At 71.8% G+C, this 56,077-nt stretch carries 55 protein-coding genes and 1 pseudogene (2 of these 56 cut by a window edge); 23 read left to right on the top strand and 33 right to left on the bottom strand.

From position 1 onward, the window contains the following. On the bottom strand, positions 1–209 hold the start of the coding sequence (locus tag AB0K12_RS16910; protein WP_364561277.1) for an NmrA family NAD(P)-binding protein. Its footprint begins 508 nt before the window's first position; 209 of the gene's 717 nt are visible here — the first part of the coding sequence; the start codon lies at positions 207–209; its stop codon lies off the left edge, out of view. A 12-nt stretch (positions 210–221) separates the two neighbouring features. Here AB0K12_RS16910 and AB0K12_RS16905 point away from each other — a divergent pair, with 12 nt between their 5' ends. Both AB0K12_RS16905 and AB0K12_RS16900 read left to right on the top strand, forming a co-directional pair. After that, positions 222–941, top strand: coding sequence for a helix-turn-helix domain-containing protein (locus AB0K12_RS16905; RefSeq protein ID WP_364561274.1), 720 nt, complete (start codon positions 222–224; stop codon positions 939–941). 79 nt (positions 942–1,020) lie between these two features. Beyond that, complete coding sequence (locus AB0K12_RS16900) at positions 1,021–1,209, top strand: hypothetical protein (protein ID WP_364561271.1); 189 nt, start codon at positions 1,021–1,023, stop codon at positions 1,207–1,209. A 2-nt stretch (positions 1,210–1,211) separates the two neighbouring features. On the opposite strand, the gene AB0K12_RS16895 is transcribed toward AB0K12_RS16900, so the two are convergent. From AB0K12_RS16895 to AB0K12_RS16880, 4 genes are read right to left on the bottom strand one after another with little or no spacing between them, the layout of a single operon-like run. After that, positions 1,212–1,577: a hypothetical protein gene (locus AB0K12_RS16895; RefSeq protein ID WP_364561269.1), complete on the bottom strand. Its 366-nt coding sequence runs from the start codon at positions 1,575–1,577 to the stop codon at positions 1,212–1,214. Positions 1,578–1,582: 5 nt separating this feature from the next. Beyond that, on the bottom strand, positions 1,583–2,491 hold the full coding sequence (locus AB0K12_RS16890; protein WP_364561267.1) for a hypothetical protein: 909 nt from the start codon (positions 2,489–2,491) through the stop codon (positions 1,583–1,585). After that, positions 2,488–2,853, bottom strand: coding sequence for a YbaB/EbfC family nucleoid-associated protein (locus tag AB0K12_RS16885; RefSeq protein ID WP_364561264.1), 366 nt, complete (start codon positions 2,851–2,853; stop codon positions 2,488–2,490). Before AB0K12_RS16885 ends, AB0K12_RS16890 begins: the two co-directional genes overlap by 4 nt. A gap of 49 nt (positions 2,854–2,902) precedes the next feature. Continuing rightward, a complete protein-coding gene (locus tag AB0K12_RS16880; protein WP_364561260.1) occupies positions 2,903–4,981 on the bottom strand; it encodes an alpha-N-acetylglucosaminidase TIM-barrel domain-containing protein in 2,079 nt (692 codons plus the stop codon). Positions 4,982–5,084: 103 nt separating this feature from the next. Between AB0K12_RS16880 and AB0K12_RS16875 the strand changes: the two genes are divergently transcribed. Both AB0K12_RS16875 and AB0K12_RS16870 read left to right on the top strand, forming a co-directional pair. Then, complete coding sequence (locus AB0K12_RS16875) at positions 5,085–5,702, top strand: TetR family transcriptional regulator (RefSeq protein WP_345391804.1); 618 nt, start codon at positions 5,085–5,087, stop codon at positions 5,700–5,702. Between the two features lie 2 nt (positions 5,703–5,704). Beyond that, positions 5,705–6,955 (top strand): MFS transporter, encoded by a 1,251-nt coding sequence (locus AB0K12_RS16870; protein ID WP_364561256.1) that lies wholly within the window; start codon positions 5,705–5,707, stop codon positions 6,953–6,955. A gap of 12 nt (positions 6,956–6,967) precedes the next feature. Here the strand turns inward: AB0K12_RS16870 and AB0K12_RS16865 are convergent, their stop codons facing one another. Continuing rightward, positions 6,968–7,729 carry a FadR/GntR family transcriptional regulator gene (locus AB0K12_RS16865; protein WP_364561253.1) on the bottom strand — a complete coding sequence of 254 codons (762 nt, stop codon included), beginning with the start codon at positions 7,727–7,729 and terminating at the stop codon, positions 6,968–6,970. 132 nt (positions 7,730–7,861) lie between these two features. On the opposite strand from AB0K12_RS16865, the gene AB0K12_RS16860 reads away from it, so the two are divergent. The 3 genes from AB0K12_RS16860 to AB0K12_RS16850 are packed head-to-tail and all read left to right on the top strand — an operon-like array spanning position 7,862 to position 10,934. Further along, positions 7,862–9,148 carry a sugar ABC transporter substrate-binding protein gene (locus tag AB0K12_RS16860; protein WP_364561249.1) on the top strand — a complete coding sequence of 429 codons (1,287 nt, stop codon included), beginning with the start codon at positions 7,862–7,864 and terminating at the stop codon, positions 9,146–9,148. Positions 9,149–9,177: 29 nt separating this feature from the next. Further along, a complete protein-coding gene (locus AB0K12_RS16855) occupies positions 9,178–10,122 on the top strand; it encodes a sugar ABC transporter permease (RefSeq protein WP_364561246.1) in 945 nt (314 codons plus the stop codon). After that, positions 10,119–10,934, top strand: a complete 816-nt coding sequence (locus AB0K12_RS16850) for a carbohydrate ABC transporter permease (protein WP_364561243.1) — start codon at positions 10,119–10,121, stop codon at positions 10,932–10,934. The genes AB0K12_RS16855 and AB0K12_RS16850 overlap by 4 nt, the downstream gene beginning before the upstream one ends. 70 nt (positions 10,935–11,004) lie before the next feature. Here AB0K12_RS16850 and AB0K12_RS16845 read toward each other — a convergent pair whose 3' ends face one another. The 13 genes from AB0K12_RS16845 to AB0K12_RS16785 all read right to left on the bottom strand — a co-directional run bounded on the left by AB0K12_RS16845 (position 11,005) and on the right by AB0K12_RS16785 (position 24,640). Beyond that, positions 11,005–11,634, bottom strand: coding sequence for a response regulator transcription factor (locus tag AB0K12_RS16845; RefSeq protein ID WP_364561241.1), 630 nt, complete (start codon positions 11,632–11,634; stop codon positions 11,005–11,007). Further along, positions 11,631–12,842 (bottom strand): sensor histidine kinase, encoded by a 1,212-nt coding sequence (locus AB0K12_RS16840; protein ID WP_364561239.1) that lies wholly within the window; start codon positions 12,840–12,842, stop codon positions 11,631–11,633. The genes AB0K12_RS16845 and AB0K12_RS16840 overlap by 4 nt, the downstream gene beginning before the upstream one ends. A 7-nt stretch (positions 12,843–12,849) precedes the next feature. Continuing rightward, positions 12,850–13,554, bottom strand: coding sequence for an ABC transporter permease (locus tag AB0K12_RS16835; protein ID WP_364561235.1), 705 nt, complete (start codon positions 13,552–13,554; stop codon positions 12,850–12,852). Beyond that, the gene (locus AB0K12_RS16830; protein ID WP_364561231.1) at positions 13,551–14,471 is read right to left on the bottom strand and encodes an ABC transporter ATP-binding protein; all 921 of its coding nucleotides are present in this window, start codon (positions 14,469–14,471) and stop codon (positions 13,551–13,553) included. The genes AB0K12_RS16835 and AB0K12_RS16830 overlap by 4 nt, the downstream gene beginning before the upstream one ends. A gap of 149 nt (positions 14,472–14,620) precedes the next feature. Further along, a complete protein-coding gene (locus tag AB0K12_RS16825) occupies positions 14,621–15,925 on the bottom strand; it encodes a hypothetical protein (RefSeq protein WP_364561228.1) in 1,305 nt (434 codons plus the stop codon). Beyond that, entirely contained in the window at positions 15,918–17,864 is a 1,947-nt protein-coding gene (locus tag AB0K12_RS16820; RefSeq protein WP_364561226.1) for an NAD(P)/FAD-dependent oxidoreductase, read from the bottom strand. The genes AB0K12_RS16825 and AB0K12_RS16820 overlap by 8 nt, the downstream gene beginning before the upstream one ends. After that, complete coding sequence (locus AB0K12_RS16815; RefSeq protein ID WP_364561223.1) at positions 17,861–18,994, bottom strand: molybdopterin-dependent oxidoreductase; 1,134 nt, start codon at positions 18,992–18,994, stop codon at positions 17,861–17,863. The genes AB0K12_RS16820 and AB0K12_RS16815 overlap by 4 nt, the downstream gene beginning before the upstream one ends. 20 nt (positions 18,995–19,014) lie before the next feature. After that, positions 19,015–19,491, bottom strand: coding sequence for a peroxiredoxin family protein (locus AB0K12_RS16810; protein WP_364561220.1), 477 nt, complete (start codon positions 19,489–19,491; stop codon positions 19,015–19,017). Positions 19,492–19,516: 25 nt separating this feature from the next. Continuing rightward, on the bottom strand, positions 19,517–20,278 hold the full coding sequence (locus AB0K12_RS16805; protein WP_364561217.1) for an SDR family oxidoreductase: 762 nt from the start codon (positions 20,276–20,278) through the stop codon (positions 19,517–19,519). Between the two features lie 55 nt (positions 20,279–20,333). Continuing rightward, positions 20,334–20,549, bottom strand: coding sequence for a hypothetical protein (locus AB0K12_RS16800; RefSeq protein ID WP_364561214.1), 216 nt, complete (start codon positions 20,547–20,549; stop codon positions 20,334–20,336). Further along, positions 20,546–21,175 (bottom strand): sigma-70 family RNA polymerase sigma factor, encoded by a 630-nt coding sequence (locus tag AB0K12_RS16795; RefSeq protein WP_364561211.1) that lies wholly within the window; start codon positions 21,173–21,175, stop codon positions 20,546–20,548. Before AB0K12_RS16795 ends, AB0K12_RS16800 begins: the two co-directional genes overlap by 4 nt. Positions 21,176–21,214: 39 nt before the next feature. Next, on the bottom strand, positions 21,215–22,894 hold the full coding sequence (locus AB0K12_RS16790) for a BCCT family transporter (RefSeq protein ID WP_364561208.1): 1,680 nt from the start codon (positions 22,892–22,894) through the stop codon (positions 21,215–21,217). A 183-nt stretch (positions 22,895–23,077) separates the two neighbouring features. After that, positions 23,078–24,640 (bottom strand): amidohydrolase, encoded by a 1,563-nt coding sequence (locus AB0K12_RS16785; RefSeq protein ID WP_364561206.1) that lies wholly within the window; start codon positions 24,638–24,640, stop codon positions 23,078–23,080. A gap of 118 nt (positions 24,641–24,758) precedes the next feature. Between AB0K12_RS16785 and AB0K12_RS16780 the strand changes: the two genes are divergently transcribed. Next, the gene (locus AB0K12_RS16780; protein WP_364561203.1) at positions 24,759–25,268 is read left to right on the top strand and encodes a LysR family transcriptional regulator; all 510 of its coding nucleotides are present in this window, start codon (positions 24,759–24,761) and stop codon (positions 25,266–25,268) included. 5 nt (positions 25,269–25,273) lie between these two features. Here the strand turns inward: AB0K12_RS16780 and AB0K12_RS16775 are convergent, their stop codons facing one another. Beyond that, positions 25,274–25,933: a response regulator transcription factor gene (locus AB0K12_RS16775; protein ID WP_364561200.1), complete on the bottom strand. Its 660-nt coding sequence runs from the start codon at positions 25,931–25,933 to the stop codon at positions 25,274–25,276. Then, positions 25,930–27,081 carry a histidine kinase gene (locus AB0K12_RS16770; protein WP_364561198.1) on the bottom strand — a complete coding sequence of 384 codons (1,152 nt, stop codon included), beginning with the start codon at positions 27,079–27,081 and terminating at the stop codon, positions 25,930–25,932. The genes AB0K12_RS16775 and AB0K12_RS16770 overlap by 4 nt, the downstream gene beginning before the upstream one ends. Before the next feature lie 183 nt (positions 27,082–27,264). On the opposite strand from AB0K12_RS16770, the gene AB0K12_RS16765 reads away from it, so the two are divergent. From AB0K12_RS16765 to gdhA, 7 genes are all read left to right on the top strand, one after another. After that, positions 27,265–28,197 carry an alpha/beta hydrolase gene (locus AB0K12_RS16765; protein ID WP_364561194.1) on the top strand — a complete coding sequence of 311 codons (933 nt, stop codon included), beginning with the start codon at positions 27,265–27,267 and terminating at the stop codon, positions 28,195–28,197. A gap of 146 nt (positions 28,198–28,343) precedes the next feature. Beyond that, the gene (locus AB0K12_RS16760) at positions 28,344–29,141 is read left to right on the top strand and encodes an AraC family transcriptional regulator (RefSeq protein ID WP_364561191.1); all 798 of its coding nucleotides are present in this window, start codon (positions 28,344–28,346) and stop codon (positions 29,139–29,141) included. 178 nt (positions 29,142–29,319) lie between these two features. After that, entirely contained in the window at positions 29,320–30,372 is a 1,053-nt protein-coding gene (locus AB0K12_RS16755; protein WP_364561188.1) for an ABC transporter substrate-binding protein, read from the top strand. Then, complete coding sequence (locus AB0K12_RS16750; protein ID WP_364561185.1) at positions 30,369–31,424, top strand: iron ABC transporter permease; 1,056 nt, start codon at positions 30,369–30,371, stop codon at positions 31,422–31,424. The genes AB0K12_RS16755 and AB0K12_RS16750 overlap by 4 nt, the downstream gene beginning before the upstream one ends. A gap of 73 nt (positions 31,425–31,497) precedes the next feature. Continuing rightward, the gene (locus tag AB0K12_RS16745) at positions 31,498–32,556 is read left to right on the top strand and encodes an iron ABC transporter permease (protein ID WP_364561183.1); all 1,059 of its coding nucleotides are present in this window, start codon (positions 31,498–31,500) and stop codon (positions 32,554–32,556) included. A 78-nt stretch (positions 32,557–32,634) separates the two neighbouring features. After that, entirely contained in the window at positions 32,635–35,073 is a 2,439-nt protein-coding gene (locus AB0K12_RS16740; RefSeq protein WP_364561180.1) for a PEP/pyruvate-binding domain-containing protein, read from the top strand. Positions 35,074–35,146: 73 nt separating this feature from the next. Beyond that, positions 35,147–36,487: an NADP-specific glutamate dehydrogenase gene (gene gdhA, locus AB0K12_RS16735; RefSeq protein WP_364561177.1), complete on the top strand. Its 1,341-nt coding sequence runs from the start codon at positions 35,147–35,149 to the stop codon at positions 36,485–36,487. Between the two features lie 58 nt (positions 36,488–36,545). On the opposite strand, the gene AB0K12_RS16730 is transcribed toward gdhA, so the two are convergent. Beyond that, the gene (locus AB0K12_RS16730) at positions 36,546–38,387 is read right to left on the bottom strand and encodes a hypothetical protein (RefSeq protein WP_364561174.1); all 1,842 of its coding nucleotides are present in this window, start codon (positions 38,385–38,387) and stop codon (positions 36,546–36,548) included. Between the two features lie 72 nt (positions 38,388–38,459). Next, positions 38,460–39,278 (bottom strand): NAD(P)H-binding protein, encoded by an 819-nt coding sequence (locus AB0K12_RS16725; RefSeq protein WP_364561171.1) that lies wholly within the window; start codon positions 39,276–39,278, stop codon positions 38,460–38,462. A gap of 84 nt (positions 39,279–39,362) precedes the next feature. On the opposite strand from AB0K12_RS16725, the gene AB0K12_RS16720 reads away from it, so the two are divergent. The 3 genes from AB0K12_RS16720 to AB0K12_RS16710 all read left to right on the top strand — a co-directional run bounded on the left by AB0K12_RS16720 (position 39,363) and on the right by AB0K12_RS16710 (position 41,534). Then, on the top strand, positions 39,363–40,145 hold the full coding sequence (locus AB0K12_RS16720; RefSeq protein ID WP_364561168.1) for an AraC family transcriptional regulator: 783 nt from the start codon (positions 39,363–39,365) through the stop codon (positions 40,143–40,145). Positions 40,146–40,184: 39 nt separating this feature from the next. After that, positions 40,185–40,910 carry a LuxR C-terminal-related transcriptional regulator gene (locus tag AB0K12_RS16715; protein WP_364561165.1) on the top strand — a complete coding sequence of 242 codons (726 nt, stop codon included), beginning with the start codon at positions 40,185–40,187 and terminating at the stop codon, positions 40,908–40,910. An 84-nt stretch (positions 40,911–40,994) separates the two neighbouring features. Then, complete coding sequence (locus AB0K12_RS16710; protein WP_364561162.1) at positions 40,995–41,534, top strand: hypothetical protein; 540 nt, start codon at positions 40,995–40,997, stop codon at positions 41,532–41,534. On the opposite strand, the gene AB0K12_RS16705 is transcribed toward AB0K12_RS16710, so the two are convergent. The 8 genes from AB0K12_RS16705 to AB0K12_RS16670 form a co-directional block, all read right to left on the bottom strand. Then, positions 41,515–42,345 (bottom strand): glycerophosphodiester phosphodiesterase family protein, encoded by an 831-nt coding sequence (locus AB0K12_RS16705; protein ID WP_364561159.1) that lies wholly within the window; start codon positions 42,343–42,345, stop codon positions 41,515–41,517. The genes AB0K12_RS16710 and AB0K12_RS16705 overlap by 20 nt on opposite strands. A gap of 175 nt (positions 42,346–42,520) precedes the next feature. Further along, on the bottom strand, positions 42,521–43,429 hold the full coding sequence (locus AB0K12_RS16700; protein ID WP_364561156.1) for a sugar phosphate isomerase/epimerase: 909 nt from the start codon (positions 43,427–43,429) through the stop codon (positions 42,521–42,523). A gap of 10 nt (positions 43,430–43,439) precedes the next feature. After that, positions 43,440–45,539, bottom strand: a complete 2,100-nt coding sequence (locus tag AB0K12_RS16695; RefSeq protein WP_364561153.1) for a PQQ-dependent sugar dehydrogenase — start codon at positions 45,537–45,539, stop codon at positions 43,440–43,442. A gap of 197 nt (positions 45,540–45,736) precedes the next feature. Then, entirely contained in the window at positions 45,737–46,960 is a 1,224-nt protein-coding gene (locus AB0K12_RS16690; protein ID WP_364561150.1) for a trypsin-like peptidase domain-containing protein, read from the bottom strand. A 136-nt stretch (positions 46,961–47,096) separates the two neighbouring features. Beyond that, a complete protein-coding gene (locus AB0K12_RS16685; RefSeq protein WP_364561147.1) occupies positions 47,097–47,756 on the bottom strand; it encodes a response regulator transcription factor in 660 nt (219 codons plus the stop codon). Continuing rightward, positions 47,753–48,916 carry a histidine kinase gene (locus AB0K12_RS16680; RefSeq protein WP_364561144.1) on the bottom strand — a complete coding sequence of 388 codons (1,164 nt, stop codon included), beginning with the start codon at positions 48,914–48,916 and terminating at the stop codon, positions 47,753–47,755. Before AB0K12_RS16680 ends, AB0K12_RS16685 begins: the two co-directional genes overlap by 4 nt. Before the next feature lie 12 nt (positions 48,917–48,928). Then, entirely contained in the window at positions 48,929–49,501 is a 573-nt protein-coding gene (locus tag AB0K12_RS16675) for a hypothetical protein (protein ID WP_364561141.1), read from the bottom strand. A 464-nt stretch (positions 49,502–49,965) separates the two neighbouring features. Then, positions 49,966–50,643: a hypothetical protein gene (locus tag AB0K12_RS16670; RefSeq protein WP_364561139.1), complete on the bottom strand. Its 678-nt coding sequence runs from the start codon at positions 50,641–50,643 to the stop codon at positions 49,966–49,968. Positions 50,644–50,972: 329 nt separating this feature from the next. Here AB0K12_RS16670 and AB0K12_RS16665 point away from each other — a divergent pair, with 329 nt between their 5' ends. The 5 genes and pseudogenes from AB0K12_RS16665 (at position 50,973) to AB0K12_RS16645 (ending at position 54,482) form a co-directional block, all read left to right on the top strand. After that, positions 50,973–52,235 (top strand): peptidase, encoded by a 1,263-nt coding sequence (locus tag AB0K12_RS16665; RefSeq protein WP_364561137.1) that lies wholly within the window; start codon positions 50,973–50,975, stop codon positions 52,233–52,235. 98 nt (positions 52,236–52,333) lie between these two features. Then, positions 52,334–52,516: pseudogene (locus AB0K12_RS16660) on the top strand (M20/M25/M40 family metallo-hydrolase); the annotation flags it as partial. A gap of 132 nt (positions 52,517–52,648) precedes the next feature. Continuing rightward, positions 52,649–53,098 (top strand): hypothetical protein, encoded by a 450-nt coding sequence (locus AB0K12_RS16655; RefSeq protein ID WP_364561434.1) that lies wholly within the window; start codon positions 52,649–52,651, stop codon positions 53,096–53,098. 33 nt (positions 53,099–53,131) lie between these two features. Then, a complete protein-coding gene (locus AB0K12_RS16650) occupies positions 53,132–53,716 on the top strand; it encodes a cell wall protein (protein WP_364561134.1) in 585 nt (194 codons plus the stop codon). A 10-nt stretch (positions 53,717–53,726) separates the two neighbouring features. Next, positions 53,727–54,482: a MauE/DoxX family redox-associated membrane protein gene (locus AB0K12_RS16645; protein WP_364561131.1), complete on the top strand. Its 756-nt coding sequence runs from the start codon at positions 53,727–53,729 to the stop codon at positions 54,480–54,482. Here the strand turns inward: AB0K12_RS16645 and AB0K12_RS16640 are convergent. Both AB0K12_RS16640 and AB0K12_RS16635 read right to left on the bottom strand, forming a co-directional pair. Beyond that, the gene (locus tag AB0K12_RS16640) at positions 54,460–55,308 is read right to left on the bottom strand and encodes a TIM barrel protein (protein ID WP_364561128.1); all 849 of its coding nucleotides are present in this window, start codon (positions 55,306–55,308) and stop codon (positions 54,460–54,462) included. The genes AB0K12_RS16645 and AB0K12_RS16640 overlap by 23 nt on opposite strands. Before the next feature lie 10 nt (positions 55,309–55,318). After that, positions 55,319–56,077, bottom strand: partial view of a carbohydrate ABC transporter permease gene (locus AB0K12_RS16635; RefSeq protein ID WP_364561126.1) — the 3' portion only. It continues 78 nt past the right edge of the window; the window shows 759 of its 837 coding nt (coding positions 79–837); its start codon lies beyond the right edge, outside the window; it ends in the stop codon at positions 55,319–55,321.

Here is a 56,077-nt window from a genome sequence, read left to right as displayed (position 1 = left end):
CCTCCCCAGCCGGGCGATCCGTCCGGGACGTTCGCCGAGGCGACGGTGCTGAAGACGACCTGCTCGACCCCGGCCGCCGTGGCGGCGTCGCGCCGCCCTGCTTGCCCGTGGCGCCGGTGACGAGGATCGGGGATTCGGAGGTGGTCATGGTGTCCTTCCCGGAGAGATGATGGATCCGGAATGCTTCCTCCGTTCGGCCCCGCCGACAAGGATTTCGTGACATGGCAGCAGCGCGCGCCGACGCACGGCGCAACCGGGAGACGGTGCTCCGTACGGCGATGTGCGTGTTCGCCGAGGAAGGGCTCGGGGTGTCGCTCGGCAGGATCGCCCAGCGGGCCGGGGTCGGCGCGGGGACCGTCTACCGGCACTTCCCGAGCAAGGACATCCTGGTCGAGGCCGTGCTGGCCGAGCATCTCGAAAGCCTGGTGGGCGCCGCCGACCGGTGGGCCGCGCGGGCCGTACCGGGTGAGGCGCTGTTCGGGTTCCTGCTGGAGGTGATCGACACGTCGGCGGGCCGCCTGCCCGTCTGCGAGGCGATCACCACCGACGGAAGCTGGCCGCGCGCGGTGCTCGGGGCGGCGGAGCAGCGCTTCCACGGCGCGCTCGAACGGCTGCTCCGGGACGCGCAGCAGGCCGGGGCGGTCCGCGCCGACGTGCGGGTCGACGATCTGTCGGCGCTGCTCGCGGGAGGGGTCGCCATGCGTTCCACGCATCGGGACCAGACGCGGGGCTCCCGGCTCGTACGGCTCACGCTGGACGCGTTACGCACCCCACCTGTCACGAAAGCCTTCCGTGACAGGCCTGGGAAGCCACGTCACGAAACCACCGCCCCGAGGCACTGCGCGGAGTGCGGTGCCCGGCTGCCCGTCCGCCCCACCGGCCGGCCGCCCCGTTACTGCGGCCCCACCTGCCGCCAGCGCGCCCACCGACGCAGCCGGTGAGCAGCCCGGATGTCACAAAGGGGCGGGCGGGGCCGTCTTGTGCGTGTGACGCGCGGAGCCGCAGGCGCTCGACCCGCTCATGGACGGGCCGGCCTTCCAGCTGACGAATCCGGACGACTACACGATCGAGGACGAGGTGACCGTCGAGGTCAGCATCACCTCCGCGCTTCGGCCGGCGGGCCGGATCACCGGGCGGGAGATCGACGCGACGTGGCTGGGCAGGGTGCACAGCCGCTACTCGCTGCCGGGCACCGAGGCCGCCGGCTGAGGTCAGGCTTTGGCGATGCCCCAGATGGGCTGGCCGGGGTCCGGGGGTGGGAGTTCTGAGAGGATTTCGGCGACGCTGTTCCAGTCGCCGACCTCCACGTTGTCGGTCATCAGGCGCAGGCGATCGGCGATCTCGTGGTGGGCCTCCATGAGGACCTCGATGCCGGCGGCCAGCTGGCCGGCGACCGCCTCGTAGCCGCTGCCCCCGCCCTGGCCCTTGAAGAAGGTGACGCCCTCGGCGGTGCCGCCCCAGAAGTCGCCGATGGCGTTGAGCTCCTCGGCAACCGCCGCGACGAACGTGGCCAGCTCGGTGCCCTCGACGTCGAACGCGATCGCCGCCGAGCGGATGCGTGACTTGCCGATCTCCACGGAACTCAGCCTCCCGCTGGTTTGTGGGCCATGGTGAAGTACAGGAGCACCCGGCCCAGGGTCTCCTTCCAGGTGGGGAGCAGTTCCTCGCCGCGCTGCCCGTTCATGGCGTCGTACGAGGGCCCGTACGCGATGGACCCGCCGGCCAGGCGGCTGAGGAAGTATTGGACGTCCGCGTTCGAGGTGACCTTCTTGGCCAGGGGCGCGGCGGCGTCGAAGACGCCGTAGAAGGCGACCGAGGCGGCGAACTCCTTGAGCGCCTGGGTGGCGTTGTCCTCGAGCGAGCCGACGTCCTCGCCGCGCGCGGCCTTGACGCCGGCCACCGCCGCCACGTCGCCGACAGCGAAGAAGACGCTGCCGATCGTGTACTCGGTCAGCTTGGCCAGCACGATCTTGGCCATGCCGTGTTGCAGCAGCTTCGCGAGCAGCCCGGCCTGCGCCCGGCGGATGAGGATCTGGGTGATCTGGTACGCCGCCCCGGCCTGCCAGGGGAAGGTGGAGATGAAGACGAAGCTGGCGAAGTTCGCCATGGCCAGGGTCCAGTAGGCGTGCCTGGCCGCCTCGACCGCGTCGGCGAACTCGTTGCAGGCCGCGCTGGTGTCGCGGCACCGCTGGGCGAGCTTGGCGGCGTACCCGTTCTCCTCCGGCTCGGGGTAGAGCCCCTCGGTCATGGCCCGCTTGAACTGGTCCACCCCGGCCCCGTGGTTGGTGCGCCACACGGAGGCGGCGGCGGGGTAGGTGTGCGACGGGCTCTTCTCGATGCGCTCGGCCAGGCGCGCGTAGACGCCGGCGGCCTGGCGCGCCCGGTCGGGGTCGCCCTCGGGGTAGTCGACGGCGAGCATCTGGAAGACGAAGCCGGCGATGCCGAGGGTGCCGAACGTGTAGACGCCCGCGCGACCGTAAGGAAGGTTCAACGGCGGCGCGTCCCGTCGGCGCGGTCGCCGTCGAGCAGCGTGCCGGCGATGAACGGCGTCACCAGGTCCTGCGCCTCCTGCTCCGCCTGGCGGCCGGCCCGTCCCGCGGCCTCCATGATGGCCGCCGCGAGCTGTTGCGAGCCGAGCCGCATGGCGCGCGGGTCGATGGTGATCCCGGCGAGCGTCCCTGCCTGTGTCACCTCCACCACGACCCGGCCGTCGGCGGCCTCGCCCCGGCCCTTGACCGCGGCGATCCGGTCGCGCAGGCTCTCCAGCTCGGCGAGATCCTGCTGGTAGCCGCGGAGGAGCCGGCCCAGTTCCTCGTCGCCGGTGGTGGTGAACGGATCTGTCGGTGATGTCATCCCGCCTCCTGAATCACCTAGACGATCTTTCACAAGATACGCAAACCGGTCAAATCTCGGTTCGGTCTCCGACGATCTCCAGGGCGATCGCGACCGGGTCGCCTGACGGCTCCGCCGGGTGGTCGGCGTGCCGGTCGGCCCACGCCTGGCCGAAGGCGTTCCAGTCGATCTCGCCCTGGGCGAAGAAGGTCCGCCAGCGCTCCCGGTAGTAGCCGCTCATCAGCCCGGCCCAGTTGCGGTTGGCGTACTCGGTGAGGATGGCGGCGTCAGGCCCGCCCCACACGGTGACGAGCCGCTTGGCGGCGCGCTCGAGGTCGCGCCGCTCCTGCTCGTCGGCGCCCCAGCGGCGGGCGTCGCGCAGCCAGCGGCCGAGCAGGAACTCGGAGCGGGTGGCGAGCAGCCGGTCCTGGACGTCGATCAGCTGCAGGAACCGCTCCTGGACGGCCGGCTCTGTGAGCCGGGGGACGAGCGCGCGACCGCGGTCGTCGAGGACCTGGCGGGTGACATCGACCACATCGTGCCGGTACGTGTCGCGCTCACGCAGCCGGGGCGCCGCCTTGAGCAGCAGCCGCCAGGCGGCCTCCACCTGCGCGGGGTCGTAGTGCAGCCGCCGGGGGCCGACGGCCGACGCCTGGTCGGCGGTGAACGAAGGGGTGGCGGCGAAAACGCTGTCGGTGGCCGCGTAGACGTGGAAGTCGGCCAGCTTCTCGGCGAACTCCTCGTCCCCCTCGGGCATGGACGTCTCCCCGCCCCACGTCGCGTACGCCGACGCGCGCAGCAGCCGCCACGCCTCCAGCGCGTCGGGGTCGGCGGCGCCGTAGCGGGCGTGCACCCAGTCCGCCAGCCAGGCGTCGAGGTCGACGGGCTCGCGGGTCCACGCGAGGTCGGCGAACAGGTCCCAGACCACGGGGTTGGTCTGCACGCCCTCGGCCATGTTCGTCAGCCCGGTCAGCTCGCCCGAGGCGAGCGGTCCGGCCAGCGCGGCGGGGGCGGCGGCGATGTCGGGCAGTGAGCCGTACAGGCCGTGCCGGCCGCCGTAGTTGGGCAGGATGCCGTACGCCCAGGGCGCGCCCCAGAACCCGCCGGCCCGCCGCCAGGTGTCGCCGGTCAGGTCGAGCACCAGCATCCGGTCCCGGTCGCAGACCTCGAACAGCTCCTCGCGCGGGTTGCCCGCCCACGCCTGGACGACCCACAGGTAGCCGGGGTCGGCGGCGCGCATCGCCCGCTCGACGCCGGAGGCCGCGTCGGCGAGCGAGGTGTCGCCGGTCTTGCCGCCCTCGTGCAGCAGGTCCACCGCCCAGGTGCCGGACTCCCCGAAGCGTTCGCGCTGGCGCCGGTAGAAGGCCGCCGCGACCTGCGCGTAGTGCGGGGTGGAGGTGTCGAGCCAGTCGGGACGTGCCGGGCCGGCGACGTCCATGAACCACCGGCCCTGCGGGACGACGACGGCGCCGGGGTTGCGCTCGGCGAACCCGCCGGGGACGGTGCCGGAGAACCCGGGCAGGATCGGCGTGATGCCCAGCTCCCGCATCCGCGCCAGCACCCGGATCGCCAGCTCGGCGCGCCGCTCGACGAGGCCGCGGGTGGTGCCGCCGCCGAAGCTGTGGATGTTGTTCAGCCACTGCCACGGCTGGTGCGACGGCGGGACGATCCAGGCCAGCAGCTCGCTCTCGGTGTAGCCGAACTCGGCGAACGCCTCCAGCCACACCGCCTCCTGCCCGAGCGTGAGGTGCGCGGCGTTGACGCCGGACGCGGCGAGCAGGTCGAGCTCGCGCTGCCAGTCGTCCCAGTCGTAGAACGGCGTCGTGTACCCGGCGACGGTGAGGTTGTAGGCCACCCGGTAGCGGTACGGCGAGGCCGCCGACAGCGGTTCGGCGGGCGGCGGCGCGTGCTCGGGGAGGTGGTCGCCCCAGCGCGAGACCGTCCCGCGCGCCACGTGCCGCAGGTAGTGGGCGAACCCGCTGAGCACCGCCACGGGCCCGGTGCCGGCCAGCACCGTACGGCCCTCCTCGCCGGCGCGGATCTCGAACCGGTCGCCGTCACCGGGCAGCGCCCGCACCTCGAAGGCGAGCGGTCCCGCGAGCCTGCGCAGCGCCTCCTGGGCGACGGGCACCCATGCGGGCGTGGTCATAGAACCTCCAGAAATGTCTCAACGGGACTTTTCATAGTGTGATACGAAATTTCCCGCCAAGCCTACTGTCCCAGTGAGACACTTTTGCCCTACGGTAAGGGCCATGACCAGCCCAGGACTCCGCGAGCGCAAGAAAGCCGGCACCCGCCGCGCCCTGATCGAGGCCGCCCTGACCCTGTTCGAACGGCAGGGCTTCGACGGCACGACGGTCCAGCAGATCGCCGACGAGGTGCAGGTGGCACGGCGGACCTTCAACCGCTACTTCACCTCGAAGGAGGACGTCGTCCTCGCCCACGAGGACCAGGTCATGGAGGACCTGCTGGCCGCGGTCGGCGACCGCCCGCGCGGCGAGTCGCCGGTCACCGCGCTGCGCGCGGTCTTCCGCACCTGGCTGGCCGACCCCCACTGGGCCCGGCACGAGCTGCCCCGCATGCAGCGCGTCCAGCTCCTGCTCGCCGACAACCCAGCGCTGATGGGCGAGAACATGCGGCGCTTCGCCGTACGCGAGGAGCTGCTCGCCCGCCACCTGGCCGAGCGGTCGGGCGCGGGGCACGGCTTCCACGCCCGGCTGCTGGCCTCGACGGCCTTCGCGGCGCTGCGCATCGCGTTCCAGGAGTGGGCGGCTCAGCCCGACGCCGGCCCCGACTCCTGCGCCCGCCTGGTCGACGAAGCCCTGCGCCGGCTCGACCTCGGGCTGGACCTTCCCCCTCTCATGGAGTAGGCATGACCATCACCTCCAGCCGGGACGCCCACGGCGCCACCGGCCGCCGCCTCGGCGCGCTCCTGGCCGCGATGTTCCTGTTCAACGTGGCCGGTTACGCGGCCATCGCCGCCGCCCTGCAGGTGCTGCTGCCCTCCCAGGTCGAGGCGGCCGACCCGGTGGGCAAGCTGTCGGCGTTCGGGCTGGTGACCGGCGTCAGCGCGATCGCGTCGGTGTGCGTGCCGCCGATCGTGGGCGCTCTGTCCGACCGGACGCGCGGGCGGTGGGGCCGCCGCTCCCCCTGGATACTCGGCGGCGGCCTGGCCACCCTCGCCGCGCTCGTCCTGCTGGGCTGGATGTCCACGGTCGCCGGGCTGCTGATCGGCTGGTTCCTCGTGCAGGGCACGGTGAACGTCGGGCTGAACATCCTCATCGCCGTGGTGGCCGACCAGGTGCCCGAGCGCAGGCGCGGGATGGCCTCCACGGTCGGCGGGCTGGGCGTGCCGGTGGGCTCGCTGGCGGGCACGGCGGTCGGCGCCGCGTTCATCGACTCGGCGCTGCTCGCGTACACGCTGCTCGGGGTGGTGTTCGTCGCGGCGTCGGCGCTGCTCGCGCTGCTCAGCCGCGAGCACGTCACCGTGGCCGTCGCGCCCGGGCGGGTGCCGCTGCGCGCTCAATTGGCCTCCGCGCTGGACAGCCTGCGCGCCCGGGACTACGCGTGGGCGTTCGGCTCGCGCGCGGTGATGTTCCTCGGCTACTTCGCCGTCTCCTCCTTCGGCCTCTACATCCTCAGCGACTACATCGAGCTGCCCGCCGGGCTCGCCCCCCAGGACGCGCTGACGCTGCAGACCACCGTGCAGACGCTCTGCCTCGTCGTCGGGACGATCATCGCGGGCCCGCTGGCCGACCGGCTGAACCGGCACAAGCTGTTCGTGCTCATCTCGTCGTTGATGATCACAGTGTCGGTGGCGCTGCCGGTGCTCGCGCCCGTCTGGCCCGTCCAGCTCGCCACCGCCGTCATCGGCGGCCTCGGCTTCGGCGCCTACCTCTCGGTGGACCAGGCGCTGGTCACGCTGGTGCTGCCGGCGGCCGAGGACAGCGGGCGCGACCTCGGCGTCTTCCACATCGCGCTGAACGCGCCGCAGGTCGTGGCGCCGTTCGGCGGCTCGCTGGTGGTCGCCCACCTCGGCGGCTATCCGGCGCTGTTCGTCACCGGCGGCGTGCTCGCGCTCGTCGGCGCGCTCATGATCCTGCGGGTACGCGGCGTGCGCTGAACCGCCCCTCCGTCACCTGCCGCCGGGCTCGGCGCTGCGCTCCCACATCGACTTCATCTCCGCGAACCCCTGCTCCATGATGCCCACCATGGCCCGCCGGGCGCGCTCCCCGTCGCGGCGCTGGATCGCCTGGGCCACGTCGGTGTGCAGGTGGAGCGCCTGCTCGTCCGGATAGTGCGGCATGAGGTGGTAGTGGTGCCGCCCGGCGAGCACCTCGGCGACGATCAGGTGCAGCTTCTCGAACATCTCGTTGCCCGACGCGGCGAGCACCCGCCGGTGGAACTCGATGTCCAGGTCGAGGAAGCGGGTCTCGTCGCCGGCCTTCCCCGCGGCCCACATCTTGGCCGCGAGCCCCACCAGCTCGCTCGCCTCGTCGTCGCTGACGTGGGTGGCGGCCAGCGCGGCAGCGTACGGCTCGATCGCGGTACGCAGCTCCGTGATCGAGCGCAACTGCGCCATCCGCCCGCCGGAGGCGAGCCGCCAGCGGATCACCTGCGGGTCGAAGACGTTCCACGCCTGGGCCGGCTGGATCATGATGCCGACCCTGCGCCGGGTCTCGATCAGCCCCATGGACGCGAGCACGCGCAACACCTCGCGGATCACCGAGCGGGAGACCTGATAGCGGTCGATCAGGTCGTCGATGCTGAGGACGGAGCCGGCGGGCAGCTCGCCGTTGCAGATGACGGTGCCGAGCCGGTCGAGGACCTGAGCGTGCAGCCCAGCCTCGGCAGGGGCGGGTGGGGTTGGTGCGCCCTTGGGGGAGGACTGAGTCACGAATAAAGCATATCAATTGAAAGACGATACTTGAATAAGTCAGCTTTTTTGTCCTAGCATCCCGGCATTAACCGGATGTTACGGATACGTGGCGCATAGGGGGCGGCGACCATGAAAGAAAGGCGAGATCACGTGCGACATCGGTCGATCATCGGTGCATCTCTGGCCGTGGTGGTGTCCATGACCCTGTCCGCCTGCGGCGGCGGCGACGGCGAGGGCGCCTCCACCACGGTCCGGGTCACGCTGGCCAACCACGTGTGGACCGACAACATCAAGAAGGCGCTGCCCGAGTTCGAGAAGCAAAGCGGCCTCAAGGTCGAGATCACCCAGCTCGGCGAGGACCAGCTGTCCGACCAGTACAACGTCAAGCTCAACGCCGGCTCCGCCGACATCGACGTGATGATGTACCGCCCTCTCCAGGAGGGCAAGCTCTTCGCCAAGAACAAATACCTGGCCGACCTTTCCACCCAGGTCAAGGCCAACGCGAACTGGGACTTCAGCGACTTCCAGGCCGGCCCGGTCGAGGCCACCACGTACGAGGGCAAGCCCGTCGGCGTCCCCATCATCACCGAGCAGGAGGTCCTCTACTACCGCAAGGACCTGCTGGAGAAGGCCGGGCTCGACGCCCCGCCGAAGACCCTCGACGAGCTGAAGGCCGCCGCCGCCAAGATCAAGGAGAGCGAGCCCGACGTCGCCGGGTTCGTCGCGCGCACCGGCAAGTCCGCGGCCGTCACCCAGTTCTCCAGCTTCCTCTACAGCTTCGGCGGCGACTTCGTGGACGCGAACGGCAAGTCCGCGGTCGCCAGCGACGCCGCCAAGCAGGCGTACGCCTTCTACGGCGGCCTGATCAAGGACAGCGGCCCGGCGAACGTCAGCACCGACATGAGCTGGCCCGAGGCGATGGCGATCTTCACCCAGGGCAAGGCCGCCTTCTACACCGAGGCCAACTCGCTCTACCAGAACGCCACCGACCCGGCCAAGTCAAAGGTGTCGGACCAGGTGGGCTTCGCGCCGTTCCCCGCCGGCCCCGCCGGGTCCAAGCCGTACAACATCCCGTCGTGGGCGCTCGGCATCAACGAGAGCTCGGAGAACGCGGCCAACGCCTGGAAGTTCATCGAGTGGGCGACCGGCAAGGAGCAGACGCTCGCCCAGCAGAAGGCCGGCGTCCCCGGCGCCCGCGCGTCCGTGTGGGAGAACCCCGAGGGCACCTCGACGTTCCCCAAGGACCTCGCCGAGGCCATCGCGGCCAGCACCCAGGCCGGGGTCGGTCATGACCGGCCGCTGGTCGTGAAGGTCGCCGAGGCCCGCGAGATCGTCGGCCAGCCCATCGTGGACGCGATCACCGGCAAGGACGCGGCGGCCGCCGCCGACGCCGCCAACACCGCGTTCCAGAAGTTCCTGGACGACGAGGCCAGGTAGCAGCTACCTCGCTTCTTTCTGGAGATTCCGTGGCAACGACCACCACCGAGCCGCCACGCAGCGCGTCCACCCCCACCCCCGCCACGCCGGGGTGGGCGCGCTGGGTGGACGACCACCGCAAATGGCTCTTCGCCGCGCCGGCGATGGCGTTCGTCGCCGCGCTGCTCATCTTCCCGCTGGGCTGGACGATCTTCCTCAGCCTCACCGACGCCGAGGGCTCCGTCCGCGCCGAGAGCGACTTCGTCGGCCTGCGGAACTACCTCGACGTGCTCACCGACACCGAGCGGTTCTGGCCCGCGGTCGGGCGCACGGCCACGTTCACGATCGTGGCGCTGCTGTTCGAGGTGGTCCTGGGGATGGCGATCGCGCTGCTGCTGTGGCGGCCGTTCAAGGGCGAGCGGTGGGTCCGCGTCGCCATCCTGCTGCCGCTCGTCGCCACCCCCGTCGCGGTCGGCATGATGTGGCGGCTCATCTTCGACCCCAACATCGGTCTGGCCAACCAGCTGCTCGGCTGGTTCGGCATCGGGCCGCAGCCCTGGCTGGCCGGCCAGCACAGCGCGCTGCCCACCACGATCCTCATCGATGTGTGGCAGTGGACGCCGATGGTGGTGCTGATCCTGCTCGCCGGGCTCACCTCGCTGTCGGAGGAGCCGCAGGAGGCCGCCCGCATCGACGGCGCGAGCACCTGGCAGCGCTTCAGGCACGTCACGCTCCCGCTGCTGACGCCCACCCTGACGGTCGCGGTCCTGCTGCGCGGCATCGACGCGCTCAAGACCTTCGACATCCTGTACGCCACCAAGGGCCGCGGCGGCGGCTCGTTCCACGAGGTGGAGACGCTCAACGTGTACGCCTACGGCCTCAGCTTCGACTACAACGAGTACGGCGTCTCGTCCACCGTCCTCATCCTCTTCTTCCTGATCATCATCGGGGCGATGTGGGCCCTGACCGCGCGGCGCAAGGAGGCGAAGCGATGAGGACCCGGCCCGCGTACCGGATCTTCCGCGCGACCGCGCTCACCGTCGTGGTGCTCGTGCTGGTCGCGCCGCTGGTCTGGATGGTCGCCGCGTCGCTCAAGACGAACGTCGACATCTACGACCCGGCCAAGGCGCTGTCCTTCTCCCCCACGCTGGACAACTACGGCAAGGTGCTCCAGCAGGCGAACTACGTGGAGTTCATCCTCAACAGCCTGTGGGTGGCCTTCGCCGCCACGGTGGCCTCGCTCATCCTCGGGGTGCCGGCGGCGTACTCGATGAGCCGGTTCAGCATGAAGAAGTCGGCGCTGGTCGTGCTGATGGCGCGGATCATCCCCGGCGTCTCGCTGCTCGTGCCGTGGTTCTACGTCTTCTCCAACCTGCGCATGGTCGGCGGCTTCGGGGTGCTGATCATCAGCCACATGTTCGTGTCGCTGCCGCTCGTGGTCTACATCATGATGGGCTACTTCGACAGCCTGCCGACCGAGCTGGAGGAGGCGGCGCTGGTCGACGGGCTGACCCACGTCGGCGCGTTCCGGCGGATCACGCTGCCCCTGTCGGTGCCGGGCATCGCGACCTCGGGGATCCTGTCGTTCATCTTCTCGTGGAACAACTTCATGTTCGCGCTCGTGCTGTCCGACGCGGACACCAAGACCCTGCCCGTCGCGATCTTCGACTTCGTCGGGTACGCCAGCATCGACTGGGGCGGCCTGATGGCCGCGACCACCGTGGTCACCCTGCCGATCATGGTGATCGCGCTGTTCGTGCAGAAGTACGTGGTGTCCGGTCTCACCGCCGGCGCCACCAAGGGCTGACCCTTCCCAGGCGAACAGGGCGCCACCCTCCCGCACCCCGCCCCGGGCGGTCAGGGCCGGTCAGGGCCGGTCAGGGCCGGTCGAAGAGGCCGCGTTCGAAGGCGGCGGCCACGGCGGCGGCGCGGTCTTTGACGCCCAGCTTGGTGTAGATGTGCAGCAGGTGGCTCTTGACGGTGGCCTCGCTGATGAACAGGCGGGCGGCGGCCTCCCTGTTGGTGCAGCCGCGGGCGATCAGGCCGAGCACCTCCAGCTCGCGGGCGCTCAGGGGATCGGCGGGGGCGCGCACCTGGCCCAGCAACCGGGTGGCCACCGACGGGGACAGCACCGCCTCGCCGCGGGCGGCGGCGCGGACGGCGCGGACGAGCTCGTCGGGCATCGCGTCCTTGAGCAGGTAGCCGGTGGCGCCCGCCTCGATGGCCGGCAGCACGTCGCGATCGGTGTCGTACGTGGTCAGCACCAGCACCCTGGCCGTGCTCCCCCGCTCTGCCAGCATCCGGATCGCGGTGACCCCGTCGGTGCCCGGCATCCGCAGGTCCATGAGGATCACGTCGGGCCGCAGCTCCTCGGCCAGACCGACCGCCTCGGCCCCGTCGCCCGCGACCCCGACCACCTCGAAGCCGGGCTCCCCGGTGAACATGCCGCGCAGCCCGTCCCGCACGATGGGATGGTCGTCGACGACCATCAGCCGGATCACGCTCATCGCGGCTCCATCGCCGGGACGCTGGCGGAGACGGCGGTGCCCCCGCCCGGCTCCGACTCGACCTCCAAGCTGCCGGCCAGCCGGGTGACCCGCTGCCGCATCGACGTCATGCCGAAACCGCCTCCATGGGCCCCGGGGACGAACCCGGCGCCGTCGTCGCGTACGTCCAGAGTGACCACGTCGTCCATGTACGACACGGTGACGCCGACCCGGGAGGCGCGGGCGTGCTTGGCCACGTTCGCCAGGGCCTCCTGGCAGACCCGCAGCAGGGTCACCTCCACCTCGGGGTGCAGCGGCCGGGCCGTTCCCGTCGTCGCGAACGCGGCCGGCACCCCGTGCAGGCCCTCCCACCGCCGCACCACCTCGGACAGCGCCTCGGGCAGCCGGGCGGTCTCCAGCTCGGCCGGCCCCACCGCGTGCACGGACCTGCGGGCCTCGGCCAGGCCGTCCCTGGCCAGCTGGGCGGCGTTGTCGAGGTGGCGCTGCCAGGTCTCCGGGTCGTCCTTGGCCTTGGCGGCGGCCTGCACCTGGGTGATGATCCCGGCCAGCCCCTGGGCGAGCGTGTCGTGGATCTCCCTGGCCAGCCGCCGCCGCTCGTCGGTGACGCCGGCCTCGCGGGCCTGGAGGAGGAGCTGGGCCTGCAGCCCGGCGTTCTCCCGCATGGTCTCCTCCAGCTTGGCGTTGGTGGCGGCGAGCTGGTCGACCATCTGCTGCCTGCGTACGCTCTGCTCGTTGATCATGTCACCGAACAGGCTGAACAGGACGACCATCACCACGATGGCGACGATGACCAGCACGTAGGAGGAGATGACGGCCGGGTCGGGGTCGGGCAGCCCGCCGAAGTAGCCGGTGACGGCCGCAGCCGCCGTGGCCGTCACGCCCGCGATCCGCCAGCGGCCGGACAGCAGCCGCCAGGAGTCCAGGTAGCCGATGAAGGCGAAGAAGCCGGCGAACCACGTGCTGAGCAGGCCGAGCGCGGCGATGAGCGCGACCAGGCCGGCGACGTAGACCGCGGCTCTCCTGGCGGTGCGGGCCGGGCGCAGCGCCACCATCCACCCGGCCGCGAGCACGCTCAGCACGACGGCGGCGATCCGCTGCCCCGGCGTGAGGTCGCCGGTGAGCAGCGCGAGCCCGGCCGAGACGACCAGCAGCACGTACGGGATCGCGGCCAGGCCGGCGTTGACCCGTGTGTGGGCGGTGTCGCTCACGTGTGTCTCACTCCCAGCGGAAGAACCGGGCCGCGACCCCACCGATGACCACCGCATATGCCGCCATTATGGCAAGAAGGAGTGGTTGTGTCGCCGCCCCGCTCCAGGCATCGTGCACGGCCTGCCGGAAGAGCCCCAGCGGCGTGAACCGCCCGATCGTGGCGAGCAGCTCGGGCATGGCGTCCACGGGCTGCATCACGCCGCCGAGGAAGGCCAGCGGGAAGTAGAGCAGCACGCCGATGCCGTTCGCGGCCCGCCCGCTGGTGGCCGTCGCCGCGATGAGCAGGCCGACCGCGACGATCGCCGCGGTGCCGAGCAGGAACGCGGCCACCAGCGACGCCACCCGCGCGGGCGCCGCCGCCTGGAAGACCGTCACCGAGACGGCGACGAGCAGCGCCGACGACACCACCGCGAAGACGAGCTGGAGGATCAGCTGCACGCCCAGCAGCGCACCGGGGCTGACCGGCGTCGTGGAGAACCGGCGCAGGATGCCCCGCTCCCGGTAGGTCGCCAGCGTCGTGGGCACCATGTAGAGCCCCACCAGCCCCACCGCGACCGTCATCGAGAGCGCGGGCAGCATGGTGTCGCCCGGCGCCACCCCGCTGCTGAAGACGATGAGGATGAACAGCGGGATCACCATGCTGAAGATCGCGCCGGGGTCGCGCAGCAGCAGCTTGGTCTCGACGCCCGTGAGTTTCCCGAAGCCGGTCACGCGTCCTCCTTGGCGTCGAAGGCCCGTCCCGTCAGGGCGACGAACGCGTCGTCGAGAGTGTGCTGCTCGATGCGCAGCTCGGCCACCGGCACCTGGTGACGCGCCAGCGCGGACGTCACCGCGACCGCGAAGTCCCCCCGTCCCGCCACGATGACCTGCTCCCCCGAGCGGGTCACCGACGCCACCCCCGGCAGCCGCGTCAGCAGCGCGTCGTCGAACGGCGCCAGCGGCCTGAACCGCATGTGCTGGTCGGCGTCCACGTTGGAGATGAGGTTCGCCGGGCTGTCGAGGGCGACGATGCGGCCCCTGTCGAACACCGCGACCCGGTCGCACAGCTCCTCCACCTCGTCCATGAAGTGGCTGACCAGCACGACCGTCACGCCCGCCGCGCGGACCCGCTTGATCAGCTCCCACGTGGACCGCCTGGCGGCCGGGTCGAGGCCCGTGGTCAGCTCGTCGAGGAAGGCCACCTTCGGGTCGCCCACCAGCGCCAGCGCGATGAACAGCCGCTGCTTCTGCCCGCCCGACAGCGAGCCGAACTTCGCCTGCCGCTTGTCGGCCAGCCCCCACTCCTCCAGCAGCGCCCGCCAGTCCTTGGGCGTGCGGTAGAAGGAGGCGAACAGGTCGAGCGCCTCCCCCACCTTGATGTTCTCGGGCAGGAGTGACTGCTGCAGCTGTACGCCGACCAGGTGGCTCAGCTCTTTCCGGTCCTTGACCGGGTCGAGCCCGAGCACCCTGATCGAGCCTGCGTCGGGCCGCCGCAGCCCCTCCACGCACTCCACGGTCGTCGTCTTCCCGGCCCCGTTGGGGCCGAGGATGCCGAAGATCTCACCCTCGGCCACGGAGAACGACACCTCGTTCACCACTGGCAGCCCGCCGTACCGCTTGACGAGCGCGTTCACCTCGATCACCGTCATGCGTTCATGGTGGCGGGGAACACCCTTCGCCCGAATCGCCCAGCCGGCCACGACCCGGCGCGGATCCGGCTGACCGACAAATCAACCGATCGGTTGATGCGCCCTACGTGTGGTGGCTTCGTTCCCAGGAGCGGCGTTGAGTCACCGGCTCACGTGACGACCAGGGTCGGGACGAGGACGGCCAGGAGGAGGACCAGGGTCCAGATGGCGGGGGCCGAGCCGAGGGTCTGCTCGCGCAGCGCGTTCGCGCGTTCCGCGGCGGACTGGCCACGGGTGAGCCACCACGGGTTGGCCCGCTCCTCCAGCAGGTTGTAGAGGACGCCGACGGCGGCCCCCGCCACCAGGTGGGCGACCAGGGCGGGGAAGGCGGCGGCCAGGTCGGGTGACGGGTCGGCGCCGCGCAGGACGGGCAGCAGGATGAGCGGGCCGAGCAGCCACCACAGGAACCCGTACGACAGGCCCCAGCCGAGCCCGGACACCGGGTCGAAGCTGCGTCCGCGGAAGAACAGCCCGTACGTGACGCCGGCGACCACGCCCTCGACGAGCCCGAGCGGCCCGGCGGCGAGCGCCCCGAGCAGGCCCGCCACCAGGCCCAGAGCGACGCCGTACGCGGCGGCCGTGAGCTTGGGGACGCCGAGCGGGTCGGGCTGCAGGCGGCGGACGTCGTCGGCGAACAGCACCAGCGCCAGCCCGCCGAGCCAGGTGAACAGGGCGCCGGTGCCCGCGCCGAGCAGCAGGTAGCCGGGCAGGGCGGGCAGCGTCTCGCGGACCATGGCGATCGACCAGTCGAGCCGCCCGACGGACAGCAGGCCGGGCAGGGTGAGGGCGAGCAGGATCCACCAGGCGAAGCCGTACACCATGCCGCGGATCAGCGCGGGCCCGGTGCCCTCGGAGCGGCCGCCGAACAGCAGCGCGTACGCGGCGCCCGCGAAGGGGGCCGCGACCAGCAGCTCGTACGGAGTCCGGCCGGTCATGACGTTCAGCCCCAGGACCAGCACGGCGGCGCTCACCAGCGCGGCGACGGCGCCCCTGGCCACCGTGGCGAGGCGGATCGGGGCGGACGGCGCCTGCCGCCAGGCGTAGGCGGCGGCGGTGAAGGCGCCGTAGGCGAGGTGGCCGAACAGGCTCGGGGTGAGGCTCTGGCCGCTCGTCAGATCCCAGGTGACGGGCCGGCCGAGCAGGATCGGCAGCAGCGTGAGCGGGCCGAGGAACCACCAGAAGGCGCCGTACACGAGCCCCCAGAACAGCAGCTCGCCCGCCTGGGCGCGCTGCCGCTCGACGAGCAGGCCGAACCCGGCGCCGATGATCATCGCGAACAGCATGTGCACGGCGAACCCGAGCACCACGGAGTCGGTGCGGACGATGGCGGCGACCGTGGGCAGAAAGCCGATCTGCGCCATGATCAGGCCGAACACCAGCCCGCCGACGATGCCTGAGACGGCTCCCCTAATCATGAGCGATGTCCCTCGGGAAGGCGAGGTCGAGCGACCAGTCGAACGACACCCGCAGTTTCTTCTCCAGCCCCGGCAGCTTGGCGAGGTAGACGGCCCGCCACACCGCCCAGGCGAGGAAGCCGGACAGCCGCAGCCCCCGGATCTCGGCGACGGCGGTGTGGCGGCCGAGCGCGACCAGGGTGCCGAGCGAGCGGTGGCGGAACTCGGCCGGCTCGCCGCCCCGCAGCGTCGCTGCCACGTTGTCGGCCACGGTACGGCCCTGCCGCAGCGCGTGCTGGGCGGTCGGCGGGTACGGCACGCCGTCCGGCCCGAGGACCCGCGCGCAGTCACCGATCGCCCACACCCCTTCCCTGCCCGGCACGCGCAACCGGCCGTCGGCGGCCGGCAGCCCCTCCGTCAAGGGGTGGGGCTTGTTGCCCGCCGTCCACACGATCGTGCGGGTGCGGATCTTCTCCCCCTCCTTGAGGAGCGCGGCGTCGGACGTGGCGCCGGACAGCCGGGCGCCGAGCCGGATCTCGATGCCCCTGGCGGTCAGCTTGCGGTGCGCGTACGCGCCGAGCGTGGCGCTCAGCTCGGGCAGGATCCGCTCCCCCGAGTGCACGAGCACGAAGCGCGGCTCGTCGGGGTGGATGCCGGGATAGCGGTGCAGCACTCCTTGGACCAGGTCGAACAGCTCGGCGATCAGCTCGCTGCCGGCGAAGCCGCCGCCCGCCACCACGAACGTCAGCAGCTCACGCCGGTCGCCGCCCGCGAGGTCGGCGGCGTCCAGCAGGTCGAGGACGTGGTGGCGGAGCCGGGTGGCGTCGGCGGTCGTCTTGAGCGTGAACGCGTGCTCGGCCAGCCCCGGCAGGTCGTGGAAGGACGGGATGGAGCCGACGGCGTACACGAGCTGGTCGTAGGGCACGGTCGTCCCGTCGCTCACGCGGACCGTCCGTGCGGCGGTGTCCACGGACTCGACCCGCGCGTGCAGGAACGTCGTACGGCTCAGGAAGGCGCGTACGGGGACGCTGATGTGCCGGGGCTCCAGGGCGCCGGTGGCCGCCCCCGCCAGCATCGGCGTGAACAGCAGCGAGCCGGCGTCGCTGATCAGCGTGACCTCGGCGGGCAGCCCCCGGGTGACGAGCCGGTCGAGCCTGCGGGCCGCGGCCAGCCCGCCGAAGCCGCCGCCGACGACGACCACGCGCGCGCTCTTCTGCGGCGGAGCGGCGGCCGGCTGCTCGCGGCGGCGCGGAGCGACGTACAGCAGCACGCCGGTGATGCCGCCGAGCAGCACCTCTCCCGCGAGCGAGCGGAAGTCGCCCGGCGTGATCGTCCAGTGCGGGGCGCCGCCGAGCAGGACGGGCAGCACCGTCAGCGACCAGAGGGCCCAGGCGAGCAGCCCGGTCAGCAGGCCGCCCGCCAGGGCGTTGGCCAGGCTGAACAGCCGGGTGCCGAACAGCGCCGCCAGCACGGCGCCGAGCAGCGCGGCGTGCGCGAGGAACAGCGCCCACGTCCCGGCGTCGATCATGTCGTTGACCGCCATCAGCGACACCACCGGCACGCCCGACACCAGCCCGGCGAGCAGCCCGAGCCGGCCGGTCCCGGTCCAGAGGCGGGGCAGCAGCGCGGCCAGCGCCAGCGCGACGAGGACGAGCAGCAGGTTGCGGCCGTAGTCGAGCGGCAGGATGGACGGGTTGTCGCCGCGCCTGCCCAGGGCCAGCACGGTCGGCAGCGTCGCGAGCGTCACCGTGCCCGCCACGATCGCGGCGGCCCGCACCGCCCGGCGCACCCGGCGCAGCGCCCAGCCGGCCAGCAGCACCAGCGGCACCAGGACCGCGTCGTGCGCCACCGCGGCGCCGCCGAACCACCAGGCCCAGCCCACCGGGTCGCTCTCCCTGACCAGCCCGGCGAAGCCGAGCAGGATCAGCGCGGCGCCGGCCGCGTACAGAAGCCATCTCATGTGACGCGCACCGTCCCCACCCATTTGGTCTGCATGACGCCCGGCCGGTTCGGGGCGATGAGGCGTGCCGGGTAGCCGTGGTCGGGGTCCAGCGGCCGGCCGTTGAGCTTAAGTGCGAGCAGGGTCAGCGGGTCCTGCCAGTGCGGCGCGCGGACCTCGCTGGTGCGGTAGTAGCCGGTGCGTTCCAGCGACTCGACGGTCAGGACCGCCTCGGGTGCGCCGCCGGCCGCCTCGATGAGGTCGCGCAGGCGGACGCCCGTCCACTCGCACTCCACGCTCCAGCCCTCCACGCAGGCGATCGGCAGGCGTACCGTGTGCTGCGGCATGCGGGCCAATTCGTCGTAGCCGATCGTCAGCTCCGTACGCACCGCGCCCGTCACGACCAGCCGGTACGCCGCCGGATCCACCTGCGTCACCCCGGCCGCCGCGGCGGAGCGGTTGACCGGCACGTCCTGCGGCCCGATGTCCGGGTTGCGCGGCGCGAGCACCGCCAGCCGCTTGAGCGGCGTGACGGTCTCGCCCGCGGTGACCAGCGCCGCCACGCCGCACGCGGCGGCCACGGTGGCGAGGAAGCGGCGCCGGTCCGGGTCCTCGACCCGGGCGAAGGCGTGCCGCCGCACCTTGGCCCACTCGTTGACGACGTGGATGATGAGCGCGCCGTAGACGATGAACGCGGTCCAGTAGTGCGCCTGGATGAACCCGAACGGCCACAGGTACGTGTACGCGATGTTCATCAGCCCCGTGACGAGCTGGAACAGCGCGCCCGCGACCAGCAGCAGCACCGACAGCCGCTCGGCCGCGTGCCCGGCGGAGCGCAGCGGCGGCCACTGCCACAGCTTCGGGTAGACCGTCCACAGCTTGGCCAGCAGCAGCGGCACCGTGGCGATGCCGCCGATGACGTGCAGCCCCTGCGTCACCCGATAGAGGTTGACCGGCCGCGACGGCCACAGCAGCCACGCGGGCGGGTGCTGCACGTAGTGGCTGAACAGCCCGGTCGCGAACGCGACGGTGAAGCTGACGCCCAGCCACATGCCCAGCTTGGCCGCCACCTTCTCCGAGTGCAGCCGGCTGGTGAACCGGCCCGGCAGCGACCGGCCGAGGTCCGTGACCTGCCTCAGGCGCGTGCTCATGGTCGGGCTCCCCGGGTCGGCTACGCGTGCTCGCGCACGTAGCGGATCATTCCGGCGACGTCCTCGGGGACGAGGCGGCCGATGGCGCCGCTGGAGTAGACGCTGACGAGGACCCGGCCCCGCGGGTCGAGCAGGAAGCCGGTCGACTGCAGGTAGAGGGGGTCCTCGTTGACGAAGGCGCCGGTCGCCTCGGCGTACGCGCGGGCGTCCGCGCTGTGGCCCACCGGGAACCGCAGGCCGTGCTTGCCGATCGTCTCCTTGGTGGTGGCCTCGTCGTCCACGGAGACGGCGACCACCTTGGTGTCGAGGTCGGCGAGCTTGTCCAGCGACCGCTCGAACGCGCGCAGCTGCGCGTTGCAGTACGGGCACCACGCGCCGCGGTAGAACAGCACCACGCCGAAGTGGCCGGCGAACGCGCCCGGCAGGTCGAGGGTCTGCGACCCGGGCAGCGTCACGGTCAGATTCGGGAACGTGTCCCCGGGGTTCAGCAGGCTCATGGCCTTTTCCTTCCGTTGATGGTGGTCAGGCGTCGAAGTCCCAGATCTGGCCGGTGCCGTTGTCGCGGGCCAGCCGGTCGAGCAGCGTCTCAGCCGACTGCTCGGGCGTGATCAGCCGCCCCTCGGCGTGCGAGCGGATGAACCGCTCGTGCAGCGCGGCGCCGATCCGGCCGGGGTCCTGGGCGCGGATGTAGCCCGGCATGGCCGTGTCGACCAGGCCGGGGCGGTAGACGTTGACGGTGACGCCGGTGCCGTCGAGCTCCAGCGCGAGGTTGAGGGTGTGGGCTTCGAGCGCGGTCTTGGTGGTGACGTACGCGTTGCCGCCGATCATGCTGCCCGGGCGGGTGACGGCCCCGGTGGAGACGTTGACGACGCGGCCCCAGCCGCGGTCGAGCATCCCGGGCACGAACGCGACGGCCAGCGTCACGGGAGCGAGCACGTTGATGCGCATCGCCGCCGCCCACTCGGTGACGTCCACGGCGGGCGTCTCCCCCAGCGGCCACACCACGCCGGCGTTGTTGACGAGGATGTCGACGGCGCCCAGCTCGTCGCGTACGCGGGCGATCGCCTCGGCCAGCCGCCCGTCGTCGCCGAGATCGGCGGGCACCACGTACGCGGTGCCGCCCTGCTCCTTGATCAGGCCGGCCGTACCGGCCAGCTCGTCCTCCGACCGCGCGAGCAGCGCGACCTTCGCGCCGCCCGCGGCCAGGCCGACGGCGGTCGCCCGGCCGATGCCCCGGCCGGCCCCGGTGACCAGGGCGGCCCTGCCCTTGAACGAATGAGTCATGCCCCGTTCGCGACGATCAGGGGCGAGCCCTTACCTCGACGTGACGCAGATCACATCAATCGTCGCTGATGGCGGCCAGCAGGCCCTCGAAGTCGTCGGCGCACGGGCCGCAGGCGCGCAGGTGCGCGGCGATGCCCGGATAGCGCCGCGCAGCCCCGGCGTCCTCGGCCACCAGCTCGACGTAGACGTGCAGCATGGCGATCGCCTCCTCGCAGCCCACGTCGCGGGGGTCGGTCTGGAGGAAGCGGTCGAGCTCGGCCCAGTCGTTCACGGGCGCCTCACCATGTCGTCAACGTCGCTCACGTATCCCTTAGCGGCGAGCGCCGCCCTGAGCTTACGTCTGGCGTCGAACATCGTCTTGTAGATGGCGTTGCGGTTGGTGCCCATCTCGGCGGCGAGCACGTCGAGCGGCACCCCGGTGAGCACCAGGGCGACGAAGACGCGGCGCTGGTGCTCGGTCAGCTTGTCGAGCACGGCCTCGCGCAGCGCGGCGAGCAGGTCGCGCCACTCCGACTCCTTGGCCGGGTCGAGCCCGAACCGGTCGGGCAGGCGTTCCCACTGCTCGCCTTCGAGCGGCACGCCCGGCTCGCGCCAGAAGTGCCGCGCGACCTTCCCGGCCACCTCCAGCACGACGAACTTGTAGGCCCAGGTCGTGAACCGGCTCTCGCCACGGAAGTCGCCGACCTTGCGGGTGATGGCGAGCAGCGCGTCGGAGGTGGCCTGCTGGGCGAGGTCGTCGAGCTCGGGCCCGGTCACGCCGAGCCGCGCCGCGCGCCTGCTCACCTCTTTCCTGGCGATGCGCAGCAGCAGCTCGTGCAGCCGCCCGACGGCCGCCTGCCGCTCGGGCCCCGTGCAGCGCAGCGCCCGCACCCACGCGGCCGACTCGTCGTCCAGCACAGTCGAGCCACCTCCCCCACGCAGGCATCGTAGCGAGATCTACTCCCGGCGCTCCGCGTCCCTGTCCTTGTCGTCGTCGGCGGGGCTGATCACCAGCTCGAAGTCATCGTCGTACCTCTCGCGGCCGGTCTCGACGGCCGAGTGCACGATCTCCACGCCGCGCTTGCCGCGCAGGATCAGCGGGTCGTGGCGCAGGTCGCGGGTGAGCGCCACGCACATCGCCACCATCACCAGCATGAACGGCACCGCGGCCAGGATCGTGACGTTCTGCAGCCCCGTCAGCGCCGCCTCGCCACCGCCGCCGAGCAGCAGCATGATGGCCGCGACCGCGCCGGTCAGCACGCCCCAGAAGATCACGATGGGCCGGGTGGGCCGCAGGCAGCCGTTCTGGGAGAGCGTGCCCATGACGACGGAGGCGGCGTCGGCTCCCGAGACGAAGAAGATGCCCACCAGCACCATCACCAGCACGGTCGTGACGCCCACCAGGGGGAACTGGTTCAGCACCGCGAACAGCTGGCCCTCGGCGGTGGCCTCGCGGGTCAGGCCCGCCCCCTCGGCCTCCAGCGAAATCGCGGTGCCGCCGAAGATGGCGAACCAGACCAGGCTGACCAGGCTGGGCACCAGGATCACGCCGCCGACGAACTGCCGGATCGTCCGCCCCCTGCTGATCCTGGCGATGAACATGCCGACGAACGGCGTCCAGGAGATCCACCACGCCCAGTAGAACACCGACCACGTCGACAGCCAGTCGGCGACCTGGTCGCCCCCTGTCGCCTCGGTGCGGCCGGCGAGCCCGGCCAGCTCCCCCAGGTAAGAGGCGACGGAGGTGGGCAGCAGGTTGAGGATCAGCACGGTCGGGCCGAGGACGAGGACGAACGCGGCGAGAGCCACCGCCAGCAGCATGTTGGTGTTGGACAGCCACTGGATGCCCTTCTCCACCCCCGACACCGCCGACGCCACGAACGCCAGGGTCAGCACCGCGATGATGACGATGAGCAGCCCGACCCCGGTCCTGGCCAGCAGCCCGGCCTCCCTGACGCCGCTGCCGATCTGCAGCGCGCCGAGGCCGAGCGAGGCGGCCGAGCCGAACAGGGTGGCCAGGATGGCCAGCACGTCGATGACCTTGCCCGCCCCGCCGTCGGCGTGCCTGGCGCCGATCAGCGGGGTGAACACCGCGCTGATGGTCTGCCGCCGGCCTCTGCGGAAGGTGCCGTACGCGATGGCCAGGCCGACCACGGCGTAGATCGACCAGGGGTGCAGCGTCCAGTGGAAGAGCGTGGTGGCCATCGCGGTGCGCATCCGCGCGGCCGGAGGCGCCGTGGCCTCGTGGGTGCCGGGCGGCGGCTCGGTGAAGTGCGTGAGCGGCTCGTTCACCCCGTAGAACATCAGCCCGATGCCCATGCCGGCGCTGAACATCATCGCGACCCAGGACACCGTCCTGAACTCGGGCTGCTCGTCCTCCCTGCCGAGCGTGATCCGGCCGTACTTGCTGAGGGCCAGCCACAGCACGAAGACCACCAGGCCCGAGGCGACCAGGACGAACGCCCAGCCCAGGTTGTGCATGGTGGCCGCGAGCAGCGCGCTCGACACGCCCTGCAGCGAGCCGGTGGCGACCGCGCCCCAGACGATGAAGACCAGGGTCAGGACGGCTGCCACGCCGAACACCGCCCAGTCCGTACGGGGCGGGCGGGCGGCGTCGCGGCCATCCGAAGTCGGCATGGGCTCCCCTGCTGTTCCACGAACCCTCTGGCCCCTCTCGTCTCCAGGTCCGTGGCAGGGTAAACAGATTCGGCCTGGTCAGGCCCCCTGGCTCAGCCCGCTCGACAGGAACGCCTTGGTCCGCTCGCGGCAAGCAGCAGGCCGGCGGTGATGAACGGATCTTCACAGGGGGGTGCTTCTTCGTCAGGATCGCCGCCAGCGGACGTCGCCGCCGACGACGGTGGTGAGGACCTGGGTGCGCAGCACCGCCTCCGGCGCCTCCAGGTAGGGGTCCGTGTCCACCGCGATGAAGTCGGCGAGCATGCCGGGCGCCAGCACGCCCTTGCGGTCCTGCTCGCCGGCCGCGTACGCGGCGCCCAGCGTGTGGGCGGTGATCGCCTCGGCCATGCTGAGCCGCTGCTCGGGCTGCCAGCCGCCGGCGGGGGTGCCGTCCTGCCTGGTGCGGGTGACCGCGGCGTACAGGGCGGCGAACGGGTCGGGACTCTCCACGGGGGCGTCCGAGCCGAAGGCCAGCGCGACGCCGGCGTTCAGCATGCCGCGCCAGGCGTACGAGGCCAGGTCGTGCTCGCCCAGCAGCGCGTCCACCAGGGAGATGTCGGTGGTGCAGTGCACCGGCTGCATCGAGGCGACGACCCCCAGCCTGGCCATCCTGGTCAGGTCCTGGGGCCGCAGGTGCTGGGCGTGCTCGATCCGGTGCCGCAGGCCCGGGGTGGGGCCGACCTGCTCGTACGCGTCCAGCACCAGCCGGTTCGCCCGGTCGCCGATCGCGTGCGTGGCCACCGCGATCCCGGCTTCGGCCGCGGTGGAGAAGAGGCGGACGAGGTCGTCGTACGGGGTGACCGCGATACCGGTGTTGCCCTCCTCACCGGCGAACGAGCGGTGCATGTGGCAGGTGTGCGAGCCCAGCGCGCCGTCGCTGAACACCTTGACCGGCCCCGTCCGGAACCAGTCGTCGCCCTGCCCGGTCCTGCGCCCTTCGGCGATGGCCGCCTCCAGATGGCCCACCGGGATCGCCTTGTGCACCCGGATCTTCAGCTCGCCGGCGTCGCGCAGCTCCAGGTAGGCGGCGCGGCAGTCCTCGCCGTCGATGTCGTGCACGCTGGTCACGCCCAGCGCCAGCAGCTCCTCCTGCCCGGCGCGCAGCCGGTCGCGCAGGTCGCCCGCGACCATCAGGGCGCGCAGCGGGTAGGACGCCGCCTCGCGCAGGATGCCGGTGGGCTCGCCGGCCGCGTCCCTGACGATCTCGCCGCCCACCGGGTCGGGGGTGCTCGCGTCGATGCCGGCCAGCTCGAGCGCGGCGCTGTTGGCCCAGACGGTGTGGCCGTCCACGTTCGGCAGCGCCACGGGCAGGCCGGGGCAGACCGAGTCGAGGGCGCGGCGGTCGGGCTGGACGGGCGGGTCCCAGGCGTTGCTGTTCCACCGGCCGCCGAACAGCCATCCGCCCGGCCGCAGCCTGGCCGCGTGCTCGGCGATCCTGGCCAGGGCCTCGCCCATGGAGCGGACGTCGCGCAGGTCCACGCCGGTGAGGCTGTGGGCGTACTGGGCGGTGTGGATGTGGGCGTCGTAGAAGCCGGGCAGGACGGCGGCGCCGTCGAGGTCCACCAGTTCGGGCGCCGCGCCCGCGGCCGCGCGTACCTCGTCCTCGGTGCCCACGGCGACGATCTGCTGGCCGTCCACGGCCATGGCCTGGGCGGCGGGAGCGCCGGGGACGCCGGTACGGATGGCGGCGTTGCGGTATACGCGCATGCTGTCGTGATCTCTCAGGGAATGAGGAGGAGTGGTGTCGCTCACTGTAGGAGTCGCGAAAAGAAGTAGGAAGCACTATAAACACGACATTTAGCGCCGCTGAGAGCAAGGAATGCTTATGCTGAAGCCCGAGCATCTGCGTACCCTGCGTGAGGTCGTCCGGCTCGGCTCCTTCGCCGCCGCGGCCAACCGGCTCGGCTACACCTCCTCCGCCGTCTCCCAGCAGATGGCCGCGCTCGAACGCGAGACCGGCGTCCGCCTCTTCGAGCGCTTCGCCGACGTGCTGGCCGGCGTCCTGCGCGACATGGAGCCCGAGGAGCGGGCCGGCGTCCGGCCGTCGGTCGCCGAGCCCTCCCAGCTCATCACCCGGCTCGGCACCGGCGGCGAGATGGACGCCGCCGTCGTCTACCAGGTGGAGGTCACCCTGTCGCTGATCGCCGCCGGCCTGGGCGCCGCCCTCCTCCCCGACCTCGCCCTCCGCGACCACAACCCTGAGGTGGTGGTCGTGGACCTCCCCGCCTCCAAACCCTCCTTGACGCCCTCACGCTCTGAATCGGGGACGGTGGCTGCGACGGCATTTCGCGCGCCCCGTGACCAGGGTGCGCGGTTTCTCCGGCCGGAGGCGTGAGGGCGTCAGGTGGCGAGGCCGCGGCGGTAGGCGTAGACCACCGCCTGGACGCGGTCGCGCAGGTCGAGCTTGGTGAGGATGCGGGAGACGTACGTCTTGACCGTCTCCTGGCTGATGACCAGGGTGGCGGCGATCTCGCTGTTGGACTGGCCGTCGGCGATGAGGCGCAGCACCTCCAGCTCGCGCGGCGTCAGCGCCGGGTCGGCGGCCGGCTCGTCCACGGGGCGGATGCGGGCGGCGTACTTGCCGACCAGCTGCCGGGTCACCTCGGGGGCGAGCAGCGCGGAGCCGGTGGCGACGGTACGGATGCCATGCAGGAGCTGCGGCGGCGGGGCGTCCTTGAGCAGGAAGCCGCTGGCCCCGGCGCGCAGCGCCTCGTAGACGTACTCGTCGAGGTTGAAGGTGGTGACGACGAGCACCTTGACGGGGTCCTCGACCCCGGCGCCGGCGAGCTGCGCGGTGGCCTTGATGCCGTCGAGCACGGGCATGCGGACGTCCATCACCACGAGGTCGGGCCTGAGCCTGCGGGCCATCTCGACCCCGGTGCGGCCGTCGCCGCACTCGCCGACGACCTCCATGTCAGGCTGCGCGTCGATGATGGTGGCGAACCCGGTGCGGATGAGCGCCTGGTCGTCGCAGATCAGGACGCGGATCGGCGTGCTCACGAACCGCTCCCCGTCGGGATGTGGGCGCGTACGGCGAAGCCGCCGGCCTGCGGCCCGGACTCGAACCTGCCGCCGAGGGCCTCGACCCGTTCGCGCAGCCCGTTCAGGCCGCGCCCGCTCCCTCCCACGGAAGTGGCACGGGAGCCGGAGCCGTCGGTGGTGACCACCACGCTGATCTCCTCCTCGCCATAGCGCACCTGGACCACGGTCTGGCTGCCATGGGCGTATTTGAGGGCGTTCGTCAGAGCTTCCTGGACGACTCTATAGGTCACGAACTCGGCGCTGCCTGCGGATTCGGATGGTTTGCCGTCTTCATCGAACTCGACTGGCTGCCCGGCCTGCCGCGTCTGCTCGACGAGGTCCGCGAGATCGCTCGCCGACGGCACGCTGAAGTCGGCCTCATGGTCGGGGTTGAGCACGTCGAGCAGGTGGCGCAGGTCGGAGATGGCGCGCCGCCCCGTCTGGGTGACGGAGCCGAGCGCCGCGTCGAGGCGTTCAGGGTTGGCGGTCAGGTAGCGGGCCGCCTCGGCCTGCACGACCATGGCCGTCACGTGATGGGTCACGACGTCGTGGAGCTCGCGGGCGATGCGGGTGCGCTCGGCGGTGCGGGTGGCCTCGGCGACGTGGCGGCGGCGCTCGGCCTCGGACGCGCGGTAGGCGCGCAGCCAGGAGCCGACCGCCCAGAAGATCACCAGCGCCACGTAGAAGACGATCAGGTCGGGCAGCGTCTCCTTCGAGCCGAGCCGTTCGAGCCAGAGCACCAGCACCACGTACGCCACCGAGAGCAGCGCCGGGGTGAGCCGGCGGCGGCGTTCGATGTGGGCGCCGGCGCTGATGATGGCGATCGGCAGGGCGACGCTGCTCACCGCGTGGTAGGCGAAGACCTGGTCGAGGGAGAACCCGATCGAGATCAGCGCGATGGCGGCGGCCGGGTAGCGCCGGCGTACGGCGAGCGGCAGGCACTCCAGGGCGACCACCAGGAGGGTGAGCGCGCCGAAGGGCTGGTTGGGCAGTTCGCCGAGTGTGGTGCCGCTGCCCTGGAACTCGGGCACGAACGACAGGACGATCAGCAGCAGGGCCAAGGGAAGGTCCCGGACCGTGACGTCGCTCCGTCGCCAGATGTCCCTCATGCGTCGAAGATCCATCACCGAGCGAGCCTAGCGGTAGCAGGGGGTGGCGTGCCCACCTCGGAGCGAAACCGAAAGAGGCGGCTTGTCCCCCATGCGAGCTACGGGCGATTGTCCACTGTGTGGTGACGCTTCCGTGGTGCTCGATTCCATAGCGTAACGGTCATAACGCCGACGACGTTCCTTTAGCCCCTGGAGGACATCATGATCCGCACGTTCAAGACCACCGCCGTGGCCGCCCTCTGCGCCGCCGTGGTCGGCATCGGAGCCGCCGGCTGCAATGCCGACGGACTCGATGAGCTGGACAAGCTCGACGCCTTGGACGGCACGCCGTCCACCTCCCAACAGGCCGGGAAGAAGCTGCTGTCCGGCACCGAGAAGATCGACGTGGCGGGCGTGAAGGTGAACGTGTCCTGCGCCGGCGAGGCGGCCGAGGGCAAGCCGGTGATCATGCTGCTGGCCGGCGCGGGTGACGGGCTGGACAAGCTGGCCTCCCTGCAGAAGACGCTGAGCGCGAAGAACCGGGTCTGCTCGTACGACCGTCCAGGCGAGGGCGCCAGCGACAAGCCCAAGGGCCCGCAGACCTTCGAGAGCGCGGGCGAGGTGCTGACCGCGGTGCTCGGCAAGGCCGCGGGCGACCACCCGGTGGTGCTGGCCGGGCACTCGCTCGGCGGCCTGATCGCCGCCAGGTACGCTCCCGAGCACACCGACAAGGTCAAGGGCGTCGTCCTGATGGACGCCACCCCGTCCACCATGCTCAGCGACATGGAGACGTCGATCCCGGCGGACGCGAAGGGCCCGGCCGGCGAGCTGCGCGCCCAGAACCTGGCCGTCTTCAAGGGGCAGAACCCCGAGATGATGAGCATGCCCGACGGGCCGGTCGCCTCCGCCGGTGACATCCCGGTCGAGGTGCTCAAGCACGGCAAGGAATACCTCGCGGCGCTGCCGACGTACGGGCCGAAGCTGGAGCAGGCGTGGACCGCCGGCCAGCGCGCGTGGCTGAAGCTGTCCAGCAACAGCAAGCTGATCGTCGCCGACAAGAGCGAGCACTACATCTACGTCGACCAGCCCGAGCTCGCCGTCGAGTCCATCGAGCGGGTCACCGCGCAGGCCGCGGGCGACCAGCCCGCGCAGTGACGGCCTGAAGACGAGGCGCGTGCCCGCCGACAGGGGCTTGCGGCGGGCACGCGCCTTTCCCTGCGTCCTCCATGTCCACGCGGGCCGGTGCCTGTGAGACCGTCCCCTTAAGGTGACGGACAGGAGTCATCGCAGGAGGCGGCACGGTGAGCGCGCAGGGACGGGGGCGGACGGGCCGGGAGGTCAGGGTGCTGCCCGCGCTCGCGGCCGGGCCGGTGGACATGCCGTTCCCGATCCTCAGCTGGAGCGAGGACTTCACGCACGACCTCGACTGGAACGAGCACTCCCACCCCTACCACGAGCTGCTGTGGAACGAGCGGGGCGCGTCCACGGCCGTGGTGGGCGCGCGGGTCTGGACGGTCACCCCCACGCTCGGCCTGTGGATGCCCGCCGGGACGCTGCACTCCGGCTCGGCGGCCGCCGGCACGCGGTGCCGGGCCAGCCTGTTCGGCTTCGACGCGGTCGCCCCGATCTCCCCCAGGCCGGTCGCGGTCGAGATCACGCCGCTGCTGCGGCTGCTGCTCGAACGGCTGGCCGACACCGAGCTGCCCGCGCGCTCGCGGGAGCTGACCGAGGCGATGGTGCTCGACGTGCTCACCCCGTCGCCGCACGAGCTGCTGCTCAAGATGCCGACGTCCGAGCTGCTGCGGCCGATCGCCGACGCGGTCATGACGGATCCCGCCGACCGGCGCGGGCTGGCCGAGTGGGCGTCCCTGCTGGGGGTGAGCGCCAGGACGATCTCGCGGGCCTTCAACGCCGAGACCGGCACGAGCTTCGCGCGCTGGGTGGCGGCGGTGCGGGCGCAGCACGCGGTGGAGCTGCTCACCCGGGGGTGGCCGGTGGACGTGGTGGCGGAGCGGGTCGGCTACCGGTCGGCGAGCGCGTTCGGCGCGGCGTTCCGCCGGACGACGGGGCTGACGCCGGGAGCGTTCAGAGCGCCATGAGCGCTCAGGGGGGCGCGGCGCGGGCGTGCGGGACAGGCGAGCTGGGCCGTGCGGGTGTGTCCCGATCGCGATATCCGGTGTCCTGAACGCTTGATTGCGACAAGTCGCTCATTTCTCCTATCGTGCAGGCCATAGGTAAGCCTTACCTAAGTAGTGGGTCACCATCAGTGGAGTACGAGTGAAGCGTCCACCCAGCCTGCGCCTCATCACCGTGGCGATCGCCCTGCTCATGGGCATCGTCGCCTGCGGCAGCAGCCAGCCGGAACAGGCGCAGGGCAGCGCCGCGGCCCCGACCGCGAGCGGCGACGCCGCCTTCCCCATGACGATCAAGCACGCGCTCGGCACCACCACCATCCCGGCCAAGCCGACCCGCGTCGCCACCGTCAACTGGGCCAACCACGAGGTGCCGCTGGCCCTCGGCGTCGTCCCCGTCGGCATGGCCAAGGCGAACTTCGGCGACGACGACACCGACGGCCTGCTCCCCTGGGTGGCCGAACGGCTCAAGGAGCTGAACGCCCCCGCTCCCGTGCTGTTCGACGAGACCGACGGCATCGACTTCGAGGCCGTGGCCGACACGCGCCCTGACGTCATCCTGGCCGCGTACTCGGGCCTGACCCAGCAGGACTACGACACGCTCAGCGAGATCGCCCCCACGATCGCCTACCCTGACGCCGCCTGGGCCACCCCGTGGCGCGAGATCATCAGGCTGAACAGCAAGGCCATCGGCCTGGCCGCGGAGGGCGAGCGGCTGATCGGCGACATCGAGACCGACATCAAGGCGGCCGTCGCCGAACACCCGCAGCTCAAAGGCAAGTCGATCATGTTCATGACGCACGTGGACCCCAACGACGTCAGCGAGATCGGCTTCTACACCACGCACGACACCCGCACGCTGTTCTTCGAGGACCTCGGGCTGACGATCCCCGGCAGCATCGCCGAGGCGTCGAAGGGCACCGACAAGTTCGCCCTGACCAGGAGCGCCGAGCAGATCGACGTGTTCGACGACGTGGACATCATCACCGGCTACGGCGACGAGAAGGGCGAGCTGCTCGCCAAGATCCGCAAGGACCCGCTGCTGTCGAAGATCCCCGCCGTCGAGCGCGGCTCGATCTACCTGCTGCCCGACAGCAAGCCGCTCGGCACCGCCGCCAACCCGACGCCGCTGTCGATCAGGTACGTGCTCAAGGACTACGTCAAGGCGCTGGCCGAGGCCGCGGACAAGGTCAAGTGACCCTGTCACGACCCGAGGCCGCCACCGGCCGGAGCCAGGACGCCGCCGCCGCGCGGCGTCCTGCGCGTGTCCGGGTCCTGTGGCTGCTCGCCGTCGTGGTGGTGCTGGCCGCGCTCATGGTCGCCTCGGTCGCCCTGGGCTCGCGGGACGTCTCCTGGGCCGACGTCTGGGCCGCGCTCGGCGGGGCCGACGGCTCGCTCGAACAGGCCGCGGTCGCCAAGCGCATCCCGCGTACGCTGCTCGCCGTGCTCATCGGCGGCGCGCTCGGCCTGGCCGGGGGCGTGATGCAGGGCGTGACCCGCAACCCGCTGGCCGATCCCGGCATCCTGGGCGTCAACATGGGCGCCTCGCTGGCCGTCGTCACCGCCGTCGCGTTCTTCGGGCTCACCTCGCCCACCGGGTACGTCTGGGTCGCGATGGCGGGGGCCGCCGCCGCCGCGCTGTTCGTCTACACCGTCGGCTCGCTCGGGCGCGGCGGTGCCACTCCGCTCAAGCTCGCGCTCTCCGGGGCCGCCACGTCGGCCGCGTTCGCTTCCCTGGTCAGCGCCGTCATCCTGCCGCGCAACGACATCGCGGGCAGCTTCCGGCTGTGGCAGATCGGCGGGGTCGGCGGGGCGTCGTACGAGCGGATCGGGCACATCCTGCCGTTCGCCGCCGCCGGCTTCGTGCTGTGCCTGCTGTGCGCGCGAGGGCTGAACTCGCTCGCACTCGGCGACGACATCGCGGCCGGGCTGGGCGAGCGGGTCGCCCTCATCAGGGCCACCGCCGCGCTCGGCGCCGTCGTCCTGTGCGGCACCGCGACCGCCGCGGCCGGGCCGATCGCGTTCGTCGGGCTGGTCGTGCCACACGCCGTCCGCCTGCTCGCCGGCGTGGACCACCGCTGGTCACTGCCGTTCTCGGCACTGGGCGGCGCGGCCCTGCTGACCGCCGCCGACGTCGTCGGACGCATGGTGGCGCGCCCCGAGGACGTCGAGGTCGGCATCGTGACCGCCCTGATCGGCGCACCGTTCTTCATTTACATCGTCCGCCGCCAGAAGGTACGTGAACTGTGACCGCCTCCGTCCCCGCGCGCGAGGTGCGTGCGGCCGTGCCCTCCTTCGCCCCCTCCCGGAAGGGGCCTGAGCTGTGACCGCCTTCCTGCCCAGACCGCCGTCGGCCGAAGTCGTGCGGGCGGTGGCGCACGGCCGGCGGCGGCGGGTGTCGCGGCGGCGGGTCGTCATGGTGACGCTCACCGTGCTCGTCGCCGGCGCGTTCGCGGTGACCCTGATGGCCGGGCAGACGTTCTACCCGCCGGGCGACGTCATCCAGGTCATCCTCGGCGAGCGGGTGCCCGGCGCGTCGTTCACCGTCGGCCGGCTGCGCCTGCCGCGCGCCGTGCTCGCGCTCGTCGCGGGCTTCAGCTTCGGGCTGGCGGGCGTGACGTTCCAGACGATGCTCCGCAACCCGCTGGCCAGCCCCGACATCATCGGCATCAGCGCGGGCGCGAGCACGGCTGCGGCCATCGCGATCGTGTCGTTCTCGCTGGGCGGCCCGCAGGTGTCGGCCATCGCGATCGTCGCCGCCCTGGCCGTCGCGCTGCTGGTCTACACGCTGGCCTTCCGCGACGGGGTGGCGGGCACCCGGCTCATCCTGATCGGCATCGGCGTCGCGGCCATCCTCGACAGCGTCACCTCCTACGTCCTGTCGCGGGCCGCGGAATGGGACCTCCAGGAGGCCATGCGCTGGCTCACCGGCAGCCTCAACGGCGCAGGGTGGGAGCAGGTCCGACCGGCCCTGGCCGCGCTGCTCGTCCTGACGCCCGTGCTGCTGTGGCAGGCCCGCGACCTGTCCACGCTGCAGCTCGGCGACGACACGGCCGCCGCGCTCGGCGTCCGCGTCGAGCGCACCCGGATCACCGTGATCGTCGCCGCGGTCTGCCTGATCGCGTTCGCCACGGCGGCGGCCGGGCCCATCGCGTTCGTGGCGTTCCTGTCGGGGCCGATCGCGGCGCGGCTGATCGGCCCAGGCGGCTCGCTGCTCGTGCCCGCCGGTCTGGTCGGCGCGCTGATGGTGCTCGCCGCCGACTTCGCGGGGCAGTTCGCGTTCGACACGCGCTTCCCGGTGGGCGTGGTCACGGGGGTGCTGGGGGCGCCGTACCTCGTCTATCTGATCGTCCGTACGCACCGCGCCGGCGGCTCGCTCTGACGTGCGAGGATGGACGAGGCCGGGAGGCGAGGCGTAGGTTGATGGATCATCTACCGGCTGACCAGGTCGGGGGGCGCAATGACCATCATCGATGTGGCCGCGGCCGACTCTTCCATGGTCGAGACAGTGGGCGGCAAGGCCGCCGGTCTCGGCGAGATGATCAGGGCGGGTGAGCGGGTTCCCGACGGCTTCTGCCTGACCGTGGCGGCTTACCGGAGCGGCGAGCTGCCCGAGCAGGAGCTGATCGACGCCTACGAGCGGCTCGGCGGCGGGCGGGTGGCGGTGCGCTCCAGCGCCACCGCCGAGGACCTGCCCGATGCCGGCTTCGCCGGGCAGCACGACACCTGTCTCAACGTGGAGGGCCACGCCGCGCTGCTCGACGCGGTACGCCGCTGCTGGGACTCCCTGCACAACGAGCGGGCGACGGCCTACAGGAAGGCCGTGGGCGTCGACGAGGCCGCCATGGGCGTGGTCGTGCAGCGCATGGTGGACGCCGAGGTCGCCGGGGTGCTGTTCACCGCGAACCCGGTGACCGGCTGCCGTACGGAGATGGTGGTGGACGCCGCCCCCGGCCTCGGCACGTCCGTCGTGGACGGCACGGTCGTCCCCGACCACTACGTCTTCGGCCACCACGCGACGCCCGACGGCGGCGGCGGCTGCCTCGACCGGCGGCGGCTGGCGGCGCTGCGCGACGCGGGGCGGCGGCTGCAGGCGCACTTCGGCACGCCGCAGGACGTCGAGTGGGCCTTCGACGCCGCCGGCACGCTGTGGCTGCTGCAGTCGCGGCCGATCACCACGCTGTTCCCCGCGCCGCCCGCCACCCGCGACACCCGCCTCTACCTTGAGGTCGGCCACATGCAGGGCATGCTCAGGCCGGTGACGCCGATGGGCATGTCGCTGCTCAAGGCCGCGATGGGCGTGTGGCTGGAGTCCACGGGCGGCAGGTTCGACCGGCGTGACCCGCTGCCGCGCGTGGTGCCGATCGGCGGGCGGCTCTACTTCGACCTGACCGACTTCCTGCGCAACACGTCGATGCGCGGGCAGCTGGGCGCGTCGCTGGAGGTCTACGGGCCGCGGGTGCGCGAGGCGGTCGACCGGGTGCTGGACGATCCGCGGTTCGCCCCGCGTCCAGGGCTGCCGTTCCGGCTGGGCAGCGCCGTACGGATGACGCTGCGGCTCGCCCCCGGCCTCGTCGCGGGAGTCGTGCACAGCCTGGCCGCGCCCGACGCGGGACGGGCCAGGGCCTACCGCGCCGTGCACCGGATGCGGCGCGACGTCGTCCCGCCCGCCGGGCACGCCACGGCGGCCGAGCGGCTGCGCTGGGTGATCGAGGACGCCCATCGCCCGCTGCGGACGGCCGGCCTGCACGGGCTGATGGGGCCGCTGGTCGCGGGCATGCTGGCCGGCACGTCGCCGGCGGGGCTGCTGGCGGGCGTCGCCTCCGCCGAGGAGCTGGACGTGGTGCTCGGCGGCATGCCGTACAACGTGACCACGGACATGGACCTCGCGCTGTGGCGGGTCGCGGTCAACGCGCGCGAGCACCGCGAGCTGTTCCTCGGCACCGACCCCGCAGAGCTGGCGGCCCGCTACCGCGCGGGCGAGCTGCCGGACATCGGCCTGGACGGCTTCCTGGGCCGCTACGGCATGCGGGCGGCGGCGGAGATCGACGTCGGCATGCCGCGCTGGGCGGAGGACCCGGCGCCGCTGTTCGGCACCATCGCCAACTACCTGCGCGTGGAGGACCCCGAGCAGGCGCCCGACCGGCGCTTCGAGCTGGCCGCGGCGCGGGCCGAGCGGATGATCCGCACGCTGGCGCCGCGCGCCCGCCTCGCCCGTCCGGTACGCGGCAGGCTCGCGGTGTTCCTCATGCGCCGCTCGCGCAAGCTGACCGGGCTGCGGGAGATCGGCAAGTTCGCCTGGCTGCCGATGATCCAGGAGTCGCGCCGCCAGCTCCTGCTCATCGGCGCGGACCTGGCCGGGCGGGGCCTGCTGGAGGAGGCCGGCGACGTCATGTTCCTCGACCTCGCCGAGCTGGCCCAGGCCGTGCGCCACGGCGAGGACCACCGGCCGCTGATCGCCCGCCGCCGCGCCGAGTACGCGCGGGAGCTGCGCCGCCCCACCGTGCCCGGCGCGCTGCTGTCGGACGGCACCGACCTGGAGGCGCTGGCCCCGCCGAGCGTCCCCGCCGAGGACGGCGTGCTGGTGGGCATGGCGGGCGCGGCAGGACGGGCGACGGGCCGGGCCAGGGTGATCCGCGACCCGGCGGGCGCGCGCATCGAGCCGGGCGAGATCCTCGTCGCGCCCACCACCGACCCGGGCTGGACGCCGCTGTTCCTGACGACGGCGGGCCTGGTGACCGAGACCGGCTCCGCCATCGCCCACGGCCCCACCGTGGCCAGGGAGTACGGCATCCCGGCCGTCATCTGCGTCCGCGACGCCACCCGCGCGATCAGGACCGGCGACCTGATCACCATCGACGGGGGCGCCGGCACGGTCAAGGTGGAGCGCCACGGCTGAACCTGCGTGCGGCTCACAACGCGCCTCCCCGTACAGTGAGGAGTCCGCCACAACCCCTGTGAGCTTGGAGTACGTGTTGCACGAGAAGTTGTCGTCGATCTATGACAACGTCCTGCGCCGCAATCCCGGTGAGATCGAGTTCCACCAGGCCGTCCGCGAAGTCCTCGACAGCATCGGCCCTGTGCTCGGGAAGCACCCCGAGTACGCCGAATCGAAGATCATCGAACGCATCTGCGAGCCTGAGCGGCAGATCATCTTCCGCGTGCCGTGGATGGACGACCAGGGTCAGGTGCAGATCAACCGGGGCTTCCGGGTCGAGTTCAACAGCGCGCTCGGCCCCTACAAGGGCGGCCTGCGGTTCCACCCCTCCGTCTACCTGGGGATCGTCAAGTTCCTCGGTTTCGAGCAGATCTTCAAGAACAGCCTGACCGGCCTGCCCATCGGGGGCGGCAAGGGCGGCTCCGACTTCGACCCCAAGGGCCGCTCCGACCGTGAGGTGATGCGGTTCTGCCAGAGCTTCATGACGGAGCTCTACCGGCACATCGGCGAGTACACCGACGTGCCCGCCGGTGACACGGGCGTCGGCGGCCGGGAGATCGGCTACCTGTTCGGCCAGTACAAGCGCATCACCAACCGCTACGAGTCCGGCGTCATCACCGGCAAGGGCCTCGTCTACGGCGGCGCCCAGGTCCGCACCGAGGCCACCGGCTACGGCTGCGTCTTCTTCGTCGACGAGATGCTGAAGGCGCGCGGCACGTCGTTCGACGGCAAGCGGGTCGTGGTGTCCGGCTCGGGCAACGTCGCCGTCTACGCCATCGAGAAGGTCGAGCAGCTCGGCGGCCTCGTCGTCGCCTGCTCCGACTCCTCCGGCTACGTGCTGGACGAGAAGGGCATCGACCTGGAGCTGCTCAAGCAGATCAAGCAGGTGGAGCGGGGCAGGCTCGACGCGTACGCGCAGCGCCGCGACCACGCCACCTTCGTGCCCGGCCGCAGCGTCTGGGAGGTGCCAGGCGAGGTCGCGCTGCCGTCGGCCACCCAGAACGAGATCACCGGCGAAGCCGCCGCCGCCATGGTGGCGGGCGGTCTGATCGCGGTCGGCGAGGGCGCCAACATGCCGACCACGCCCGAGGGCATCAAGGTGTTCCAGGAGGCGGGCATCGCGTACGGGCCCGGCAAGGCCGCCAACGCGGGCGGCGTCGCGACCAGCGCCCTGGAGATGCAGCAGAACGCCAGCCGCGACTCGTGGACGTTCGAGTTCTCCGAGCAGCGGCTGCAGGAGATCATGCGCGACATCCACGACCGCTGCCTCAGCACCGCCGACGAGTACGGCATGCCGGGCAACTACGTGGCCGGCGCGAACATCGACGGCTTCCGCCGCGTCGCGGACGCCATGCTGGCCCTCGGCCTCATCTGACGCAGCCTCATCAGACGCGGCCTCATCTGACGGCCTGGCCCGGCCAACGACGTCCGGGTCACCCGGCCTCTTCCCTGTACCGATCGGCGAGCTCCGCCGTCTGGCGGGCCGTGTACGGATCGAACGTGCTCAAAGCCCGCGTGTCCAGCCCGGCCAGCAGCTCGGCGGCCTGCCCTGGGTCGCCGTCGAACCTGACGAACGCGTCGTCGCGCAGCCGGATCGCCGGCCTGGCCGCGTCGAGCGCCGCCGCCCTGACGATGGCCGCCACCAGCGGATCCGCCGCCCCCGCCGCGGCCTCGCGCCGCTCGCGCACCTCTTCCAGCTTGTCCCTGGCCGTCCCGAGACTGTCGCTGCCGCCCAGCGCGAACCACGCCCCGACGTCGGCCGACCGCAGCACCTCCGCCTCGCGCTCCTCCGCCACGCCTTCGGGCGGCTGGACGCGGATGCGCAGCGGCTCGCCGGTGACCAGCCACTGCACGGTCTCCCCCGCCGGGTCCTTGCCGTAGATGCCGAGCACGGGCGTCACGTCGTACTCGCCGGGCTCGGCGAAGGTGAAGCCGGCCGAGCCGAACGTGAGGTTGACGTTGTTGCTGAGCGCGCCGCCGGGCGGCAGGGTGACCTTCGACTCGACGTCCATGGCGGCCATGCAGCGCTGCGCGATCGGGGTGAACGCGGTCGCCTCCTCGTGCTGGGCGCCGGTGCGGCGGCGGACGAGGATCTCCAGCGGGCCCGCCTTCGGGTCGAGCACCCAGCGCTCCACCTCCAGGTCCGACGACGACCGGTTCTCCAGCGTCACCTTGAGGAACACCGGCTGCCCGAACACGAACTCGGCCCCGGCCACCGGCGCGGTCAGCGTCAGCCGGTAGCCGTCGAACGGGATCTCCCGCGCGTACGGCGAGTGCCCGCCGCCTCCGTCGGCCCAGTACCGCACCGAATGGAACGGCTCGCCGCCGGGAATCAGCGAGCCCAAGGCCCCGTGCCGCAGGAACTCCAGCTCGTCGCCGTCGAAGGTGAAGGCGAAGTTCTTCCAGAAGTCCTGCTCCTGGCCGCCTCCCCGGTACCGCCAGTCGTAATTCATGTACGAGGTGGAGTCGGCCCGCCCGACGGACCGCTCGAAGCGGTGGGCCAGGTTGAGCGCGTGGCCCAGCTCGTGCACGATCGTCCTGATGATCTTCTGGTCCCTGGTCGCGCCCTGGAAGGGCGCGGTGAACACGGCCGCGCCCTGCCGCTGCAGGAGCCCTTCGGCGTCGAACATGATCCCGGCCAGCCCCGGCAGCGACGCCTTCGACAGCAGCAGCAGGTGCAGCTCCCACGCCCGGCCGCGCAGCGGGCTGTCACCGGTGATGTGCATGAGGTCGCTCAGCATGCTGTAGAGCTGCGAGTCGTCCCAGTTGCCCGCGACGCCGGCGGGGATGAGGGACTGCCGCCCCGCCTCCCTGACGGCGAACCCGGCCGCGCGCAGGCAGCCGTCCACCGTGCGCTCCACGCCCTGGAGGACGACCGGCGCCGGCAGCGGCACGCCCTCCTCCCGCTCGATCTCCAGGCCCAGCTCGCGCAGGGCGTCGTCGCGGTGCTCGACCTGGACGACCGTCTCCGTCCGGACCGGCAGGCCGTTGAGCGGGGCGTCGAGCGTGAACGCCAGCGTCACGCCGCCCTTGGGCGCGGCGGTCAGGGCCAGCGTGCCCGTCGTCTTGTTCGACGGGCTCGCCTGCCACACCGCCGGCCAGGTCCCGTCGTCGATCGTCACCTTCGCTCCGGGGGCCGTCCTGCCCGACGCGAGGTATCTGCGCCCGCCTTCGCCGAAGACGTCGGCGCTGATCACGCCGGAGCCGCCGGCGTCCACGCGCAGCGTGACCGAGATGCCGCCGCTGCGCCCCTCGTAGCGTCCGTCCCTGATCATGGGATCTCTCCGATCGTCCGACCATGCTGGTGCCACGATGATGCGGACGCGGGCGGCTGTCCTGAGTACCCCCTACTCAAGCCGCCAGGCGGACGCCGTGCGGGCGACGTAGGCGGCGAAGTCGATCGGGTCGCGGCCGAGCGCCCTCTGGACGCCGTCGCGCGGCTCGGCGTACAGGCCCGCGCGCATGCCGGCGAACAGCGCGTTCAGCTCCGCCGCCGCCTCCTCCGGCGCGCCCTGGGCGAGCAGCTCGTCCCTGTACTGCTCGGGGGTCAGCTCCTCGTACCTGATGGGATGCCCCGCCGCCTCGGCGATGGCGGCCACGGCCGCGCGGAAGGTCAGCGCCCGGGGGCCGGACAGCGTGTAGACCTGCTCGTGGTGGCCGTCCTCGGTGAGCGCCGCCGCGGCGACGTCGGCGATGTCCTGCGCGTCCACGAACGGCTCGGGCACGTCCCCGATCGGCAGGCCCAGCCGTCCTTCGCGGAGCGGGGCCCGCCAGATGTAGGGGTCGTCGAAGTTCTGGTTGAAGTTGTTCGGGCGGATGATCGTCCATTCGGCGCCTGACTCGCGTACGGCCTGGTCCAGCGCGGCCATGCCCCTGAAGTAGCCGGGGAACCGCTCGATGTCGCGGCCGGACAGCGCCACGAGCCTGCGTACGCCCGCCTCCGTCGCCTGTTTCACGAACGGCCCGGCGGCCTCCGGCTCCTGGGGCGCGATGAGGTAGAGCGCCGACGCGCCTGCCACCGCGCCCGCCCACGTGTCGGGGTCGGACCAGTCGAACCGCGTCCCGCTCGACCGGGTCGCGACCCGCACGTCCGCGCCGCGTCCTTGCAACGTCTTCACCAGGCGGCTGCCGGTCTTGCCCGTGCCGCCCAACACCACGATCGTCATGCCCTCAGTGAACCGGCCGCGGACGGGGTGCGGCCATGGCTCAGGATCCAGAGCCCATACGTGACCGTCCATAGCATTGAAGGTATGGAACCGTTCGATGACCTGCTGCGCGGTGTCCGGTCCGAGGACGCCGGGCTCGGCGTCGAGGAGCTGACGCCGGCGCGCCCCCTCACCGGCGGCGCGGCCCTGACCCTGCTGGCGCCCATCGAAGGCGCCGCCGAGCTGCCGCACGGCGTCGTGCGGACCGGCGAGACGGCGGTGGTGCGCGGGCCGTTCACCGCCCGCTCGCCAGGGCGCGCCGTGCTCCTCGTCGGCACGTACGACGTGCGCGGCGCCGTCGGGCACCGGCTCCTCGGCGTCCTGCCGCCCCTGCTGGTGCTGCCGGACGGCGACGACTGCGCCGCGACCAGGGACTTCCTCGTGGCGCAGGCAGCCTCGTGCGCGCCCGGCCGGCAGGTCGTGCTGGACCGGCTGCTGGAGTGGCTGCTGGTGTGCACGCTGCGGGACTGGTTCGACCAGCAGGACGGGGCGCCCGCCGGGTGGCACGACGAGACACTTGGGCCGGTGCTGCGGGCGATGCACGCGGCGCCCGGCCGGCCGTGGACGCTGGCCGCGCTGGCCGGCGAGGCGGGCGTGTCGCGGGCCACGCTGGCCGAGCGGTTCGTGAGGGTGGTGGGCAAGCCGCCGCTGACGTACCTGAAGGAGTGGCGGATGGCGCTGGCGGCCGACCTGCTGACCGAGCCGGCCTCGACCGTCGGCGCGGTGGCCCGCCGGGTCGGGTACGCCGACGCGTTCGGGTTCAGCACGGCCTTCAAGCGCTTCTACGGCGTCAGCCCGACCGAGTGCCGGGCGGCCTGCCGGACCTGAGCGCGGCGTAGCGTCCGTGTTAGGGGAGAATCGACCCTTGTGGAGGAGAGCGGGTCGCTGGCGGATCTCGCCCGCCGGCTGGAGGAGGTCGTGGGCGAGCTGCGCGGCATCCCCGTGGACGTCGAGCGGGTGGCCGACAACGCGCTCGTCCAGCCGCTCATCCTGGAGGCCGCGGGCATGGCCAAGGACCTGCGGGCCATGCACCCGCTGGGCTCGACCGACCGGGGCCGCAGGGAGCAGCGCAGCCGGCGCGACGTGCTCGACGCGCTGCGCGGCGGCCTGAGCATGCGCACGATCGTGCACTCCGCCGTGCTGGACGACCCGGTCAAGGCGGCCCGCATCAGGGAGCTGCACGCGGCGGGCGACCTGCACCGGATCATCGACGAGCCGATCCAGCAGCTGCTGGTCTTCGACCGGACGGTGGCGTTCCTGCGCACCACACCCGTCGCCCACGCGCCTGGCGCCCTGGTGATCAGGCAGCAGAGCGTGATCGCCGCGCTGATCGACCTGTTCGAGCTGACCTGGGAGCGGGCCAGGGAGGTGACGGAGCCGGCGTACCGGCTGTCGCCGCGCGAGCGCGAGGTGCTGGCGCTGATCGCCGAGGGCCGCTCCAACCGGGCCGTCGCCGACGCGCTGTCGATCACCGAGGCGGCCGTGGGCAAGCACGTGACGAGCCTGTTCGCCAAGCTGGAGCTGCCCGTCACCGACGACGTCAACCGGCGGGTGCTGGCGGTGCTGGCCTACCTGCGCGGCACGGCCCGCTGAAGGTAGGGACAGAGCTACCCCGCCCTCGCCGTAGCCCCCGCGCGGGCTCGGCGCCGGGTCCGGTTCGATGGTCACATGCAACGGATGACGGGATTGCTGGTCGGTGCGGTGTTCGGGGCGGTCTTCGTGCTCGTCAACGCGGGCGGCCCGCTGGGCGGCGCGGTGGCGGGCGTGCTGCGGGTGACCGCCTGCCTGGGAGCCGCCGGGGTGGTCGCCATGTGGTTCATGACCGTGCGCGGGGAGCGCAGGTCGGGTCAGCCGCAGGGCCCCGGCATGTACGGGCGGGGTTACCTGCTCATCGTGCTGGGCGAGGTCGTGCTGCTGTTCGGCGGGCTGCGGGTGCTGGCCGCGCTCGGCGCCCCCGAGCAGGCCAACGTGGCCTGGGCGGCGTTCGTGGTGGGCGTGCACTTCGTCGCGCTCGCCCCGGTGTGGAAGGACTGGACGATCGCCGTGCCCGGTGGACTGCTGGCCCTGCTCGGCGTGGCCGGGTTCGCGCTGGCCGGCACGTCCGCGCTGGCCTGGGTGCCGATCGTGAGCGGGGTGGCGTCGGGGGTGGTGCTGCTGGCGGCGTCGCTCACGACCGGCTGGCGCACGATGGCGGGGCTCAGCGCAGCCCGCGCTTGACGGCCGTGAGCCGCCGGGGGTGGTTGGTCATGATGCCGTCCACCCCGTACGACACCAGTTTGCGCAGCACGGCCGGCTTGTCGGCGGTCCAGGTGTAGACCCGCATGCCCCGGTCGTGCACCTTCTTGACGTAGCGGGCGGTGAGGCTCTTGTGGGCGAGCGTGAGCCCGTCGGCGTAGCGGGAAAGCTCGCTCAGCCGGGCCGCGTTCGGCTTGCCGAGCAGCGCGATCGGCAGTCCTGGCACCATGGCGTGCAGGAATCGCATCGACTGCCAGCCGAACGCCTGCACGGTGAGCAGCCCGTCGCCCCACAGCTCGCGCGACCCCTGCAGCTCGGCGGCCACCCTGCGGTCGATGTCGGGGCTGTCCGGCGGGTGCTTGATCTCCAGCAGCAGCCGGGTGCCGGTGCCGCGGACCGCGCGCAGGGCCTCGGCGAGGGTGGGCACGCCCTCGCCGCGGTAGCGGGCGGAGAACCAGGAGCCGGCGTCGAGCCGCTGGATCTCGTCGAGCGTGAAGTCCGAGACCCGCCACGGCGCCCGGCGGGGGAAGACCTTCTCGACGTTCGTGGTCCGCTCGAGTGTCTCGTCGTGCATGAGTACGAGCTTGTGGTCCTTGGTCTGCTGGACGTCGAACTCGCACACGTCCGCCCCTTGCGTCCGGGCTCGGGCGCAGGCGGCGATGGTGTTCTCAGGGGCGTGCGCGGAGCCGCCCCGGTGGGCGATGGTGTCCACCCGGGGCGGCGCCGCGTGGGCCGCGGGGCCCGGCACCACGGCCAGGGCCGCGATGGCGAGGACGCCGAGAAAGCGGTACATGGTCCCTCCCCCCGTGTCGCGGCGCTGGCCGGCACACGTGCTGATGTGCCAGAGAAGTGCCCGCTAATGATGGGGAATGACCGTTTTCTACGGGCGTGTCGCGGAGGTCCGTACGAACTTTTGACCTCAGAAGACACGTCCCGGACCGGCCGCCGCCGGCCCGGGGCCCGTGCGGTCAGTACCGCAGCTTGCGCAGGTAGCGGTAGCCCACCTCCGCCGTCTGCCGCGGCGTCACGTCCGGGGTGTCGTTCTCCACGATGTACTCCTCCACCCGGTGCGCGCGGAACACCCGGCGGAAGTCGATCGTCCCCGTGCCCAGGTCGGCCATGTCGCCGTCGAGGTGCCGGTCCTTGACGTGGTACTGCAGCACGCGCTGCGGCGCCCGGCGGATCACGTCGATCGCGAACTTCACGGGGTCGCTCGCCCCACGCCCCACGCCGCCGGTGACCGCCCAGTAGATGTCGATCTCCAGGTGCACCAGGCGGGGGTCCAGCTCGGAGGTGAGCACGTCCCACGGGGTGACCCCGCCCCCGAGGTCGGTGGTGAACTCGTGGGCGTGGTTGTGGTAGCCGTAGCGCAGGCCCGCCGAGCGGGCGGCGCGCGCCTCGACGTTCATCCGCTCGGCCCAGCCCTTCCACTCGTCCAGGCTGTCCGACGCGAGGTAGGGCACCACCATGTACTTCTGGCCGAGCGTCAGCGCGTTCTCGATCTTCGTGTTGAGCGCGGCGTCGTCCGCGCTGATGCCGTCGTGGCTGGACGTGGCCCGCACGCCCAGCCCGTCGAGGAAGCGCCGCAGCTGCCTGGCGGTGCGGCCGAAGTAGCCGAGCGCCAGCTCCACCTTCGGGTACCCGGCCCCCGCCACGTACCTGAGGGTGTCGTCGTAGCTCTGGGCCAGGTCGTCGCGGAGCGTGTAGAGCTGGATGCTGATCTTGCCGGGCGGCACCTTCTCGCCGCGCGGGTGGTGCGGGTGGTGCGGATTCGTCACCGCCGCGGCGGCGGGCGAGCCGGCGGCGACCGCCGCCGCGCCGAGCCCGAGACCCGCGGCGAGCAGGGAGCGCCTGCTGGGGCCGTAGCCGTAACACATGGTGGTTCTCCTATCGCGTCGGCTGGAGCACGACCTGGGTGCTGCTGGTCAGCGGCGGCAGTCCGCCGGTGCCGGGGTCGGTGTAGGTGGCCACGAAGACGCCGGTGAGGTTGTCCGTCTCCGGGTCGTGCCCGCTCGGCTCGGTGGTCTGGATCGACCCCGTGCAGCCGCGGGCCGTGGTCTGCGGGTGTCCGTGGTCGTCGTGGCCGAGGATGTAGTCCACGGTGACGGCGGCGCAGTCCACGGGCTGGTCGTCGGTGACCCGGACCTCGAACTCGACGACGTCGCCGAAGCTGAACTGATCGCCGTCGGCCGGCCTGACCAGCTCGACGACCGGCGCCGCGTTGCCCACCACGACCCGTACGGACGTCGCGGCCGACCGCCCGCGCGGGTCGGTGACCTTGAGCGTGGCGTTGTAGAGGCCGTTCTGCCGGTAGGTGTAGGACGCCGACGGGCTGCGCGAGTCCACCCGGCCGTCCGCGTCGAAGTCCCAGGCGTAGCTGAGCCGGTCACCGTCGGGGTCGCTGGTGCCCGTGCTGGTGAAGGAGACGGTGAGCGGAGCCAGCCCGTCCGTCACGGACGCGGCGGCCACCGGGATCGGCGAGTGGTTGCCGGTGCGGCCGATGTAGTCGATGCGGGCCAGCTGCGCGTCGGGGTTCTCGCTGAAGTAGCCGTCGCCGTACTCCAGCACGTACAGCGCGCCGTCGGGGCCGAACTCCATGTCCATCGGGTTGTCGAAGACGATCGACGGCAGCACGCTCTCGATGCGGCCGTCCCGGTGCATGGCCTTGACGTAGTCGCGGGTCCACTCGTAGAGCAGCGGCACGCCGTCGTAGTAACGCGGCCAGGCCACCGAGTCGCGGCCGCGGGTGTCGGCCTTGCCGATGTCGTACGCCGGCCCGCCCATCGGCCCGATCCCGCCGGTGCCCAGCTCGGGGAACTCCGGCGAAGGGCCGTACGAGTACCAGACGTCGGGCTGGGTGACCGGCGGCAGCTCGCGCAGCCCGGTGTTGCGCGGCGACTCGTTGACCGGCGCCGCGCAGTTGAACGTCGCCCCCGAGGCGCCGGTGGCGAAGTCGTAGTCCACGTACGGCAGCCGCGCCGTCGCGCAGTACGGCCAGCCGTAGTTGCCCGCCTTGCGGACGACCGTCCACTTGCCGGTGCCGGCCGGGCCCCTGCTCGGGTTGGCCTGCTGCTGGTCGGGCGAGTAGTCGCCGACGTACAGCTCCCCCGTCCTGCGGTTCAGCTCGATCCTGAACGGGTTGCGCAGCCCCATGGCGTAGATCTCCGGCCTGGTGCCCTTGGTGCCGGGCCGGAACAGGTTGCCGTTGGGGATGGAGTAGCCGCCGTTGTCGCGTGGCTTGATGCGCAGGATCTTGCCGCGCAGGTCGTTGGTGTTGCCCGAGCTGCGCTGCGCGTCGAACGCGGGGTTGCGGTCCGGCCGCTCGTCGATCGGGGTGAAGCCGTCGGAGGAGAACGGGTTGGTGTCGTCGCCGGTGGACAGGTAGAGGTTGCCCGCGGCGTCGAAGACGATGTCGCCGCCGACGTGGCAGCAGATGCCGCGGTCCACCGGCACGTCCATGATGCGCTGCTCGGTGCGCAGGTCGATGGTGGCGCCGGTGAAGCGGAAGCGCGACAGCCTGATCAGGCCCTTGAACGGGGCGAAGTCGGCGGGGGTGCCGGTGATCGGGGCGTCGCCCTCGTTGACGCCGGGGGTGGCCGGGTCGTCGACGGGGGTGTCGAGCGGGGGCGAGTAGTAGAGGTAGACCCAGTCGTCCTTCTTGGAGCCCTTGCCGAAGCCCGGGCTGAGCGCGACGCTCTGCAGCCCCTCCTCGTCGTGCTGGTAGACGTCGAGTTCGGCGGCGAGCGTGTTGAGCCCGGTCTTCGGGTCGTGTAACCAGACCTCGCCGCGCCTCGTGGTGTGCAGGACCCGGTTGTCCGGTAAGACCGCCAGGTCCATGGGCTCGCCCGGATGGTCGTTGAGCGTCACCTTTTGGAACTGGCTGTCGGGCGGTGGGGCCGCCACGCCGGCGTGTGCGACGGCCTGCACGCAGGCCGGCATGATGATCGCCGCGGCGCTCACGGCCGCGATCATGGTTCTCGCTCTCACGCCTCTCTCCTTCGGTCTACTCGGGTGGATAAGAGAGGGCAAATTAACGTGAATGTAACCCGGGTTACGCCGATCGAGGAGGGCCTAATTCACGCCCGCCCGCGTATCTCCCGCCCCCGATCGCACTAAGTGGAAAGGCGACCAGCAAAAAGATCGCCCCCTGCCGGAGCAGGAGGCGATCGGGATTTCCTATGACGTCAGTTCTTCTGTTCCTCCATGGTGACGGTCACCGTGGACTCCTCGCCACCGCGCTGATAGGTGATGGCCACCTGCTGGCCGACCTTGTAGCCGCGAACCTGACCGACCACCGTGTCACCGCTCGCCACCTGCGTGTTGCCGATCTTGGTGATGAGGTCGCCCTCCTTGAGCCCCGCCTTCTCGGCCGGGCTGCCCTTCGTCACCTGCCTGATGAGCGCGCCAGGCACGTCGCCGGTCGCGTTCGTGACGCTCACGCCCAGGTAGACGTGGGTCACCTTGCCGTCCTTGATGAGCTGCTCCGAGACGTGCTTGGCGGTGTTCACCGGGATCGCGAAGCCGAGGTTGACGCCGTCGGAGGCCACCGCGCTGTTGATGCCGACCAGCTCACCGGCCGCGTTGACCAGCGCGCCGCCGGAGTTGCCGGGGTTGATGGCGGCGTCCGTCTGGATCATGCCGCCGAGCGTGGTGATGTCCTCGGGCTGCGACCGCCCGCCCCAGCCGGGCGGGAGCTGCTGGTCCTGCGGGCCGTTGCCGGCCGTCACCGTACGGTCGAGCGCGCTGACGATGCCCGAGGTCACCGTGCCGTCCAGGCCCAGCGGGCTGCCGATGGCCAGCACGTCGTCGCCCACCTTGAGCTGGTCGCTGTCGCCGAGCGTCACCGCGGCCAGCCCCGACACGTCCTGGGCCCTGATGACGGCGAGATCGGTGGCCGGGTCGGTGCCGACGACGGTGGCCTTGGCCATCTTGCCGTCGTTGAACTTCACGGTCAGCCCGCTGTCCTGCCCTGACACCACGTGGTTGTTGGTGAGGATCAGCCCGTCCGCCGACAGCACCACGCCGGAGCCCTCCGACGTGCTGCCCTGGATCATCACCACCGACGGCTGCACCTTCTCCGCCACCTGCGCCACCGTGTACTGGTCGGCGGCGGTGCGGAAGACGGGGCTCGGCTGGCTCGGGGTGGCGGTCGCCACCGGCGTGCTGCCCCCTGCCAGGTACGCGCCCACGGCCCCGCCGCCCAGCGCGGCTGCTCCGAGCGCCGCGACGGCCGCCAGCGCCAGCCCCGCGATCGCCTTGCGGGTCAGCATGAACGCCTGCTTCGCCTCGGGCCGCGGGGGCGGCGGCATCGACGGGATCGGCCGGGTGAACCCTCCGGCGGACGGTGGTGTGGCACCGAACTGGCTCCAGCCACCGGTGCGAGGCTCCCTCGGCTCGTTCGCGCTCATGTCATCTCCTAGAGTCCCGATGACACAAGCGTGATCGAACGTGCGTAAACACCGGCTAAGCGGTACGCCGCCCGCGCCGGCACCCCCTGACGGCCGCCTTATCACCGCTGGCCGCGGCCTCGCCGGCCGCTGGAAATCAGCCGGAAATCCCCGGCGTGACGAGCCCCGTCTCGTAGGCGACGATCACCGCCTGCACCCGGTCGCGCAGCCCCAGCTTGGTCAGCACGTTGCTGACGTGCGTCTTGACCGTGTGCTCGCTGACCACCAGTTCAGCGGCGATCTCCGCGTTGGACAGCCCGCGGGCGATCAGCCGCAGCGTCTCCTGCTCGCGGGCGGTCAGCACCGACAGCCGCTCGGCGGGCGGGCGGGGCGTCGCTCTCGACGCGAACTCGGCGATCAGCTTCGTGGTGATCGACGGGGCCAGCAGCGACTCTCCTGCCGCGACCACCCGTACGGCGTGCACCAGGTCGTCGCGGCGCACGTCCTTGAGCAGGAAGCCGCTCGCCCCGGCCCGCAGCGCGTCGTAGACGTAGTCGTCGAGGTCGAACGTGGTCAGCATGAGCACCCGGCACGCTCCCTCCGCGCAGACCACGCGGGCCGCCTCGATGCCGTCCATGACGGGCATGCGGATGTCGAGCAGCAGCACGTCGGGGGCGTGCGCACGGACCGCGGCGATCGCCTGCTCCCCGTCGCCCGCCTCGGCCACCACCTCGATGTCCGGCTGGGCGTCGAGGATCATGCCGAACCCGGCGCGTACCAGCTCCTGGTCGTCCGCCACGACGACGCGGACGGTCACGACGCCGCCAGCGGCAGCCGGACCAGCACCTGGAAGCCGGGGCCGTCCTCGCGCGGGCCCGCCACGGCGCTGCCGCCGCACGCGGCGGCGCGCTCGCGGATGCCGATCAGGCCGTTGCCGCCCGAGGGCAGCGCGGGCTCCCTGCCATGCCCGTCGTCGGTGATGTTGATCATGAGTGCGTCTTCCTGCCAGGTCAGCGCGAGGCCGGCGCTGGTGGCGCCGGCGTGCTTGACGATGTTGGTGAGGGCTTCCTGGACGATCCGGTACGCCGCCACCTCCGCGTCCGGCGACAGCGGCCGCGGGTCGCCCGTGTTGGAGCAGTCCACCCGCAGCCCGGCCACCCTGAGCTGGTCGGCCAGGGCGGGCAGCGCCGCGATCGTGGGCTGGGGGCCGCGCGGGCCCGCCTCCTCCTTCAGCACGTTCAGCAGCCGGCGCAGCTGCTCCATCGCGTCGCGGCCGGCCGCGGCGATCGCGTCGAACGCGGCCACCGCCCTGGCCGGCTGCGTCGCGACCGCCACCGGCCCCGCCTCGGCCTGCACCACCATGACGCTGACCGCGTGGGCGAGGATGTCGTGCATGTCGCGGGCGATCCTGGCCCGCTCCCGCTCGGCGGCCCGCTCGGCCTCGGCCTCGCGCTCCCTGGCCAGCTGGGCGGCGCGCTCCTCCAGGGCGGCGGCGTGCGCGCGGGAGGAGGCGGCGGCCCGGCCGATCGCGTACGCGGCGACGAACAGCACGATGCCCCGCAGCGCCGTCTCCGACGAGCCGACGACGAGCATCCCGCCTCCGAGCGCGGCGGCCAGCAGGACCCAGCGCACCCGGCGGGGACAGGTCACGGCGACGGTGTACAGGGTCACCAGGCCGCCGTACCAGATGGGCTGGTCGGCCACCTCGTCCACCAGGTCGTACAGGCTGCTCGGAATGAGCGAGCCCAGCAGGGCGAGCACCGGCGCGCGGCGCCGCCACACCAGCGGCACGGCGGAGGCGACCACGACCGTGTATCCCCACCAGTGCCAGGGCCCGCCCGCCGGGTTGTCCCGGGAGAGCAGCGGCCAGAGCTGCACCACCAGCACCAGCGCCGCGAGCCAGCCGTCCACCAGCGTGGGCGGCAGCGCCGCCGCGCGGCGCCGGAGAACGGTGAGGAGGTCCTGCATGTCACTCATCCTGCCTGCTCGTCACACGGCGGCAAGCGCCGCGACGGGCCGGCGGACGAGCGGGAGGAGCGCGACGAGCATGAAGAGCGCGGAGACCGGGATCAGGTCCTTCCAGACGATCGGCAGGGCGAGGTAGACCAGCACCGGCGCGAGCGTCCATACGGGAAGGACGCGCAGGACCGCGAGCCGGATCATCAGGACGAGTTGCGCCACGTAGAACAGGAACGGCAGGCCGTCATAGACCGCGAACGGCACGCCTGGCACGCTCTGGACCTGCTGGAACAGCAGGTTCATGCCGTCCCGGTCGGCGGCGGCGAACCCGACGGCGATGTCGATGCCGAACTGGACGAGCAGCGCCACCACGCCCACGAGCCCGGCCACCGCGCCGACCGTGGCCAGGGCGTCGCGCCCGGCGAGCGTGCGGAACCACAGGAAGAGCCAGGCGAACAGGAGGAGTGCCGCCATGAAGGCCAGGTGCCCGGCGGTCCAGGCGAGGCCGGGGCCGTGACTGCCGTCGAGGCCGTCGAGGATGCGGATGACGCCGTAGGCGAAGGCGAAGAGAGGCGCGGCGATCAGCGCCGAACGGGGATTCATAAGGAGATGGTGCGGCCGGCGGGGGCCTGCGGGCATCGCCGGTGGGAGTGATTCCGCGGCTCACTCCTGCGCATGAGACGCCGGCGGGAGGAATCGCCCGGCTCGCCCCTGCGGATGAGATGCCGGGGAGGTTCGCGCGGCCGGCTTCCACGTCGGGGAAAGACGAGATGTGAGGGCCCGATACCCTCACATCTCCTGGCGGACCCGCACTCAGCGGCGGCGACGCCGGCGACGCCGGGCCCGCCCGTAGGTGTCGCCCCCACCGCCCGGAGTGGGCTCCGGTCCTGGAGCGGCGGGCAGTCGGAAGACTCTGAATCCGAGATATCGCTGTATGGCCATTGGTGTCCCCCTCGTAGAAGCCGTGGGGTTCGGCGCACCGGACGGCTGCGCGCCCGGCCGTGCCGGACTGCCACCCCCCATACCCGCGATGTCTCCTCAGAACCCTCCTGACCTGCGAAATCCGGCTACTTGGCGGACAGGATCCGGCGCTTGAACTTGGGGTGGTCGGTCTCCCAGTAGCGCCAGCCCTCGACGCGGGCGGGCACGTTCGCCATGCCCGCGGCCACCTTGTGGCGGTCGCAGGTGCCGAGGACGGACCAGGCCGACCAGCCGATACGGTAACCGAAAACGCGGTACCACATGTTGCCGTATTTGCCCGGCGTGATTTCCCTGGTGTATTCGTGCCCGGTGAAGACCATGTGCCGCTCTTCGAGGTGCGGCAGGCCGAGCCGGCGCAGGGCCTCCACCACCGACTTGGTGTCGGTGACGTCGTCCACCGTCCGCGCCCTGCTCTTCTCCAGCGACTTCGTCTTCTCGTTCTCGGCTTCGAGGAAGGCGAGCACCTCGTGCTCCCGCGTGACCGACACCGTCATCGAGCCGCCGGGGCCGTCGATGTAGCGGGTGCGGGGCAGGAAGAAGTTGCGCGGCGAGAGCTTGTGGATCCGCCAGAACGTGTGCGGCCTGCAATTACGCCCGCCGTCCTCGTCCTTCCTGCCGGTGTGGAAGCCCCTGTCGCTGTGGATGCCCTTGAACTTGCGCAGGTGTCGGTCGTCGCGGTCGTCCGCGCTCGCCGCCGGTGCCATGGTGACCGCCAGCGCCACCGTGAGCAGCCCGTGCACCGCCGGCCTCGCCATTTTTCTCATTGGGGTGAGCATTTACCGTTCCTTTCGGAATACGACCCATGGTCGCCAGACCGGTACGATGCTTACAGTTGCCGCGAGCTGATTGACAACGCCACGCCGCAGGTCAATATCCCGCACCAGGGAAAGAATCCCTGAAAATGCGTTCGCCGCTCATGGCTCTTTCGTAAAGAAAAAGTAGCGTCCCTGTCTATAGGCGTCTCTATGCACCCTGCGTGACGTGTCGGATTCGTCCGGTGATGTCGTCATATCCATTTGGGCAGGCGTTGAGGACTATCGAACGCACCGTACGTACCTCCCTACGGCAGTTACCGGGTTTCGGGAGGTACGTAATGCACCGCAGAGTCGCCCTACTCTCCGCCGTCGCGCTCGCCCTCGCGGGCGCCCTGGCCCCCGTGGGCACCGCGAACGCCGGTGCCGCCGGCGGGCCGGACTTCAGGCGGCCCGCCGGGTGGACGGCGACGGATTCCTGGCGCGAGCGCAGGACCGTCTCGCAGTACTGGAGCACCAACCGCATGCTCGCGGCCCAGCCGCTGAACGCCCCCGCCCCGCGGCGCAACCAGTGGCGCGGGCCGTCCCGGGGCAACCCCTGGTCCACCCAGGGCACCCGCGCCGCGGGCAGCCGCGGCTCGTCCTGGTACGAACGCGGCAACCAGGGCACCGGCAACCAGGGCACCGGCAACCGGGGAACAGGCGGGCAGGGGACGGGCGGACAGGGAACAGGCGGGCAGGGCACTGGTGGTCAGGGAACAGGCGGGCAGGGAACAGGCGGGCAGGGAACAGGCGGGCAGGGAACAGGCGGGCAGGGAACAGGTGGGCAGGGAACAGGCGGGCAGGGAACAGGTGGCCAGGGCAACGGCAATCAAGGGAACGGCAACGGCAACCAGCAGCGGACCGCCGTCAACAACAGCCCCGGCCTGCGCTGGACCGACGGCGGCGCGGTCGTCCGCACCACCGGCCGGGTCTTCTTCACCACGGCCGACGGCCGCAATTCCTCCTGCTCCGGCTCGGCCGTGACCAGCGCGAACGAGAGCGTCGTCATCACCGCGGGCCACTGCGTCAAGCTGAACGGCGCCGCGCACCGCAACTGGGTGTTCGTCCCCGCCTTCGACAACGGCCGGCGGCCGTTCGGCACGTGGGTGGGCACCAGGATGTTCACCACCCCGCAGTGGAACGCCCGCGAGGACATCAATTTCGACGTGGCCGCCGTCGTGGTGGCGCCGCTCGACGGGCGCACGCTGACGGACGTCGTCGGCGGGCAGGGCGTGGCCTTCAACCAGGCCAGGCAGCAGCAGATGTTCTCCTTCGGATATCCGGCGGCCGAGCCGTTCGACGGGTCGCGGCTGATCTACTGCAGCGGGCGCGCGTTCAACGACACGGTCATGACGCAGGACCAGGGGCTGCGGTGCAACATGACCGGCGGCTCCAGCGGCGGGCCCTGGTTCCAGAGCTTCGACGCGGCCACCGGGCTCGGCTCGCTGAACTCGGTGAACAGCTTCACCTATAACTTCGCGCCCGGCTTCATGTTCGGCCCCTTCTTCGGCGACGAGGCGATGGCCGTCTACCGCGCCGCGCAGAACGCCGACGCGGTCTGACCGCCGCCCGGCGGGCCAACGTGGCGGCGCAGCCTGAGCGGCGGCCGGCGGGCCGGGGTGGTGACGTGCGTGCTCGGGGCGGGCGTCACCGGTGCGGCATGATGGCTCAGGAAGGGCCGCCATGCCGCACACCGCCGACCGGGCATCTCGACACGGTCGCCTACGGCACGTACGAAGGCGACCCGCTGCACCCACGCATGGAGAGCGGCCGCGTCCATGGCGGGGGCGCCTTCGACATGAAGAGCGGCGTCGCCGCCATGCTGGCCGCCGCCGCCCACGCCACCGCGGCCGACCCACAGGTCATGAAAAATCAGGGCATTGACGAAAATTCCTTACATGGTACTCATAGATCGAGTCGGAAACCTTCAACCCCTCGCAGAGACCGTCCACAAGCGCACCCAAGGAGGACGCGCATGGCGCGAAGCAAGGCCACCGACCCGCCCGCCGACTTACTCGGCCCCGTCCAAGGAGAGGTCTCCTGGTTCTGCTGCGGCACCGCATGGGGCCCGTGCAGCAGCACCGGTAAGGGAGCCTGCGGCACCTGCAACTCCGGCAGTCTCCAGCACGCCTGGCCCAACGCCTCCGACGCGTGCTGGTCCATCACCCGTCCCGACCGCTGCGGTGTCAGCCTGTCGCGCAGGACGTGCGGCTTCCGGCACCGCATCACCTCGCTGTGCGGCGGCGGCAGCGTCGTCACCGCGATCGCCGACTGCGGCCCGCAGACCGACCTGTTCTGCGGCGAGCGCAGCTGCTGCGGCGCGACCTGCGCCAACAACCGCCTGATCGACCTCACGCCCGCCGCCTACAGCCAGATCGCCAGCCTCTCATCCGGCCTGCGGCCGGCCGAGATCTCGACGGCCTGAGGGACGGTGATCACAGTGCCAAGCAGAAGAGACGTGCTGAGGTCGGCCGTGCTCGGCGGCGGCGCGAGCGTGGTCGCGGCGACCGCGATGGGCTCGCTCGGCCCCGAGGCGGCCTTCGCGACCACCGCACCCGCCCAGAAGGTCGAGCCGGGAGCGCCGGACCCGGACTTCGCCGAGGGCCGGATCCGCTCGATCAAGGACAACACCCTGCTCGTCCTGGGCTCCAACATGGTGCTCCACACGATCAGGGTGGTGGACGGCACCAGCCTGTGGAAGCTCGGCCCCGTCGGGTTCGACCAGGCCAAGCCGGGCGACGGCCTGTACGCCAGAGGCGTGCGGATGCCGGACGGCATGCTGGCCGCCGAGTCGGTGTGGCTGAACATCGTCAACATCAAGGGCCACATCACCAACATCAAGGGCCAGACCTTCCACCTCGACCACAACGGGCACGAAGTGCTGTGCCACGTGGTCGCCGGCACGACGGTCGCCATCCACTCCCAGTCGCCGCCGACCACGGACCTGTCGATGCTGAAGGTCAGCCAGCACGTGCAGGTCCTGGGCGCCTGGCGGCCCGACACCAACGAAGTGGACATCGCCACGGTCTTCTCCCCGCACTAGGAGGCAGCTCGTGAACGGGATCGCCGCGTCGCAGCCGTACGTCATCGCCTCGTTCCTCGTCTGGGCAGGTCTGCTGAAGCTGTTCAGCCGGCGGATGCGGGCACAGGCCGGGCGCACCGCGCTGGCCAGGCTCACCGGTGCGGCGCGCGCGGTCCCCGCGCTGCGCCTGACCGGGCTGGCCGAGCTGGCGGTGGCGGCCGGGCTGCTGGTGCCGTCCGCGCACCCGTGGAACGCGGGGGCGGCGGCGCTGCTCACGGCCGGTTTCCTCGCCTATCTCTGGTACGCGCACGTCGCCGCGCCCGCCGCGCCCTGCGGCTGTCTCGGCACCCACTCCCAGCCGGTGGACGTGCGCTCGTTCGCCCGTGCCGGGCTGCTGCTGGCCGGCGCCCTGCTCGCGCTGGCCGCACCGTCCGGCACGGTCTCCGCTCCCGTCGTCGCCGTGGTGGTCGCCATGGAGGTGGCGGCGCTGCTGGCGCTCTCCTCGGAGCTCGACGGCTACTGGCTCACGCCGCTGCGCCGCCGCCTGGTACGCCCGGTCGCCGCGCCCCCGCAGGACGGGGTGCCGCTGGAGGCGTCCCTGCACCTGCTGCGCCGCAGCCCCGCGTACTGCTCGGCGTCCGCCCAGCTCACCTCGGACGTCCAGGAGACGTGGGACGAGGACGGCGTGCGCTTCGTCGTCTACGGCGCCCATGGCCGCACGGCCGTCTTCGCGGTTCCGCTGACCGGCGACGACCCTGGCCAGGTCAAGGTCGCGCTGGTGGGCTGAGGGCGGCGCGTACGCCGGACAGGCAGCGCTCGACGGCCGGGCGCGGCTCGAAGGCGTACGTGCCGTCCCCGAACAGCTCGAACGTCAGGTGCCCCGTGTATCCGCGCCGCCCCAGCGACTCGACGTACGAGGCCAGCGGCAAGGAGCCGTCGCCCCAGGCGAGGTGCCCGGCGGGCCGGCCGTCGATGAGGTGCACGTGCCTGACCCGGTCGCCGAGCGCGTCGAAGTAGTCGTCCACCGACTCCCCCGCCACGGCCATGGCCACGGTGTCGAGCACGGCGCCCAGGTTCGGCGCGCCGACCTCGTCGATCATCGCGGCCAGCGCCCTGGAGTCGTTGACCAGGTTCGACTCGACGCGTTGCAGCGCCTCCAGCACGCAGGTGACGCCCAGCGTGGCGGCGTACGCGGTGATCTCGCCGACGGCGTCGACCGAGCGCCGGCGGGCGGCCTCGACCGGCTCGTCCTCGAAGCCGCGCCCGGGGGTGAGCAGCAGCATGTCGGCGCCCAGCTCGGCGCAGAGCTCGGCGGCCCGGCGGAAGAGTGCCACGCTGCGCGCCCGCAGCCAGGTGACCGGCGAGGCCAGGTTGACCGGGTACATCACCTGCTCGGGCGTCAGGCACCGGATGGCCAGCCCGCGCGTCTCGGCCCGCCGCCGGATCGCGCGGGCCTCGGCGTCACCGATCTGCGGCACGTGCAGGTGCGGCGCGATGCCCCACAGCTCCAGGTGCTCGCGGCCCAGTTCGGCGGCGTCGTCGAGAAAGCGGTCGAACGGGAGGTGCTGGTAGGCGAAGTTCGAGCCGGTGACCTGGCTCAGGGAGAGCGTCATGGGAAAGTCCTCACTTGCCGACCCCGTCGGCGAGTCCCTTGATGATGTAGCGCTGGCCGAGGAAGAACAGCAGCACCACGGGCAGCGCGGCGATCACCATCCCGGCGAAGACGACCGGATATTCGGTGCCGTGCTTGCTCATCAGGCTCGTGAGCCCGACCGGCAGCGTCTGCACGCCCGAGCCGCTGGTGAAGATCATCGCGAACAGGTACTCGTTCCAGGTGAACAGGACGTGCAGCAGCACCGTGGAGGTGAGGATCGGCTTGCACATCGGCAGGATCACCCGCCAGAACGTCGTCCACTTGCTCGCGCCGTCCATCTCGGCCGCCTCGTCCACCGAGCGCGGCAGATCGATCATGTACGCGCGCAGCAGGAAGGTCGTGAACGGGATGCGGAAGGCGGTGTAGAGGATCAGCAGCGCCCAGAACGTGTTGTAGAGCCCCAGCGCCTGGAACATCTTGACCAGCGGCACCAGCGCCACGGTCGGCGCCAGCATGAGCCCGCCCAGGATCGCCGCCGTCAGTCCCTTGTCGAGCGGCACGTTCACCCTGGTCAGTCCGTAGGCGGCCCACGCGCTGACGAACACGGTGGCGACGGTCGAGGTCAGCGTGACGAGCACGCTGGTGGTCAGATAGTCGCTGACGCCCCGGTTCCACGCCTTCCGGTAGTTGTCGAAACTCCAGTCCAGGGGCAGCGCGAACGGGTCGCCGAACAGCTCGGCGTTGGTCTTGAAGCCGTTCAGCGTCATCCACAGCAGCGGATAGACCAC

The organism is Nonomuraea sp. NPDC049419, from assembly GCF_040676995.1.
Classification (GTDB): domain Bacteria; phylum Actinomycetota; class Actinomycetes; order Streptosporangiales; family Streptosporangiaceae; genus Nonomuraea; species Nonomuraea salmonea.
Note: the sequence above shows the minus strand (reverse complement) of the source record. Positions and strands in the feature narration are given on the sequence as shown.

Bases quoted from the DNA above. Each gene is read 5' to 3' on its own strand.
- AB0K12_RS16670 (WP_364561139.1), bottom strand. From the start codon at position 50,643: ATGAGAAAAATGGCGAGGCCGGCGGTGCACGGGCTGCTCACGGTGGCG.
- AB0K12_RS16680 (WP_364561144.1), bottom strand. From the start codon at position 48,916: ATGAGTGACATGCAGGACCTCCTCACCGTTCTCCGGCGCCGCGCGGCG.
- AB0K12_RS16740 (WP_364561180.1), top strand. From the start codon at position 32,635: ATGACCATCATCGATGTGGCCGCGGCCGACTCTTCCATGGTCGAGACA.
- AB0K12_RS16900 (WP_364561271.1), top strand. From the start codon at position 1,021: ATGGACGGGCCGGCCTTCCAGCTGACGAATCCGGACGACTACACGATC.
- AB0K12_RS16905 (WP_364561274.1), top strand. From the start codon at position 222: ATGGCAGCAGCGCGCGCCGACGCACGGCGCAACCGGGAGACGGTGCTC.
- AB0K12_RS16665 (WP_364561137.1), top strand. From the start codon at position 50,973: ATGCACCGCAGAGTCGCCCTACTCTCCGCCGTCGCGCTCGCCCTCGCG.
- AB0K12_RS16700 (WP_364561156.1), bottom strand. From the start codon at position 43,429: ATGTGTTACGGCTACGGCCCCAGCAGGCGCTCCCTGCTCGCCGCGGGT.
- AB0K12_RS16880 (WP_364561260.1), bottom strand. From the start codon at position 4,981: ATGACCACGCCCGCATGGGTGCCCGTCGCCCAGGAGGCGCTGCGCAGG.
- AB0K12_RS16675 (WP_364561141.1), bottom strand. From the start codon at position 49,501: ATGAATCCCCGTTCGGCGCTGATCGCCGCGCCTCTCTTCGCCTTCGCC.
- AB0K12_RS16690 (WP_364561150.1), bottom strand. From the start codon at position 46,960: ATGAGCGCGAACGAGCCGAGGGAGCCTCGCACCGGTGGCTGGAGCCAG.
- AB0K12_RS16640 (WP_364561128.1), bottom strand. From the start codon at position 55,308: ATGACGCTCTCCCTGAGCCAGGTCACCGGCTCGAACTTCGCCTACCAG.
- AB0K12_RS16705 (WP_364561159.1), bottom strand. From the start codon at position 42,345: ATGTACCGCTTTCTCGGCGTCCTCGCCATCGCGGCCCTGGCCGTGGTG.
- AB0K12_RS16785 (WP_364561206.1), bottom strand. From the start codon at position 24,640: ATGCGCGTATACCGCAACGCCGCCATCCGTACCGGCGTCCCCGGCGCT.
- AB0K12_RS16820 (WP_364561226.1), bottom strand. From the start codon at position 17,864: ATGAGATGGCTTCTGTACGCGGCCGGCGCCGCGCTGATCCTGCTCGGC.
- AB0K12_RS16845 (WP_364561241.1), bottom strand. From the start codon at position 11,634: ATGAGCGTGATCCGGCTGATGGTCGTCGACGACCATCCCATCGTGCGG.
- AB0K12_RS16825 (WP_364561228.1), bottom strand. From the start codon at position 15,925: ATGATTAGGGGAGCCGTCTCAGGCATCGTCGGCGGGCTGGTGTTCGGC.
- AB0K12_RS16830 (WP_364561231.1), bottom strand. From the start codon at position 14,471: ATGACGGTGATCGAGGTGAACGCGCTCGTCAAGCGGTACGGCGGGCTG.
- AB0K12_RS16730 (WP_364561174.1), bottom strand. From the start codon at position 38,387: ATGATCAGGGACGGACGCTACGAGGGGCGCAGCGGCGGCATCTCGGTC.
- AB0K12_RS16765 (WP_364561194.1), top strand. From the start codon at position 27,265: ATGATCCGCACGTTCAAGACCACCGCCGTGGCCGCCCTCTGCGCCGCC.
- AB0K12_RS16780 (WP_364561203.1), top strand. From the start codon at position 24,759: ATGCTGAAGCCCGAGCATCTGCGTACCCTGCGTGAGGTCGTCCGGCTC.
- AB0K12_RS16870 (WP_364561256.1), top strand. From the start codon at position 5,705: ATGACCATCACCTCCAGCCGGGACGCCCACGGCGCCACCGGCCGCCGC.
- AB0K12_RS16790 (WP_364561208.1), bottom strand. From the start codon at position 22,894: ATGCCGACTTCGGATGGCCGCGACGCCGCCCGCCCGCCCCGTACGGAC.
- AB0K12_RS16810 (WP_364561220.1), bottom strand. From the start codon at position 19,491: ATGAGCCTGCTGAACCCCGGGGACACGTTCCCGAATCTGACCGTGACG.
- AB0K12_RS16885 (WP_364561264.1), bottom strand. From the start codon at position 2,853: ATGACATCACCGACAGATCCGTTCACCACCACCGGCGACGAGGAACTG.
- AB0K12_RS16850 (WP_364561243.1), top strand. From the start codon at position 10,119: ATGAGGACCCGGCCCGCGTACCGGATCTTCCGCGCGACCGCGCTCACC.
- AB0K12_RS16710 (WP_364561162.1), top strand. From the start codon at position 40,995: ATGACGGGATTGCTGGTCGGTGCGGTGTTCGGGGCGGTCTTCGTGCTC.
- AB0K12_RS16655 (WP_364561434.1), top strand. From the start codon at position 52,649: ATGGCGCGAAGCAAGGCCACCGACCCGCCCGCCGACTTACTCGGCCCC.
- AB0K12_RS16815 (WP_364561223.1), bottom strand. From the start codon at position 18,994: ATGAGCACGCGCCTGAGGCAGGTCACGGACCTCGGCCGGTCGCTGCCG.
- AB0K12_RS16805 (WP_364561217.1), bottom strand. From the start codon at position 20,278: ATGACTCATTCGTTCAAGGGCAGGGCCGCCCTGGTCACCGGGGCCGGC.
- AB0K12_RS16875 (WP_345391804.1), top strand. From the start codon at position 5,085: ATGACCAGCCCAGGACTCCGCGAGCGCAAGAAAGCCGGCACCCGCCGC.
- AB0K12_RS16720 (WP_364561168.1), top strand. From the start codon at position 39,363: ATGGAACCGTTCGATGACCTGCTGCGCGGTGTCCGGTCCGAGGACGCC.
- AB0K12_RS16725 (WP_364561171.1), bottom strand. From the start codon at position 39,278: ATGACGATCGTGGTGTTGGGCGGCACGGGCAAGACCGGCAGCCGCCTG.